The following is a 55630-nucleotide window of genomic DNA, read 5'->3' on the forward strand; positions in this document are numbered from 1 at the left end:
CCAAGAAGTTTGGGACAACCCCCACCAGGTCCCGGACGGGGGGGCCCACCCACTCAAGCGCGACGGAAGGTGGGGGGGGGAAAACGGTGTGAAAACCTTTTTCCCCCCCCACGACCACTCAGGCCAGCAGTGCCTTCGCGATGTGCGTCACCTGGATCTCGTTGCTGCCCGCGTAGATCATCAACGACTTCGCGTCCCGGGCCAGCTGCTCCACCCGGTACTCCGCCATGTACCCGTTCCCCCCGAACAGCTGCACCGCCTCCATCGCCACCTCCGTCGCGGCCTCGGACGAGTACAGCTTCATCGCCGATGCCTCCGCCAGCGAAGGGCGCTTCCCCGCTCGCAACTTGGCCACCGTCTGGAACACCATGTTCTGGACGTTCAGCCGCGCCACCTCCATCTTCGCCAGCTTGAGCTGGATCAGCTGGAAGCGGCCGATCTCCTGGCCCCACAACCGACGGCTCTTCGCATACTCGATGCACAGCCGCTGACACTCGTTGATGATCCCCAGCGACAACGCCGCCACGCCGACGCGCTCGGCCGCGAAACTCTCCGGCGCACTCTCGGAACCCGACGACGACAGCAGCCGGTCCTCACCGAGACGCACGTCGTCGAAGAACAGTTCGCCGGTCGGGGAGGACATCATCCCCATCTTCTTGAACGGCTTGCCCTGCACGAACCCCGGCATCCCGCGGTCCAGCACGAACGTCAGCACCGGGCGGTCCCGCACCGGCGACCCGTCGTCCAGCTTCGCGTACACCACCACGACGTCCGCGTGCGGGCCGTTCGTGATGAACGTCTTCCGGCCGTTCAGCACATACGAGTCACCGTCGCGCCGCACGGAAGTCTGCATGCCGCCGAACGCGTCCGAGCCCGAGTCCGGCTCGGTGATCGCCCACGCGCCGATCTTCTCGAACGTCGCCAGCTCCGGTAGCCAGCGCTTCTTCTGCTCCAACGATCCCTTCGACAGGATCGTCGCCGCCGTCAGCCCCAGCGACACGCCCAGCGACGCCACGATTCCGAGGCTCACGCCGGCCAGCTCGCTGATCGCCACCAAGGCCAGCGTTTCCTGACCACCCATCGACGAAGAGCCCGAAGAGCCCGATGGCGACAACAGCTTGGCGACCGATTCCCGCGCGAGCACGTCCAGCCCGAACGCCTTGAATAGCTTCCGGATGATGTCGTACGGCGGCAGCTCACCGCTTTCCAGGGGATCCAGGACCGGCCGGATCTCCTTCGCGATGAACTCCCGGATCGAGTCGCGGATCAGCAGGTCGGTCTCGGACCACTCGATCACGGCAGCCTCGCCGCGATGTCGTCGATCTCCCACGCGCCCTCGGTCTCGATCAGCTTGACGTCGTGCCAGCCGCCCAGCTCCGAGATCGCGCCGCCCTGGACCGCGAACACCTTGCCCGTCAGCGGACACTTCGCCGAAGCCAAGTACGCCACCAGCGGGGAGATGTTCGCCGGGGAGAACGCGTCGAACTCGCCTTCCGCCACCGGTTCCGCGAAGATCGCGCCCATTCCCGGGGTCGCCAGCGTCAGGCGCGTGCGGGCGATCGGGGCGATCGCGTTGACGCGCACCCCGTAACGCTCCAGTTCCGCCGCCGCCACCAACGTCATCGCCGCGATGCCCGCCTTGGCCGCGCCGTAGTTGAGCTGGCCCGCGTTCGGCAGGGTCACGCCGGACGCCGAGGCCGTGTTGATCACCGACGCCGCCGGCTGGGCACCCGCCTTCGACGCCGACTTCCAGTACGCCGCCGCGTGGTGCAGCACCGCCGCGTGGCCCTTCAGGTGGACCGCGATCACCTCGTCCCACTGCTCTTCGGTGATGCTCGCGACGAACGCGTCGCGCAGGATGCCCGCGTTGTTCACCACCACGTCCAGCCGGCCGAACTCCGCCACCGCCTGGTCGACCAGCTCCGACGCGCCCCGCCACGACGCCACGTCCGACGTGTTCGCCACGACCGAACCGCCGAACGAGCGGATCTCCGCGACCACCGCGGGGTCCGGCTCGATGTCGTTGACCACCACCGAAGCGCCCTCGCGAGCGAACAAAAGTGCGTGCTCACGCCCGATTCCCCGGCCCGCACCGCTGATCAGCGCGACCCGCCCATCGAGTGACCCCATCACAGCTCCGCCAGTCCGTCTTTGATCACGAGTGTGTCCCCTACCGTGGTTTCGAAGGCGTACGAGCCGGGACCCGCCGCCCAGATCGACGTCGACAGGTCCTGCCCCGGCAGCACGGGCGACGCGAACCGCACGGCCAGCCGCCGCAGTCTGTCCACAGAGGACTCGGCGACCTCGGTCAGCACCGCCCACGACGTGAACGCCATGGTGCACAGCCCGTGCGCGATGATCCCCGGCAGACCCGCCGCCCGAGCGACCTCGTCGTCGAGGTGGATCGGCATCGGGTCGCCGGCGGCCGGGCCGTAGCGGAACGTCTGGTCGTCGTCGACGTGCTGGCTCACCTTCGCGATCGGCGCACCGGAACGCGAAGAGCGGTGGGACGGCCCGAGCGTGCCGCGCTTCTCACCGGTGTCGAAGCCCCGCACGAAGAACGTCACGTACTGCTCGTTCACCAACGAACCATCCGAAGCGCGACACTCCAGGTAGACCGTCGCCCGAGTGCCCTTCGGCAGTCCTTCGTAGCCGGTCATCTTGGCGCGCGACACGAGAGAATCGCCGGGCCGGATCGGGCGGTGGAACCGGAAGTCCTGCTCACCGTGCAGCACCCGCCCGAACAGCGACGTCGGCACCACCTCCAGGGCCGGCTCCAGCAGCGACTGGAACACCGGCACGATCGCGAACACCGGGCTCGCGACGTCGCCGGCGCGGTGGGCCGGGATCGGGTCGTTGGTCGCCGCCGCGTACTCGGCCAGCCGCTCGCGCGTGACGTCGAACGACACCGGCTCCGTCCACTTGTCCAGGCCGGCGGGGTCGAACTTCATGCGACCAGTGCCTTGAACTTCTCGAGGGACTCGTCGAGGTTCTTCTTGCCGTCCTTCTCGACGGCCTTGCCGAGCGCGCCGACGATCATCTGGCCGGTGAACTCCGCCTCGATGGTGGCGGCCGACCCCGCACCGGCCGCCGCCACCGACAGCGAGAACCGGATCTTCACCCCCGCCATCCCGGTTCCGGAGATGACCAGCCGCGAGGGCGCTTCATAGGCGTCGACGGTCCAGGTGATCGTGTTCGCCATGCCGAGCATCGTGACGACCTCGGACACCTGGGAGCCCTGCGAGAACTCCGCCGGGACGTCGCCCTTCCACTTGGTGTGGATGGTCAGCCACTTCTCGAAGTTGTTCGGGTTGGAGAACTCCGCCCACACCTTGTCCGGCGCGGCGGGCAGTTCGACGGACGCGCTGATCTGACCCACGGTTGCTCCTAAGCTCGCTGGTAGGCGGTGACGACGGCGGCGCCACCGAGTCCGATGTTGTGCTGCAACGCGGCCCGCACGTCCGGCACCTGCCGCTTTTCGGCGTCGCCGCGCAGCTGCCAGGTCAGTTCGGCGCACTGGGCGAGCCCGGTCGCGCCGAGCGGGTGGCCCTTCGAGATGAGCCCGCCGGACGGGTTCACGACCCACCGGCCGCCGTACGTCGTGTCGCCGGAGTCGACGAGCGTCCCGCCTTCGCCCTCTTCGCAGAGCCCGAGCGCTTCGTACGTCAGGAGTTCGTTGGCGGAGAAGCAGTCGTGCAGCTCGACTACCTGGAAGTCGGCCGGTCCGAGCCCGGCCTGCTCGTACACCTGGATCGCGGCTTGCCGGGTCATGTCGTAGCCGACGATGTTCTTCGCGCTGCCGTCGAAGGTGCTGCGGAAGTCGGTGGTCAGCGCCTGGCCGACGATCTCGACGGCCCGCTCGGCCAGCCCGTTCGTCTCCACGAAGGCCTCACTCGCCAGGATCGCCGCGCCGGAGCCGTCCGACGTCGGCGAGCACTGCAGCTTGGTCAGCGGGTCGTAGATCATCCTCGACGCGAGGATGTCGTCGAGCGTGTAGACGTCCTGGAACTGCGCGTACGGGTTGTTCACCGAGTGCCGGTGGTTCTTCTCGCCGATCTTCGCGAAGTGCTCGGCGGTCGTGCCGTACTTCTTCATGTGCTCGCGGCCGGCGGCGCCGAACATCCACGGCGCGGGCGGGAACAGCACCTCGGAGATCTCGGCGAGCGCCTGCAGGTGGTTGCCCATCGGCTGTTCGCGGTCGTCGTAGGTCGACCCGAGCGAGCCCGGCTTCATCTTCTCGAAGCCCAGCGCCAGCACGCAGTCCGCGCGCCCGCCGCGGATCGCCTCCGCGGCCAGGTACAGCGCCGTCGAGCCGGTCGAGCAGTTGTTGTTGACGTTGACCACCGGGATCCCGGTCATCCCCAGCTCGTAGACGGCGCGCTGCCCGGACGTCGACTCGCCGTAGACGTACCCGACGTACGCCTGCTGGACGGCGTCGTAGCCGAGCCCCGCGTCCTCGAGCGCGTTCGTGCCGGACTCGCGCGCCATCTGCGGGTAGTCCCAGTTCTCGCGCCGCCCGGGCTTCTCGAACTTCGTCATCCCGACGCCGACGACGTACACCCTGTTCGTCATGGCAACAAACATACAGACCGGCATGTATTTATCAAGAGCGGACCACAGACCCGCAGGTCAGTGGCACAAAATCAGCCCAGCGGGGCCACCGGGCCCGGGTAGCGAGCCGGGTCGAGGCAGCTGCCGAGGCCGTCGACGACCGAGCAGAACCCCGGCGGCCGCACCGGCGTGTAGCCCGCCGGGACGCCGTGGCCCACGATCAGCTGGCGGTACGCCGCGACGGCGTCGGTCGGCCGGCGCGTCAGCGTGGCGTCCGAGCGGGCGTCCACTGTGTACAGTCCGAACCGCGGCTGGTAGCTGCCCCACTCGTAGTTGTCCGTGAGGCTCCAGTAGTTGTAGCCGATGACGTTCATGCCGTCGGCCTTCGCGCGCTGCACCCAGTAGATGTGGTCACGCAGGTGGTCCGAGCGCGTGTAGCCGTCGGGACGCGCGTTGCCGTTGTCGGTCGGCATCCCGTTCTCGACGACGTACAGGGGCAGGTTCGGGAACTTCCGCGCGTAGTACCGCAGCGCGTAGTAGATGCCGTCCGGCTGCGGCGTCACCTTCCAGAACTCACCGCTCGCCGCGTGGATCGCGCTGAGGTTGTCGAGGCTCGCGCCGTAGTAGTAGTCGAGGCCGGCGAAGTCGAGCTTGTCGCGCACCTGGTCGAGGAACGACGCGTCCAGGATGCCTTGCGCGGCGGGGATGTAGGCCGTGTTGCTGGACACGAGTGCGCCCGGGTCCAGCTGGTGGATCAGGTCGTAGGCCGCGCGGTGCACCTTCACCAGCCGTGCCTGCGCCCACGGTAGCTTCCAGCCGGCGAGCCCGCCGTTGGCGGTCTCGTTCTGCAGGTAGACGGTCGGCTCGTTGATCGTGATCCAGATCGCGCCGAGCCCCTTGTAGCGGTCGACGACGCGGTGGGCGTTGACGAGCCAGGCGTCGACGGTGCGGTCGGAGTCCCAGCCACCCTGGTCGGCGACCCAGCCGGGGTAGACCCAGTGGTCGAGGGTGATCATCGGCCGCATCCCGGCGGCCACGACGTCCCGGACGACGTCGTCGTAGTAGGCCAGCTCGGCCTGGTCGACCTGACCGGGCCGCGGCTCGATCCGGGCCCACTCGACGCTGAAGCGGAAGACGTTCACGCCGAGCTGCTTCGCGCGGTCGATGTCCTCGGCGTAGTGGTGCCGGAAGTCGACGGACTGGAGGTAGGGCTCCTTGATCGACGACGTCTTCGCCTGCTCGTAGCGGCGCCAGTTGCTGTCGGGCGCGGAGCCCTCGGCTTGGTACCCCGAGGTCGCCACGCCCCAGAAGAACGGCTGGGAGGCGACGGCGGGAGCCACGCCGGCGAGGATGCCCGCCAGCAGGGCCAGGACGACGACGATCGCTCGGTTCCGGCGCACCACGGCACCCTCCTCAGCCAACGTGAAGGTCATTCATGTTAGCCGAAGAGGGGCCGTGGCGCATCCCCTAGGCGACCTTGAACGACTGAGCGGCGCTGCCGTCACAGGTCGTCTGGACCAGCTGGACGCTGTCCGCGGTGGACGCTCCCGGCACGGCCAGGCACTTGCCGCTGTGGCGGGCGACGAAGTGGTAGTACCCGCTGCCCTCCGACACCGGCTGCCACTGCTGGTTGTCGCCGCCGCTGTAGGACCACAGCTGCAGGCCGGCGTTGTCCGTCGTCGCCACGTTCGTGACGTCGATGACCTCGGCCGGGTTGGTGCGGTTGTTGATCCGGTCGAAGCCGCCGCTGGTCGCGGCGAACTGGTACTGCTGGGCCGTCGTGCCGTTGCAGGTGTACTGCTGGATCACGGTGCCGTTGGTGCTGCCGGCCGCCCGCGCGTCGACGCACTTGCCGGACGCCTTGTTCGCCACGGCGTACCAGGCCGACGGGTCGATCGTGCCGTCCGGCGGCGGGGTGGTCGTGCCGCCGCCACCGAGCCACTTCAGGCCGTCCAGCAGGAACCGGTTCTGGTCGGCGCTCTCGAACGTCGACGACAGCGCGGTGTTCGTCTCGTAGTTCATCGCGTTGTGGCCGAAGTTCGAGTAGATCATCTTGTAGTTCTTGTTCGTCCACGAGATCGGGTAGTACCCGCTGTTCCAGGTCTGGCTCGGGTCGGTGCCGATCGGGAACGTGGACTGGTCCATCGACGCCAGGATGGTGATGTTGCTGTTCTGGCGCAGGTCGTTCTGCCAGGCGTACCACTCGGACGTCGAGGACTTGATCGTCGCCGGCAGGTTCACCGTCGACGGGTGCGTGCGGTTCTCGATCTTCAGCGTCTCCGGCGTCGGGCCCCACGTGTTCGTCGTGAAGCGGCCGGTGCCGAGGAAGTCGTTGTGGAACCAGTTGGCGTACGACGGCGTCGAGCTGTCGTTGTAGGCCGTGACGTGGAAGCCGTAGAAGCCGCCGCCCGCCTGCATGTACCGCTGGAAGCCCTGGAACTGCGCCTGCGACTGCGGCTGGTCGTCGAGGAACAGGACGACCTGGTACTGGCTGGGCGTGATGGTGGTCAGCTGGTTCCAGTTGGTCGTCGAGGTGTAGGTGAAGCCGTTGGCGCCCGCCTGCTGCGGGAACCAGACGTTGGCCTCCTTCTCGAAGCTGATGTGCGCGGCGTCGTAGGTGCCGCTGTAGAACGCGAGCACCTTGAACGGCGTCGCGGCCTGCACGGCCGGGGCACCCAGGGTGAGACCCAGGCAGGCGGCGAAGAACGCCAATATCCGGATCAGGGGGCGGCGGGATCTTGACGACATGCGTGTTCCTTCCGGTGGGGGCGGGGAAACGGTCACCAGTGGCGCGAGTAGTGCAGGCCGTAGCCGAAGGGGAACAGCGCGGGCTTGCCGTCGCCGGCGTTGATGGGCTGCTGGTCGGCGCTGCGCATCCACGTCACCGGCAGCTTGCCGCTCGGGTTGTAGTCGCCGAAGAGGACGTCGGCGACGCCCTGGCCTTCGCTGCCCGGCAGCCACGACTCGACCAGCCCGGCCCAGTCCGGCAGCTGCGCCGCGATGTCGAGCGGGCGCCCGGACACGAGCACGACCACCGTCGGCACGCCGGAGTCCTTCAGCTTCTGCAGCGTGGCGAGGTCGGTGGCGTCCAGTCCCATCCCTTGTGGACGGTCGCCCTTGCCTTCGGCGTACGGCGTCTCCCCCACGACCGCCACGGCGACGTCGTAGCTTTGGTCGATCCCTGTGCCGTCCTTGGCGTAGGTGACCTTCTTCGAGTTGCTCGTGATGCCCTGCAGGATCGTGGTGCCGGGGATGACCGGGCCGCTGGTGCCCTGCCAGCCGACCGTCCAGCCGCCGGACTGGTTGCCGATGTCGTCCGCGTTCTTGCCGGCCACGAAGATCTTCTCGCGCTTCGAAAGCGGCAGCACGTGGTTGTCGTTCTTCAGCAGCACCTGGGACTCGCGGACGGCTTGACGCGCCAGGTCGCGGTGTTCCTTGCTGCCGATGGTTTTCATGAACTTCCGGTCGGTGAGCGGGTGCTCGAACAGGCCGAGCTCGAACTTCTTCGTCAGGATGCGCTTGTTCGCGTCGTCGATCCGCGACATCGGCACGCGGCCCTCTTGCACCAGCGTGCGCAGCGTGTCGATGAACTTCTGCCACTCGAACGGCACCATCACCATGTCGATGCCCGCGTTGATCGACGCCTCGACCTCTTCGGGGGTGAAGCCGGTCTTGCCGTCGATCTTGTCGACGCCGTTGTAGTCCGAGACGACGATGCCCTGGAAGCCGAGCTCCTTCTTCAGGACGTCGTTGATCAGGTAGGAGTTCGCGTGCAGCTTCACGCTGTTCCAGCTGCTGTAGGAGATCATCACCGAGCCGACCCCGCGCTGGACGGCGGCCTTGAACGGCGGCAGGTGGATCTGGCGCAGCTCCTGCTCGCTGATCTCGGTGTTGCCTTCGTTGACGCCGCCGGTGGTGCCGCCGTCGCCGACGTAGTGCTTGGCGGTGGCGAGGACCGAACCAGGCCGGTCCAGCCTGGTCCCCTGCAGGCCGGTGATGATCGACGTCATCTCGGTGGCCAGCTGCGGGACCTCGCCGAAGGACTCGTAGGTGCGGCCCCAACGGTCGTTGCGCGCGACGCACAGGCAGGGCGCGAAGTCCCAGTCGATGCCGGTGCCGGAGACCTCTTCCGCGGTGGCGCGGCCGATCTTCTCGACCAGCCGCGGGTCGCGCGTCGCGCCGAGGCCGATGTTGTGCGGGAAGACGGTGGCGCCGTAGAGGCCGTTGTGGCCGTGGACCGCGTCGACGCCGTAGATCAGCGGGATGCCCAGCGGCGTGGCGAGGGCGGCCTTCTGGAAGCCGTCGTACATGTCGGCCCAGGTGACGGGCGTGTTGGGCGTCGGCTGCGAGCTGCCGCCGGAGAGCAGCGAGCCGAGCCTGCCGGTGGTGACGTCGGCCGGGGACTTCACGCCGAGGCGCTCGGCCTGCATCATCTGGCCGAGCTTGTCGTCGAGGGTCATCCGGGACATCAGGTCGGCGACCCGGACCTTCACCGGGCGCCGGGAATCCTTGTAGGCCGGGCCGTTTCCGGCGAGGGCGGGGGTTTCCGACGCCACCAGCAGCCCCAGTACCACCGCGCCAATGCCCAGTCTGCGTCCGAGACCCATCCGGGTCCTCCTCGTCGAGAGACCGAAATTCACGCCTTGAATTAAGACACAGCCTTTTGGCGTTGGTCCAGACCTCTGACCGAACTCGGGTGCCGCTCAGCGGGATTGTGGATTGCGGCCATGTACTGACCTAATTTGGTTCTACGGTCTTCTCATGACTCGCGAACACGAAGACTTTCTGGGCATGCTGGCGGAAGTGCGGAAGCGCTTGCTGATCCCGGTCCGGGACATTTCGGACGCCGAAGCGGCGAAGCGCACGACGGTCAGCGAGCTGACCCTGGGCGGGCTGATCCGCCACCTCGCGACGGGCGAGCGCATGTGGCTCCAGGTGCTGAAGTCCGCGGACGGCTCGCTCCCGGACGGCATGCTGGACACGGCGCAGTACTCGATGAGCGAGACGCTGTCGCACTGGGTTTCGGAGTATTCGTCGGCGGCTGCCGCGACGGACGCATACGTGCGGTCGCTGCCGTCGCTGGACGTCGAGGTCCAGCTGCCGATGACCCCGTGGTCACCGCCGGAGCCGCAGTTCTGGTCGGCCCGCCGGATCGTGCTGCACCTGATCCACGAGACGGCTCAGCACGCCGGTCACGCGGACATCATCCGAGAGGCCTTGGACGGCGCGAACTCGACCGCCCAGCTGAACTGAGCGACACTGGCCCGATGCCGGCCGTCTACAAGAACCCGCGCGGGCAGCGCGAAGTGCGGCGATGGTGCACGGAAACGCTGTCCCGCGCGGACTTCCCGATCACCGGCCGGACGGTGACCACCACCGCCGGCCGCGTCGAGCTGACGTCGGCCGGCACCGGACCGGCGCGGGTCGTCCTGGTCCCCGGAACGGGCTTCAACGCGGCCGTGGCACTGCCGTGGCTGCGGGCGTTGTCGGCCCGGTGGCCGACGACGGTCGTCGACCTGCCCGGCCAGCCCGGCCTCAGCGACCCGCGCCGCTCTCGGCGGTCGCGCTCGGCCTGGTACGGCCGGGTGCTGGACGAGGTCCTGACGGCGATGGCCGCCGAAGACGTCGTGCTGGTGGGCAACTCGCTGGGCGCCGCCGTCGTCCTGGCCGCCGGCTCACCCCGCGTCGCGGCCCGGGCGCTGGTCTCCCCCGCCGGGATCATCCGGCTGAGCGTGGATCCGCGCCTGGCACTGGCTTCGACGCGCTGGTTGCTGCGTCCGACCACGGCGAACACCCGCCGGATGCTGCGGTTGTTCGTCGGCCCCGGCGAGGAACCACCGGCGGCGGAGGTCGAGTGGATGACGCTGGTGGCGGCCAGTTGCCACACGACGCTGGCCCCGCCGCCGCTGCCCGCCACGCTCCTGGCTCGCCGCGCCGGACAGCCGTGCGTCATCGGAGTCGGGGAACACGACCGGTTCCTTCCCCCGCGCCGCCTGACCCCGGCGGCGCGTCGCACACTCGGCGCCGACGTCCGGGTGTTCCCCGGCATGGGCCACCTGACCACGCCGGCGCACCTCGACGAGGTCGTCGCGCTGGTCGGCGAGCTGGCTTAGCGGTCCGAGCGCAAGGAAGCCGGGTCGAAGGAGTCCCAGTACGCGTCTTCGTCCTCGGCGCTCGTCACCGGTTCGGGTGATTCCGGCGGCGCCGCACCGAGCCGCTCCGCCCGCAGCCGCTGGAACTCCTCGACCGTCATCCCCGGGTCGTCGTCCTCGGCTCGGGCGGGCGCCGGCATGCCCGTCATCTGCTCGATCATGTACGTCATGTCTTCGCCCAGCAGCAAAGCGACCTTGTTGTAGCCGTCCTGGGTCGCCTCGCGCATGGCCGCCCGGGCGATCTCCACGACCAGCGGCCCCAGGCTCTCGCCCAGGTTCACCGCCGACGGCGCCAGCCACAGCCGCAGCAGCTTGCCGCGGCCGTCGACCGTCGCCTCCACCTGGCCGTCGAGGTCGTGGGCCGTGCCGGACGCCGACGCCAGCAGCTCGTCGACGCGCGCCATCGCCTCTTCGCGGGCCCGGGCCTGGGAAATCAGCTCACGTGTCGTGACCACCGGCGCTCACCTTCCGTACGAGTAGGTGTCGGCGTCCGGGTCGTCGTCCGGGATCGGTTCGTAACCCAGGACTTCCAGCTGCGACGCGTCCACCACCGGCGCCAGCGCGTGGTACATCTTGTCGCCCGCGCGGCGGGTCGCGCGCTGGGCCAGCTCGAGGATCTGGTCGGCGATGACCGAAGACCCGTGCCGCAGCGCCGATCGGTGGATCGTCAGCCCCGTCAGCAGCCCGCCGGGCGCGACCTGGACCTCGATGGTGCTGTCCGGGGACGACGCCTTGCCCACCACCGGGCCCGACCGCTCGAAGCGCGCGGACGCCTCGGCCCCCGCGCGGTCCGCCTGCTCGGCGATCCGCGAAGAAGCCAGGTCGATGTCGAAGTCAGCCACGATGCGAAGTTACCCCGTCGGGCGGTAGAAGCCGATGAACGACTGCCCCGCGTTCGTGGTGCGGATCTTGCTGATCTGCACCGGGTCGCCGGCCTCGATCATCTGGCCGTCGCCGATCACCATCGCCACGTGCCCGGACCAGACGACCAGGTCACCGGGCAGCAGCTGGTCGATCGAGGGCACCTCGGCCCCGACCGTCTGCATCTTCGCCGTCCGCGGCAGCTGCAGCCCCGCGTCCTGGTACGACGTCATGGTCAGGCCACTGCAGTCGAGGCCCTGGCCGCGCGCGGTGCCACCCCAGACGTACGGCACGCCGAGCTGCGAAAGCGCGTTGCGCACGGCTTTCGCCGCGGTCTCGTTGGGCGCCATGACCTGCTTGCCGCCGGGCAGGTTGATCGCGACGCCGGAGCCGGGCTGCGGCGGGATCGCGACCGGCAGCCGCGGCTTGGACACGGCGCCGCCACCACCGCCACCGCCGCCTCCCCCACCGCCGCCGCCTCCGCCGTCGGAGCCCCCGGAATAGCCGCTGTTGCTGTTGAAGGAGGAGCCCACCTTCGTCGAGGACGCGCTGCTCGCCGACGTCGTTTGCTCTTCGCCGCCGCCCAACCGCGTCCCGATGTCGGTGAGCTGGTTGATCGTCTGCTCGCTGAAGGTCGCGGCCTGGCCGGTGAGCTGGCCGATCTTCGTCTGCAACTTCATCAGGATGTCGCGCGACGCGGCGGCGCGGCTTTCCGGCGGCTGGATGGACTTCACCGCCGCCAGCGCCTTCATCGACGCCGAGATCTCCTTGATGATCTGGTCGCGGACCTGGTCGTTCTTGATCTCGCCCAGGTTCAGCGTCTCGGCCGCCTCGGCGACGGCCTTCTCGATCTCGGCGCTCTCGTCGAGGAGGTCCTGGACCTCCTGCTCCAGGCTCTTCGACGTCGCGGTGGCGCGGTCGGTCGTCGAGCCGGAGCTGGCAGAAGCGAGGTTGACGCGCTGGTCGGACGCGGTGTCGCGGGTGCGCCCCACCGACGTCTGCAGCGCGACGTGCGCGTCCCGCGCGCCGCCGATCGCGGCCGGGTCGTGGCGGAGCTTGTCCGCGAACTGGTTCGTGGTGTCCAGGCTGTGCCGGACGAGCTGGTCGGTGTGGTGCTCGGTCACGAGAGGTCGCCGCCGAGCCGCCGGACGACGTCGCCGTGCTCGCCCTCGACCGCCGCGTAGTTGCGGTCGGTCTGCCGGGCGGCGTCGCCGACCTGCCGCCAGCCGCCGCCGACGCGGTGCATCCGCTCCTGCAGCGCGCGCATCCGGCCGCTGTAGGCGCCGGAGAAGCCGGACTCGCCGCCCATCTCGGAGAAGCCGTGGCCGCCGAGCGTCACGTGCGGGCCGACGTGCTGGTCGGCCGCCCCCTTGACGTCGTCGCCGAGCGGATCGACCTCACGGGCGTACCGCGCGTACGCGCCGTCGTCGACGTGAAACCCCTGATGCGAACCGTCCACTGGCCCTCCCTGTCACCGGGAGTGCGACGTGCGCGCGAGACCCCCGGTTCCCTTGCTGCGGGATTGAGCCTAGTCCACGGTCCGTCCCCGAGTGGGCGAATTGCCCGGACTCAGCCGGTGACCGTCGTGAGCCAGCTCGGGTCCTGCCAGTTGACGATCGCGCCGTTCGCCGTGACCGTCGGCGTGCCGAAGCCGCTCTGCCCGTTGCCGAAGTCCTGCGCCAGCTTCGGGTCTTTTTCGATCTGCTGGAAAGCGTCGTTGACCTGCTGGTCGTACGTGCCGGCGTTGATCGTCTGCGAGAACGCCGGGTCGGTGATGCCGACGTCCTGGCCGAGCTTGATCAGCTGCGCCTTGTCGTAGCCGCGCTTGCCCTCTTCGGGCTGGTTCGCGAACAGCGCGTCGTGGAACTGGAGGAACTTGCCGGCGTCGGCCGCGGCCAGCGCCGCGTTCGCCGAGTCGAGCGAGTAGCCGGGCGGGTCGGAACGGTCGTTGAGCAGCGGCACCATGTGGTAGCGCACCTGCAGCTTGCCGTCGTTGATCGCCTGCTCGACGCCGGCCTTGTAGGTCTTCTCGAACTGGCCGCAGATCGGGCAGAGGAAGTCGGCGTAGACGTCGATCGTGGCCTTCGCACCCGCCTTGCCGACCGTGACGACCACGCCGTCGCGCTTCTGCGTGACGTCGCCGGCCAGCGAACTCTTCCCGGGGTCGATGACCTGGCCGCCGGTCTTGTTCTTGTCCGAGATCGTCCAGATCACGCCGCCGATCACCAGCGCGGCCACGACGACCACGGCGGCGATCCCGATGATCCACTTCCGCTTGTCGGTCGATGCGCCCCTGGCCTGGGCCACCGCCTTCGCTCCCCCGGCCTGTGCGGCCTGACGACGCTTCCGAGCGGTCCGCTCAGCTCCACCCACTGTGTATCAGTTCCCTTCCGCGATACCCGAGTAGTCGGGCTCGGGTACGTCAGAGTTCCCGCGACCTCGCGCGAGCCACCCGTCGAGCGACAGCCACGTGCGCGGCCGCGCCAGCAGCCAGCCGGCCAGCAGCGCGAAACCGGAGTCGCGGAGGATTTCCTGCGGGTATTCGGTCTGCCCCGCCGCCACCTGGCCACCGCCGCCGAAGCACCCGCAGTCGATGCTCAGCCCACGCGCCCACGACTGGGCGATGCCGGCGATGAGCACGAGCAGCAGCACCAGCGCGGCGCCGGCCACCCAGCGGGTCGCCAGGCCGGCGAGCAGGAACAGCCCGAGCACGAGCTCGACGAGCGGCAGCGCGATGGCCACCACGTTCGCGAGTGCGTCCGGCAGCACGTCGTACGCCTTCACGGCGATCAGCGTCTGACCCGGATCCGCCAGCTTGAACGCACCGGAAACGAGCCAGACGGCCGCCAGCCCGACCCGGGCGAGCGTGCCGACGGCGTCCAGTACGGGTTGGGACGGTCGCACCACGCACTTAGGCTAACGGGAGGACCTGAGAACTACGTGAGGGCACGGCGGCGGTGGAGGGAGGGGCGCGATGCGGTGGCGCACGCTCCTCGGCTCGGTGTTGCTGCTGGTCACGGTGGCGGCCTGCGGGCCGGGCAAGGTCTCCCCGACCGACTCGCTGGTGACCCGCGCCAGTGCCACGGATCACCTGACCATCGGCATCCGGTTCGACGCGCCGGGCCTTTCCGAGCGCACGATCGACGGGAGATTCGTCGGGTTCGACGTCGACGTCGCTACTTTCGTCGCATCGGAGCTCGGGGTCGCGGCGAAGGACATCACGTGGCGCGAGACGACGTCCGCGACGCGCGAGACGGACCTCACCTCCGGCGCGGTCGACCTGGTCGTCGCGACCTACTCGATCACCGACAAGCGCAAGCAGCAGGTGGCGTTCGCCGGGCCGTACTTCACGACCGGTCAGGACCTGCTGGTGCGGCGCACGTCACCGGACATCACGGGGCCGGAGACGCTGAACGGGCGCCGCCTGTGCTCGGTCACCGGTTCGACGCCGGCGCAGCAGGTCAAGGACAAGTTCGCGCAGGCCGTGCAGCTGGTCGAGTACCCCAGGTACCCCGACTGCGTGACGGCGCTGCTGGCCGGCCAGATCGACGCGATGACCACCGACGGGGTGATCCTCGCCGGTTACGTGACGCGTGATCCCGAGCTGCTGAAGGTGGTCGGGAAGGCGTTCTCGAAGGAGAGCTACGGCGTCGGCCTGCGCAAGGGCGACACCCAGGGCGTGAGCGCGGTCGACGACGCGATCCGCAAGATGATCTCCTCCGGCGAATGGCTGCGCTCGCTCAACGCGAACATCGGGCCGTCCGGGTACCAGCTGCCGTCCCCTCCCGAGGTCACCGAGAAGTGAAGCTGCCTGATCTGCCGGTTCGTGCGGTTCTGCCCGACGTTCTTTCGGCGTTGGACGCGCACGGCACCGCGGTGCTCGTCGCGCCGCCCGGGACGGGGAAAACGACGCTGGTGCCGCTGGCGCTGGCTTCCGCCGGTGGCCGGGTTGTCGTCGCCGAGCCGCGTCGCTTGGCTGCTCGTGCCGCTGCCGCACGGATGGCCGCTCTCTTGGGTGAACCGGTCGGCGAGACGGTGGGGTACGCCGTCCGCGGCGACCGGAAGGTGTCGTCGCGGACGCGGGTCGAGGTCGTGACGTCGGGCCTGCTGGTGCGGCGCGTGCAGGGCGATCCGGAGCTGCCCGGGGTGTCGACGGTGCTGCTGGACGAGTGCCACGAGCGCCATCTGGACGCGGACCTGCTGCTGGCGTTGCTGCTCGACGTCCGCGCGGGGCTGCGTGACGACCTGCGCTTGCTGGCGACGTCGGCGACGGTGGCCGCCGGGCGCCTCGCCACGCTCCTGGGCGACGCCCCGGTGATCACGGCGACGGCGCCGACGTTTCCCGTTTCGTTCTCGTACGTTCCGCCCGCGCGGGGTGAGCGGGTGGAGGCCTGCGTCGCCAGGGCGGTGCGGACGGCACTGTCCTCAGGGGACGGTGACGTGCTCGCGTTCCTCCCCGGCGCGGGCGAGATCGCGCGGACGTCGGGGATGCTGTCGTCGTCGGGCGCGGACGTCTTGCCGCTCCATGGAAGGCTTTCGGCGGCACACCAGGACGACGCACTGCGGCCGCGTTCACGGCGGCGCGTCGTGCTGGCGACGGCGGTGGCGGAGTCGAGCTTGACGGTGCCGGGCGTGCGCGCGGTGGTGGATTCGGGGCTGGCGCGGGTGCCGCGGGTCGATCACCGGCGCGGTTTGCCGGGCTTGGCGACGGTGCGGGTTTCGGCGGCGGTGGCCACGCAGCGCTCCGGGCGCGCGGGTCGTGAGGGGCCGGGGCGGGCGTACCGGTGCTGGGCGTCGCATGAGCAGGCGTTGCTCCCGGCGTACCCGGAGCCGGAGATCAGGACGGCCGAGCTGGCCCGGCTCGCTTTGGAGCTGGCGTGCTGGTCGACACCGGATGGCAGCGGGCTGGCGTGGTGGGACCCGCCGGGCGAGGGCGCACTGGCGGCGGGACGGGCGTTGCTGGCGACGTTGGGGGCGACTTCGGACGGCGTGGTCACCCCGCGCGGGCGGCGGATGGCGGAGTTGGGGCTGCATCCGCGGTTGGCTCGGGCGCTCCTCGACGGGGCGGAAGCTGTGGGGGCTCGGAACGCGGCCGAGGTGGTGGCGTTGTTGGATGCGGGCGCGACGCTGACGGACGTGGAGGCGGAGCTACGCCGCCTGCGCGCATCGAACGACGAAGGTTCGCGACGCTGGAAGCGGGACGCCCGGCGGCTGGAGGGTCTGGTCGCGGACCGCCAGGCCCGGCAGGGAGTGACCGGTCGTTCTGCCGCGGCCAAGACCGAACCCGATCAGGTACCGACCGATCGTTCTCTCGCCGCCAAGAACGAACCCGCCCCCGGCCGAGCACCGACCGATCGTTCTCCCAGTAGCAAGAACGAACCCGACGCTGCCCAGGCACCAACCGATCGTTCTCCCACCGGCAAGACCGAAACCACCTTCGGCCGGGCACCGACCGATCGTTCTCCCACCGGCAAGACCGAAACCACCTTCGGCCGGGCACCGACCGATCGTTCTCCCGCAAGCGGCAGCCGCGCGAGCGGCGCCCGCCGACCGGATCCCGCGCTGGTAGTCGCGCTCGCGCATCCCGAACGGCTCGCTCGGCGACGGCCCGGTGGCGCACCCGTCTACCTCATGGCCGGCGGCACCGCCGCCGAACTCCCGCCCGGCAGCGGGCTCGACGCCGAATGGCTGGCCATCGCCGAAGCGACCCGCGACCCCGGCCGCGTCCACGGCACCATCCGCCTCGCCGCGGCCGCCGACGAAACCCTCGCCACCCGCGTCGGCCCCGTGTCCGAAGTGGACGAAGTCACCTGGGACGGCGATGTCGTCGCCCGGCGGGTCCGCAAGCTCGGCGCGATCATCCTGTCGGAGAAGCCACTCAAGAACCCCGACGTCCACGACGCCCTCGTCACCGGCCTCCGCGAGAACGGCCTAGGCCTCCTCAAGTGGAGCCAAGACGCGACCCGCCTGCGCGAACGGATGGCCTTCCTGCACCGGGTGCGAGGCGAGCCGTGGCCGGCGGTCGACGACCAAGCCCTGCTGTCCGATGTAGACAGATGGCTCGACCTCTCCACAGCCCGCCGCAAGTCCGACCTCGCCACCATCAACGCGGGCACCGCCCTCAAAGCCCTCCTACCCTGGCCAGAAGCGTCCAAACTGGACGATCTGGCCCCGGACCGGCTGGAAGTCCCGAGCGGCTCACACATCCGCGTCGACTACAAAGGCGACCAGCCCGTGCTCGCAGTCAAGCTGCAGGAAACGTTCGGCTGGAACGAAACCCCGACCGTCGCCGGCGTCCCGGTGGTCCTGCACCTGCTCTCCCCCGCCGGCCGCCCGGCCGCGATCACCGCGGACCTCGCGAGCTTCTGGACCACCGGCTACCCCGCCGTCCGCGCCGACCTGCGCGGCCGCTACCCGAAGCACCCCTGGCCGGAAGACCCCACGACGGCCGCGCCGACCCGCCACACCCGCCGCCGTACCTGACAAAGCCTGACGAAAGTCGGGGGCCGGTCGCGACCGTCGGCCGATGTCCCGGTGTACCCGGAAATCCCAGACTGAGGTCATGATCACACTCAGGGGACTCACGAAACGCTACGGGGAAAAGACCGTCGTCAACGCGCTCACCTGCGACGTCGCCCAGGGCCAGGTGACCGGCTTCCTCGGCCCCAACGGCGCCGGGAAGTCGACGACCATGCGGATGACCGTCGGGCTCGACCACCCTCAGGCCGGCGAGGTCCTGGTCGGCGGCAAGCGGTACGCCGAGCTGCGGCACCCGCTGCGCGAGGTCGGCGCGCTGCTCGACGCCAAAGCGCTGCACCCCGGCCGCAGCGCCGGGAAGCACCTCACCGCCATGGCGCGCAGCAACGGCATCGCGACGAGCCGCGTCGAAGAGGTGCTCGCGACCGTCGGGCTCACGGACGTCGCGGGCAAGCGGGCCGGGCAGTTCTCGCTCGGCATGGGCCAGCGGCTCGGGATCGCGGGCGCCCTGCTCGGCGACCCCGGCGTCCTGATGTTCGACGAGCCGGTCAACGGCCTCGACCCGGACGGCGTCCGCTGGGTCCGGCAGCTGATGCGCTCGCTGGCCGCCGAGGGGCGGACGGTGTTCGTCTCCAGCCACCTGATGAGCGAGATGCAGCTGACCGCCGACCACCTGATCGTGATCGGCAAGGGCAAGCTGCTGGCCGACGCGCCGGTCGCCGAGTTCATCGCGGGCAACTCGCGCACGACGGTCTCGGTGCGCGTCCCGGCCGACGGTGAACGCTCGAAGCTCGACGCGCGGCTGCGCGCCGAGGGCGGGCTGACGCACCCCGGTGAGCCGGACGAGCTGGTGGTGGACGGCGTCGACGTCACCCGCGTCGGCGATCTGGTGCACGAGCTGGGAATCCGCGTCCACGGGCTCGCCGAACGGACGGCGTCGCTCGAGCAGGCGTACATGGAACTGACCGCTTCTTCGGTGGAATACGGGGTGTCGGCATGACCACGACCGAAGTGCGCGGCGGCGGCCTGCCCGGCGCGGTGGCCGCGGAGTGGACGAAGTTCTGGTCGGTCCGGGCGACGTGGTGGTGCCTGATCGCGGGGGCCGCGCTGATGCTGGGCTACAGCACCCTGTCCGGGATCGCCCAGCACTTCGACGACGACCCCCAGGCGGCCAACACCATCGCCCTCGGCGGCGGCTTCTACCTGACGCAGTTCGCGGTGATCGCGCTCGCGACGCTGTTCGTCACGAGCGAGTACGCCGGCGGCGGCATCCGGTCGACGCTGCTGTGGACGCCGGTCCGCGAGCGGGTCGTGCTCGCCAAGGCGGCGATCCTCCTACCGGTGCTGTTCGCTTACGGCGTGGTCCTTTCCTGCGCGGGCATGGCGCTGGCGGGAGCGGTGAAGGACGGCCACGGCCTGCCGACCACCCTCGAAGGCGGCTTCACGACGGCATTCGGCATGGGCGGGTACTTCGCCCTCCTGGGGCTGCTCTGCACGGGCGTCGGCTGGGCGCTGCGCAGCGCGGCCGGGACGCTGGTGACGGTGATCGTGCTGCTGGTGCCGCTGCCGCTGATCGTGGCGTCGCTGGGGCTGCCGGAGCTGATCTCGTACTTCCCGGGCATCGCGGGGGTGAACGCGATGGTCGAGGCGGGGCAGCCGAACCCGATCACGATGGCACCGGCGCCGTACGCGCCGTGGGTGGGGTTGCTGATCTGCGCGGCCTGGGCCGGGGCGGCGCTACTGGCGGGAACAGCGGTGGTGCGCCGCCGCGACGCTTGACCGCAGAGGAGACCGGCCCTCCCCCCGAGGGCCGGTCTCAGCCGATTCCGATACCCGCCAGGATCTCCCGCGCGCTCACCACCAGCGACTCCCGGGACGGCGCGTCCGAAGCCCCGGCCAACGCGCCGAAGATCGTGCCGTCCATCCAGTCGACGACCAACGCCGCGTGCCGGGGCGGGTCGGACGACCCCGCCGCCGCCAGGGCTTCCGTGGCCAGCCGGCGGATCAACGCTCCGCCCGAGTCGTACTCCGCGCGCAGCTCCGGACGCCGGGTCGCCTCCAGGGCGAACTCGTAGCGCGCCAGCATCCGGGTCCGGCCCGGGCCCAGCGCGTCGGCCACGTACCCCGCGATCGACTCCGCCAGCCCCGCCGACGGCGCCGGCGCCTGGTCCAGCTCGACGATCCGCGCGAACGTCAACGACAGCAACGCCGCCCGGGTGCGCGCGTAGTAGGACGTCGAACCCACCGGCAACCCCGCCGCACGGTCGACCGCGCGGTGCGTCAGCCCGCGCATGCCCTCCGCCGCGATCACCTCGATCGCCGCGTCGCCGATCACCGAAAGCCGCTCCACAAGGAGCACTCTACAGGTGTAGAGTCCTCTACAGATGTAGAGGAGGAGCCATGCACGCGATCGTGGTCGGCGGCGGCATCGGCGGACTGGGTGCCGCCGCGGGGCTGCACCGGATCGGCTGGACCGTCACCGTGCTCGAGCAGGCCGAGGAGTTCGGGGACGTCGGCGCCGGGATCTCGCTCTGGCCGAACGCCCTGCGCTGCCTCGACGAACTGGGCGTCGACCTGGGTGAGCACCTCGCCCCGCAGCACGAGGGCGGGTTCCAGGACCGGCGCGGCCGGCGGGTCACCCGCTTCGACTCCGCCGCCTTCGAACGCATCCACGGCCGTCCGCTCGGCGCGATCCACCGGAAGGACCTGATCGCCGCGCTGCGGAACGCCGTCCCGGCCGAGAGCCTGAAGACCGGCGCCGAAGTCACCGAAGTCCATGAAGACGGCCTGGTCCGCTTCACCGGCGGAGAGCTGCGAGCCGACGTCGTCATCGCCGCCGACGGCATCCGCAGCCCGATCCGCCACGCGCTCTTCCCGCGCCACCCCGAGCCCGTCTACTCCGGCAGCACGGCGTTCCGCGGCGTCGCGAAATTTCCCGGCGCGCGGCTCAGCACCAGCTTCGACCGGGGCACCGAGGTCGGCGTCCTCCCCCTGACCGGCGACGACGTCTACTGGTGGGTCGCCGCCCTCGCGAAGCCGGGGAACCGGCCGGCCGACCCCAAGGAGTACCTGCGACAGTCCACAAGAGACTGGCACGACCCGATCCCGGCGCTCATCGACGCCACCCCGCCGGAAGCCGTGCTGCACCACGACCTCTACCACCTGGGCACGCCGCTCGAGACGTACGTGAAAGGCCGGATCGCGCTGCTCGGCGACGCCGCCCACGCGATGCCGCCGTTCCTCGGCCAAGGCGGCTGCCAGGCCCTCGAAGACGCGACCGTGCTGGCCCACCACCTGTCCACAAAGGACATCGACGGAGCGCTCCTGGCCTACGACGGCGAACGGCGGCCACGCAGCCAGAAGGTCGCCCGCGAGTCCGTCCGGATGGGCAAGATCGGCCCGCAGCTGGCCGCCCCGGTCGCGGTCGGGCTCCGCACCGCCCTGCTGAAAGTCCTCCCGGCGGCGGTGACCGTCCGCGTCGGCCAGGACATCACGGGGTGGCGTCCACCGCGTCTCCCCCGACCAGTCCCGCCTCGTACGCCGTGATCGCCGCCTGCACCCGGTTCTTCACCCCGAGCCGGGTCAGGATCGTGCTCACGTGCGCCTTCACCGTGCCCTCGACGACGAACATCTTCGCCGCGATGTCCGCATTGGACAGTCCGGAACCCACCAGCGTCAACACTTCCCGCTCGCGGGGTGTCAGCGACGCGACCTTCGACCGCGCCGCCGCGGCCCGGGAAAGCCGGCCGCCCGACAGCCGCGCGATCACCCGCTGTGCCACCTTCGGCGAGAGGAACGCGGCCCCGTCGGCGACGGCGTGGATGCCCGCCAGCAGCTCGCGCGGGTCGCCCGACTTCAGCAGGAACCCGCCCGCGCCGAGCCCCAGCGCGCGCTCGATGTACTCGTCCTCGCCGAACGTCGTCAGCATGATGACCCCGGTCGACGGCAGCAGCCGCCGGATCTCCTCCGCCGCGCCCAGCCCGTCCAGCCCGGGCATCCGGATGTCGAGCAGCACGACGTCCGGGTGGGTGGCGAGCGCCTGCGACACCGCGGAACGCCCGTCGGCGGCCTCGGCGACGACCTCGATGCGCGCGTCCGCACCGAGGATCGCCGCCACCCCCGCCCGCATCAGCGCCTCGTCGTCGGCCAGCACGACCCTGATCACGAATCCCCCTCGCTGAACCAGATCTTCGAAACGAGCTTCCCGTCGGTGAAGCACAGCCGGTAGGCGGCGTAGTCGTTGTCGAGCCACGATCTTCCGGTGCCGTAGTACTCGCACTCGGCACCGGGGACCGGAGGCGGCTCGCCGCGCACGGGACGCGCGGACCGCTGGCGTTCCGGCAGGCTCAGCTCCGCGCGCGACTGCCCGACCCGCATCCGCTCGTAGGCCCCGGCGGGCAGCTCCGAGGAGTTCCACTGGTAGAGGAAAGCGATCCCGCTGACCACGAGGAGCACGCCGAACAGCGCTACCGGGATGGTGACCGCCTGGATCAGGCTGCGCCGCACGTCGCGGCGGGCCAGCTCCAGCGCCCGGGCCGACGTCGACTGCCCGACGGCGTCGTCGGCCGCCTCCCGCCGTTCCGGGGTCTCCTCGACCGGCTCGGCGTCGTGCGGCAGCTCCGCGGTCACGGCGAACCCGCCGTCGCGGGGGCCGGCGTGCAGCGTCCCGCCGACGAGCCGGACGCGCTCGCGCAGGCCGATCAGCCCGAGGTGCCCGGACGCGGCGCCGGGCAACGGTCCGGCGGGCCGCGGCGCGTTCACCACACTCACCGAAGTCTGCGCGCCGGTGCTCGTCACGCGCACGGTCACCGCGGCGCCGGGCGCGTGCTTCGCGACGTTCGTCAGGCCTTCCTGCACCACGCGGTAGGCGGCGCGAGCGACCATCGGCGGCGCCAGCTCGCTGTCCACGCCCGCGTCGATGAGCAGGCCGGACGCGCGGGCGCGCGCGATCAGCTCGCCGAGGTCGCCCTGCACCGGCTCGACCGGCGCGGCGTCCTCGCGCAGGACGCCGATGATCTCGCGCAGCCGTTCGGTCGCGGCCGCGGCGCTGGTCCGCAGCTGCGTGGCCGCGGCACGCCCGCCGTCGCCGAGCCCGTCCGCGACCTCCAGCGCCGCCGCGCGGACCGCGATCAGGCTCAGCTCGTGACCCAGCGAGTCGTGCATGTCGCTGGCGATCCGCGCGCGCTCGCGCAGGCGGGCCTGGTCGGCGACCAGGCGCTGCCTGCTCTCCATCTCCTCGGCCCGGCGCCAGCCGGTGCGCGCGAGCTCGCCGCGCACCCGGACGTACCGGCCGAGCAGCCACGGCGACAGCCCCGCGAACACCAGGATCGCCATCATCGAGCCCCAGTCGCCGAGGCCGTCGGGCGCGACGAGCAGCGACACCGGGATGCCCAGCAGCGCGACGGCCCCGCCGATCACCACGGCGGGACGGGCCCGTTCCATCCGCAGCGCGGCCTGGTAGCTCATCGCCACCAGCACGAACACCGTCCACACCGGCACCCGGTCGCCGTAGGGGAACGGGACGGTGAGCGTCCCGACCAGTGCGATGCCGAGCGAGACGACGGGGTACCGCCGGGCCGTCGCGACCGAACCCGCGACGACGGCGAGACCGGCGACGAGCTCCCAGGTCCGCTCGCCCAGCGCGTCGGCGACGACGGTGAAGGCCAGGAACAGGCCGAGGACGACGTCCAGGACCACGCGCCACCTGCGCTTCGTCACCTCTCGCACAGGTTCGAAGCTACAAGCACGTCAGCGGGCCGGACCACTGCCGAAAGTCAAGGTGTCCAGGAAGGCCAGCGTCTGCGGCCAGGACAGCGCGTACGCGTCGGCGTTGACGGCGGTGCCGTGCCGCGAGGAGTCGCTGAAGCCGTGTTCGGCACCCGGGAAGTGCTGGGTGAACGTCGCACCGCGCGGTCGGGACTGCAACGCCGTCTGCAGCCGGGCGAACGTCTCGTGGGAGACGACGGTGTCGGCCTCCGGGTAGGCGACGAGCACCGGCGCGGTGATCGATGTCGACAAAGCGACCGTGTCGAGGTCGTGGTTCGGCGGCGCCGGCTGACGGATCGTCGGGTGGTACGCGACGACACCGGAAAGCCGCTGGTCACGGGCAGCGAGCAGGAGCGCGAACCGGCCGCCGAGGCACCAGCCCATGACCCCGGCCGACGTACAGCCGAGGTCGCCGAGCAGGTGGTCGAGCAACGCCGTCTGCTCCGCCAGAGCCGCCTCGTCCCGCAGTTCGCCCAGCTTCGCGCCAAGGTCCTCACGGGAGGTGTTGTCGGTGCTCGCGCCGTGGAAGACGTCCCAGGTCAGCGCCGTGATCCCGCGGCCGGCCAGCTCGCCGGCCCAGGCCCGGACCTGCTCGCCGATGCCGGTGATCATCGGCAGGAGCAGCATCCCGCGCTCCGACCCACCGGCCGGGCGGGCCAGGTACGCGGAAAGGTCGCCGACACGGACGGTGGACGTCTCGATGCTCATGTCCCGCATGATGCATGATGATCCACCATGGCCGAGCGCACACTCGCCGAACAGTTGGGCGGCTACCTCCCCGAAGGCATCGAGGCCCTCGAAGAGCACGAACGGCAGGACCTCGCCGACGCGCTGCGCGACGCGCGCAGGCGGCAGGCGAAAGCGCTCGCCGAAGCGGGCGAAGAGGGCCTCCGGTACGTCCCCGCGCTGCTGCGCGGAGCGGTCCGCAAGGCGGTCGGGCTGTGACGAACCAGGCGGGGACGGACTACGAAGCCGAAGCCGAGATCCTGAAGCTCGCGCGCGTCCTCGCCGTCGAGCCGGCCCGCCTCGAGTACCTCGCCCGCGTCGACGCCGACGACCTGCAGGCGTTCCGCGAGCAGGTCACCGACACGCTGTTCGACGCGAACATCGCCGTCCTGCAGCGGATGGCGCTGGCCGCGCGGCTGCTGCCCGGCGGGGTGCTCGCCAAGATCGCCGAGAAGGTGTTCGGCCCGCTGCTGTGCGCCCGGATCGCCGGGGTGGTCGACGTCGCGCGCGGCGTCGACGTCGCCAAGCGGCTGCACCCGCGGTTCCTCGCCGAGGTCGCGGCCGAGCTCGACCCGCGGCGCGCGAGCGCGATCATCTCCCGCATCCCCCTCGAAACCGTCCTCGCGGTGGCGAACGAACTGGCGCGCAAGCAGGACTGGATCACCCTCGGCCGGTTCGTCGGGCACCTACCCGACCCGACCGTGCGGCGCGCCCTCGACGAGATCGACGACCCCGGCCTGCTGCGGATCGCGTTCGTGCTCGACGACAAGAGCCGCATCGACCACGTCGTCGGCCTGCTCCCGGCCCACCGGCTCGGCCGGCTGATCACCGCCGCCGGGGCCGACGAAGACCTGTGGACCCCGGCGCTGGACATGCTGAACCACCTGAACGCCGAGCGCCGGGGCGCGCTGGCCCCGATGCTCGGCGGGCTCCCGGACGGCCTCCGGGAACGCGCTCAGGCGACGATCAAGTAGATCCCGTAGCCGACGATCGCCGCGCACAGCACGAAGCAGATCACCGCCCCGGCCAGCGGACCGGTGCCCGAGGCACCCGATTCGCGGGCCGACTCGCGGTGCGAGAGCCCGACCACCCCGAAGGAGAACAGGCTCGTCAGCACGACCACCGAGGCCAGCGCGACGACGAAGACGAGACCGAGGGAACCCCAATCGATGTGCACGGCGCTCCTCAGGCGTTGGCCGGCTGCGCGGCCGGCTCGGACTCGTTGATGGAGTTGGCGTTGACCGGGTTCCGCTTCGACGCGAGGTAGATACCCACGGCGACGACGACCCCGGCGAGGCCGATCAGGACCGTGCCCCAGGTGCCGAGCGTCGACACCTCCGCGGCGACCGCGCCGACGATCGCGGCGGCGGGCAGCGTCAGCGCCCAGGCCACGACCATCTTCCCGGCGACGCCCCAGCGGACCTCGGCGAGCCGGCGGCCCAGGCCCGAGCCGATGATGCCGCCCGAGCAGACGTGCGTGGTCGAGAGCGCGAACCCGAGGTGCGCCGAGGTGAGGATGACCGCCGCGGCGCTGGTTTCGGCCGCGAAGCCCTGCGGCGTCTGGATTTCCGTGAGCTTCTTGCCCATCGTCTGGATGATCCGCCAGCCGCCGAGGTAGGTGCCCAGCGCGATCGCGGCCCCCGCGGTGAGGATGACCCAGATCGGCGGGTTCGAGCCCGGCGCGAGCGAGCCCGACGCGATCAGCGTCAGCGTGATGACGCCCATGGTCTTCTGCGCGTCGTTGGTGCCGTGCGCGAGCGAGACCAGCGAAGCCGACGCGATCTGACCGGCTTTGAACGTCTTGCCGACGGTCTTTTCCTTGGCCCGGGCGGTGATCCGGTAGACGAGGAAGGTGCCGAGCGTCGCGACGATCCCGGCGACGATCGGCGAGGCGAGCGCGGGGATCAGGACCTTCTCGACGACCTTCCCGAAGTGGACGGCGTCCGAGCCCGAGGCGATCCAGGTGGCGCCGATCAGCCCGCCGAAGAGGGCGTGCGACGAGCTCGACGGCAGCCCGATGAGCCACGTCACCAGGTTCCACACGATCGCCCCGACCAGGCCGGCGAAGATGATCACCGGCGTCACCTTGGTGTCGTCGACGATGCCGCCGGAGATCGTCTTCGCGACCTCCACCGAGAGGAACGCGCCGACGAGGTTCAGCACGGCGGACACGGCGACCGCCATCCGCGGTTTCAGCGCGCCGGTGGCGATCGAGGTCGCCATCGCGTTGGCCGTGTCGTGGAAGCCGTTGGTGAAGTCGAAGGCCAGTGCCGCGACGATCACCACCAGCACGATGAGTGAGAAGTCCATGGCGGCCCTCTTCCGATGCCGGAGACGGTTCGTTAGCAACGCTACTGATCAACAAGACAGGCTCCGATCCCTGTCGTGTGACGGCTCCCTGAACTTCGGATGAACCGAGGTGGGGAGAGCCCCACCCCGGACCCGGTGGTCTGGCCCAGTGCCCCCGGCCGATTCGCCTGCGACCGTCGATGCCGGACGAAAGGGGCAGCGATGAACAAGCTCGGGTGGGCGGTCGTCGCGACGACGGCGTCGGCGGTGTTGTTCTTCTTCGGGACGGGATTGGACCCGGTGCCCGAGCTCGCCTGGCTCGCGCCGCTGCCGATCCTCCTGCTCGCCCCGCGCGTCCCCGGCGCGGCCGCGCTCGGCTGCGCGTTCGTCGCCTACCTCGCCGGCAGCTCCGGCAGCTGGAGCTACTTCTGGCACTCCCTGGCGGTTCCCCGGCCGGCCGCGCTCGCGATCCTCGGCGGCAGCGCGCTGCTGTTCGCACTGGCCGTCGGGCTGTTCCGGTCGCTGGTCCGGCGCGGCCACGGTTTTCTGGCCGCGCTCGCCGCACCCGCGTTGTGGACCGCCGCGCTCTACGTCGTCTCGCTGCTGAACCCGACCGGGCTCATGGGCACCCTGATGACCACCCAGGCCGACCGGCCGGACGTCCTGCGGGTCGCCGCGGTGACCGGCGGCTGGGGCGTGGAGTTCCTGGTGTTGTTCGTCCCGGCCGCCGTGGCCGCCGCGCTCGCGCCCCGCGTCCGCGGCCTGGCCCGGCTGACCGGGCTGGTCGCCGTGGCCGCCGCGCTGGGCACGCTCGTCTTCTGGAACGTGCCGGCGCCGACCGGGCCGTCGACGCGGATCGCCCTGGTCGCGCCGGGGCAGAACCGCTGGGCGGTCGACGTCGCCACGCCGGACGGCCAGGCGCTCGTCCGGTCCTATGTGGACCAGATCGGCCGGCTGCCGGACGGCGTCCGGGCCGTCGTGCTCCCGGAAGCCGCCTTCGCGGTCGACCAGGCCAGCCGCCCGCGCCTCGTCGACGCCTTCGCCGAGGTCGCCCGGGTCCGCGGTCTCGACGTCGTCACCGGCGTCCTCGACACCACCCCCGAAGGCCGGTTCAACGCCGCTCTGGCCATTCCGCCATCCGGCGCTCCGGTCGAATACCGCAAGTGGCACAACGGGAATTCGCCGAACCTCGCGTCCGGCACCGAGCTCGCGCGCCTCGCCGGGATCGGGCTCATGGTGTGCATGGACGTCAACTTCGCCGACCCCAGCGGCGAATACGGCGAAGCCGGCACGGGTCTCGTGCTCGTCCCGGCGTCCGACGAGGACGTCGACGGCTGGGAACACAGCCGCACGGCGCTGATCCGCGGCGTCGAGAACGGGTTCTCGGTCGCGTGGAGCGCCGCCCGCGGCACGCCGATGCTCGCCGACGCCGGCGGCCACGTCCTGGCCGACGCCCACACCGGCGGCAGCCCGTTCACGGTGGTCGTCGCCGACGTCCCGCTCGGCCCGGGCCACACGCCCTACGCCCGCTTCGGCGACTGGTTCGCGTGGCTCTGCGGCCTGGTTGCCTCGATCGGAGTAGTCGTGACGCTGTTCGGGCGAACCGGGGAAAAGGCGAGCACCCCCGCCGGGCCCGCCGCTACGGTCGGTCCATGACCTTGCGGCAACCCGACAGCCCCAGCGGCGTCACCCGGACCGTCCGGCCGGCCAAGCCGACCATCGCTTATGGACAGGACACCCAGCACTCGGCGTTCCCCAGCGTGACCCGGCTGCCGGACGGCACTTTGTACGCCGTCTTCCGCCAGGGCAGCAACCACTACGTCAGCCGCGACGGCTTCCTGCGCGCCACCTCGAGCCCCGACCAGGGCCGGACGTGGTCCGCGCCGGCGACCATCGTCGCCGCGTCCGCGGGCACCGACTACCGCGACCCGTCGGTGTCGCTCAGCCGCGCCGGCACCACGCTCTACCTGACCTACTTCAAAGGCACGACCTCGGTCAACGCCGCCGGCTCGTTCTTCCGTTCCTCGACCGACAGCGGCGCGACGTGGAGCGCCGAGACGCGGATCGACGCGAGCCTGCCGTCGTCGGCGATCACCGCGCCGGTCGTCCAGCTCCCCGACAACTCCCTGCTGGCCACGCACTACTCGAAGAGCTCCGGCGACACGTTCGACTCGGTCTGGCTGGCCCGCTCGACCGACAACGGCGGCACGTGGACGTCGACGAAGCTCGTCAACGGCCAGACCGCCGGCCGCGACTACCAGGAGCCGTACCTGGTGCAGCGGGACAACGCGCTGTTCCTGACGTTCCGCTGGGGCAACAACGCCTCGATCGGGGCGGCCCTGTCCACCGACAACGGCACCACCTGGTCCACCCCGGCCGCGGCGTTCGCCGGCAGCGGCCGCCCGTCCTCGGCGTGGCTGGCCGACGACACGATCGTCGTCTACGTGCGGGACGCGTCCCGCCGGTTCGCGGTGCGAGGCACGCGCGACCGCGGCACGACGTGGCTGCCGCCGGTCGTCGTCCAGACGCCGCCGAAGGGCGGGATGTCGACGTACGCGTCGATGCTGGAGACGACGCCGGGTCAGGTCTTCACGGTGCTGGCCGCCGAGGACTCGACGAGCACGGATTCGCGGCTGGCGTTCACGTACCTCGGCAGCGGGGCGCAGGCGACGCCACTCGGGTCCATCCCCGGCGAGCGGGACGCGGCCTGGTCGAACTACGACCAGCTCGTGCTCGGCACGACGTTCCAGCAGCCGAACGGCGGCCTCCCGATCCCGTGGTGGACGGGCAACGGCGCGGTGACGGTGACCGACGGGGTGCTGCGCTCGGCCAGCGCCGACAACGTCGCCGACCACGCAGTCCTCGAGACCAGCAGCGCGGACCACCGCGTCGAGGCCGACTTCGCGTGGACGGGCCAGGCCGGGTTCGGCCTGTTCCTGCGCTACACCGACTCGGGGAACTACCTGCTGTTCACGGCCGAGACCGGAGGGGCGAACCTCCGGGTCTACAAGGCGATCGGCGGCACGTTGACGCAGCTGGCGATCGTGACGGGCAAGCCGGTCAACGCGGGCGGGTTCCACACGCTGGCGGCAGCCGTCCGCTCCGGCACGGTGACGGCCGCGGTCAACGGCGAGACGCTGATCCACTTCGACCTGTCCGCGGGCGACAACTCGGCGCTCAGCGGGACCGCGGCCGGGGTGAAGGTCAACGAGCAGGCGGGCGGCACTAACCAGTGTCGCCGGGTAGTGATCACCACCTGAGGTCCACGACCGGGGATGATTGTGACCGGTCACAATCATCCCCGGTCATCTCTGAGCGTTCTCCCAGGTCGCTTCCAGCGGTATGTGACAGACCATGATCTGCATCACCTACTGACGGGTAACTGGAGGCAACGGAATGCGGGTCACCAACGGCGGTGTCAAGCGAATCCTGACCGTGCTCGCCGCGGCGCTCACCTTCGGCGCGGTCGCGCCATCGATCGCCGAAGCGGCACCGAGCAGCGGCTGGAACGACTGGGGATGCCGTCCGTCGGCCGCGCACCCGGAGCCCGTCGTCCTCGTGCACGGCCTCGGCGCCAACGACACCGTCAACTGGTTCTTCCACGCTCCGAAGATCGCCGCCCAGGGCTACTGCGTCTTCTCGCTGACCTACGGCACCGGCATCCTCGGCCCGGGCGTCGGCGGGCTCGCGTCGATGCGGGACAGCGCCGCGCAGCTCGGCCGGTTCGTCGACCGGGTGCGGTCCGCGACCGGCGCCGCGAAGGCCGACATCGTCGGCCACTCCGAGGGCAGCACGATGCCCGCGTACTACCTGAAGTACGGCGGCGGTGCCGCGAAGGTCGCGCACTTCGTCGGCTTCGGCGCGAACTACCGCGGCACCACCCTCGGCGGCCTCGACAAGCTGGCGAAAGCGCTGCTCACGACCGTGCCCGGGCTGGGCCTGGTCCTGAAGACCGCCTGCGGCTCCTGCACGGAGTACCTGGCGCCGTCGACCTTCCTGGACGACCTCGCCCGCGGCGGCGTGCACGTCGCCGGGCCGTCGTACACGAGCATCGTCAGCAAGTACGACGAGGTCGTCACGCCCTACACCAGCGGCATCCTGAACGAGCCGGGCGCGACGGACATCGTGCTGCAGGACTTCTGCCCGTCCGACGCCTCGGGTCACCTGAGCCAGGCGATCGACCCCAACGTCACCGGCCTGATCCTGCACGCGCTGGACTCGTCCTACACGCCGAAGTGCACGCCGTTCACGCTTCCGCTGTGAGCGGGTTCTGCCCGAGGAACCGGCGGCCGTTCTCGGCGGACTCCCGGACGGCGTCGAAGCCGTACTCCACCATCGCGGACTCGTAAGCCGCCACGGCCTCGAGCAGCGGAGCCCCGGCCAGCGCGGACGCCAGCGCCGCACCGTCGCGCAAGGCGGTGTTGGCGCCCGCGCCGCCGGCCGGGCTCATCGCGTGGATCGCGTCGCCGACGAGCGTCACCCGCGACGGTTCCCACGGCCCGATCGGCACGCTCGTGCGGATCGGCTGCGGGAACGTCGCGGGGACGTCCCAGTGCTCGACCATCGCGCGCGCCAGCGGGTTCCAGTCCTCGACCAGCCCGAGCGCGACCTTCCGCAGGTCGTCCGGGGTCATCGCGGCCAGCTCCGCCTCGGTGTGGCCGACGACTTCCCAGCGGGCACCGACGGAACACGTCATGTACGGCTCGCCGTCGCGCAGCTCCAGGTCGGGCACCAGGCGAGCGCACGCGCCGGCTACCGGCTCGGGATAGTCGACCGGCGCGAACCCCACCATCGTCCGGTCCGGGCCGACCATCATGGTGAAGATCGCGAACATCTCCGGGTCGAACAACCGCCGGGTGGCCGGGGTCAGCGGGATCCGGCCGTACAGGTGCACGAGCCCGGCGTCGACGACCTCGGCGTGCGGGAGGTACTGCCGCCGCACCGGCGAGTTGATCCCGTCCGCGCCGACCAGCAGCGTGCCCCGGGCCGACGTCCCGTCGGCGAAGTGCGCGGTCACCCCGTCCACGTCGGTCTCGTAGTGCGTGAACTGCTTGCCGTACGCGACTTCCTGGCCGTGCAGCAGGATCTGCCGCAGCGTGAAGCGGTTGATGTTGAGGTGCGTCCCCTCGTCTTCCAGGCGCGTGAGCAGCCGCAACCGATCGTCGTAGATGTTGGTGTGCGGCCGGGCCCGGCCCGCGGTGGCGCGGAAGAGCTCGTGCAGCTCGGGACGCAGCACCGCGCGCAACGCCGAATCGCCGTCGCCGCCGATGTGCAGCCGGTAACCCTGCTTGCGCGCGCCGGCCGACTCGTCGCGTTCGTGGACCTGGCAAGGGATTCCGGCTCGGCGCAGGCCCTGCGCGAGGCACAGGCCACCCAGACCGGCACCGATGATGATCACGGACACAGCTGTCCCTTCGTCACGGATGAGGAAGGGACGCACAGGTAAGCCTGCTTGCGCCTGCCCGGACTAACCCATACCGGACTGTGTCTTCGCGCGTCCTCGGTTCCGACGTTAGCGCACGCGATCCCCGGCGCGCCACACCGACTTCGTCAGCGGCACTCCCGGCCGGTAGGCCAGGTGCGTCACCGACGGCGCGTCGAGCACGTGGACGTCCGCCCGCGCGCCGGGCCGCAGGAAGCCCACGTCGTCGCGGCGCAACGCCTTCGCGCCGCCCGCCGTCGCCGACCAGACGGCCTCCTCGATCGTCATGCGCATCTGCAGCACGGCCGTCGCGACGCAGAACGCCATCGACGTCGTGTACGAGCTGCCCGGGTTGGCGTTGCTGGCGAGCGCGACCGTCGCGCCCGCGTCGAGCAGCCGCCGCGCCGGCGCCAGGGACTGCCTCGTCGACAAATCGCACGCGGGCAGCAAAGTCGCGACGGTGTCCGAAGCGGCCAGTGCTTCGACATCGGCGTCCGAGAGGTAGGTGCAGTGGTCGACGCTCGCCGCGCCGAGCTCCACCGCGAGCCGCACGCCTGGCCCCTCGCCGAGCTGGTTGCCGTGCACGCGCAGGCCGAGCCCGCGCCCGGCGGCGGCCTTGAGCACCCGTGACGACTGGGCCTCGTCGAACGCGCCGGTCTCGCAGAAGACGTCCGCCCAGCGCACGCTCCCCGCGACGGCGTCGAGCATCTCGCCGCACACCAAGTCCACATAGGACTCCGCGTCGGCGCCCGGCGGTACCAGGTGCGCGCCGAGGAATGTGACCTCGTCGGCGACCTCCGCGGCGATCCGCGCGCTTCGCGCTTCGTCGGCGACCGTGAGGCCGTAGCCCGTCTTGGTCTCCAGGCAGGTCGTCCCCTGCTGAGCCGCTTCGTCGACATGACGACGCAGGTTCGCCGCCAGCTGCTCGTCGGACGCCTCGCGCGTCGCACCGACCGTGATCGCGATTCCGCCCGCCGTGTAGGGCTTTCCGGCCATCCGCGCCTCGAACTCGGCGGTGCGGTCGCCGGCGAAGACGAGGTGCGTGTGGCTGTCGACCCAGCCGGGCAGCACCGCGCGGCCCTCGACGTCGACGCGCTCGTCGGCGTCCGGCGCCTGGGCGGCGGGGCCTGCCCACGCGATCTGGGCGCCGTCGATGACGAGCGCGGCGTCGGTGAGCCGGCCCAGTCCGACGTCGTTCGTGGTGAGCTCGCCGATACCCGTGATCAGGACTGCCACAGTGCCTCGATCTCCTTCGCCAGAACGGTTTCCGGTCGCTCGACCAGCTGGTGTTCACCTTCCCGCACGACCTCGCGGCCCGCCACGACGACGTGCCGGACGTCGGCGCCGGAAGCCGCGAACAGGACCCCGGACGGCTCGATCCCGGCCGTCCGGACCGAGTCCAGGCCGACCGTGACGAGGTCCGCGCCCTGCCCGGCGGAAAGCGAGCCGACCTCGGACCAGCCGAGGGCGGCGTGGTCGGTGCCGGCTTCGAGGAGCTCCTCGGCGGTGAACCGGCCGCGCTCTTCGCTGGCGAGGCGGTCGTCCAGCTCCAGCGCGCGCGTCTCCTCGAAGGCGTCGACGACGGCGTTGGAGTCGCTGCCGACGCTCAGCCGGCACCCGGCGTCCCGCAGGGCGCGGGCCGGGCCGATGCCGTCGCCGAGGTCGCGTTCGGTCGTCGGGCAGAAGCACGCCCGCGCTACGCTCAGCCGGTCGATGTCCGACGCCGTCAGGTGGGTGGCGTGCACGGCGACCAGCCGGTCGGTCAGCACGCCGTGGTCGTGCAGCAGCTCGGTGGGCGTGCGGCCGTACGCGGCCTGGCACTGCTCGTTCTCGGCGCGCTGCTCGGAAAGGTGGACGTGCACGACCCGCGCACTGTCCACAGTCGACAGTTCGGCCGCCGGTACCGCTCGCACCGAGTGGATCGCGGCGCCGACCCGGAACAGTTCGTCTTCCTTCAGCTCCGCCACACGCGAGGCCCAAGCCGAAGCCGAGCCGTCGGAGAACCGCCGCTGGACTTCGTCCGGCTCGACGCCGATGCCGCCCGCGAGGTAACACGTGTCGAGGAGCGTCAGCCGGATCCCGGCGTCCGCCGCGGCCTGGCGCAGGGCCTCCCCCATCGCGTTCGGGTCGGCGTACGGCTTCCCGCCGGGCGCGTGGTGCAGGTAGTGGAACTCCCCGACACTCGTGTACCCGCCGAGGACCATTTCGGCGTAGACCCCGCGCGCCAGCCGGTAGTACGTGTCGGGGTCGAGCCGCGCGGCCAGCGCGTACATCCGCTCGCGCCACGTCCAGAACGTGCCGCGCTCGTGGTGCGTCCGGCCGCGCAGGGCGCGGTGGAAGGCGTGCGAATGCCCGTTCGCGAACCCCGGCAGCGTCAGTCCATTCAGGACAACGCCACTCCGGGGCGCGCCCGCGGTCACCGACGTGATCCGGCCGTCCGAGACGTCGATCCGCACCGCGGAAGCGATTCCGCCGGGCAGCCAGGCCTGTTCGCACCAGAAAACTGTCGGTGCCGGGCGGTAGGCTGGAAACGGGGGGCGCCCCCGCGGGCCGGAGGTCATCGCGCCAGCCGTTCCAGCACCGTGGCCAGCGCAGCGGCGCCGGCTTCGACGTCGTCGGACTCGGCGAACTCCTCCGGCGAGTGGCTGATCCCGGTCGGGTTGCGCACGTACAGCATTCCGGACGGGACGAACCCGGCGAGGATCGCCGCGTCGTGGCCGGCGCCGGTCGGCAGCTCCGGCGGCGCGCCGAGCCAGCCGCCGAGGTCGCGGCGCAGCGCGTCGTCGAACACGACATCGTCCGAATAGGACTCCCGCGTCACCTGGACCCGGCAGCCTTCCTCGGCCGCGGCGGCGGAGGCGGCCCGGCTGATCTCGCCGACCAGCTCGGGCGTTCCCGAGCCCGGCACCCGCGCGTCGAGCCAGAGGTCCACTGTCGACGCGATGACGTTGGTGCCGCCGGGGGTCGGCACGAGCCGGCCGACGGTCGCCCGTGCGTCCGGCACTTTCGCGGCCAGCCGCCGGACGGCGGTGACCGTCGCGGCCGCGGGCAGCATCGGGTCGGCCCGGTCCGCGATGAGCGTCGCGCCGGCGTGGTTTCCCTGCCCCTCGAAGGAGAACCGCCACCGCCCGTGCGCGATCACCGTGCTGCCGACGGCCACCGGCGCACCGAGGTCGATGAGCCCGCGCCCCTGCTCGACGTGCAGCTCGACGAACCGGCCGATCCGGTCGAGCCGCTCCGCGTCGGGCCCGATCCGAGCCGGGTCGAAGCCGGCCTTCGCGGCCGCTTCCGCGAACGTGACGCCGTCGGCGTCCCGCAGGCCGCGCGCCTTGTCGGCGTCGATGGTGCCGGTGAGCAGCCGCGAGCCGAGGCACGGGACGCCGAACCGGCCGCCCTCCTCCTCGGCGAAGACCACGACGGCGAGCGGCTTGCCCGGCCGGAACCCCTTGGCTCGCAAGGCCTCCACGGCGGCCAGCGCGCTCGCGACACCGAGCGGGCCGTCGAACGCGCCACCACCGGGCACCGAGTCGAGGTGGCTGCCGGTGACGACGGCGTTGCGTCCCGGCGGCCCCCACCAGGCCCAGATGTTGCCGTTGCGGTCGGTCTCGACGTCCAGTTCGAGCCCCAGCGCGCGCTCGACGAACCACGCGCGCAGGTCCTGCTCCGGTCCGTCGAACGCGTGCCGGGAGTAACCGCCGCGCTTCGGGTCGCGCCCGACGTCGTCGATCTCGGCGAGCAGCCCGGAGGCCGTCACGCCTGGTCCCGCATCGGCACCCGCACGCCGCGTTCGTCGGCGACGTCGTTCGCGCGGTCGTACCCGGCGTCGACGTGGCGGATGACACCCATGCCCGGGTCGTTGGTGAGCACGCGCTCCAGCTTCTGCGCGGCCAGCGGCGTCCCGTCGGCGACGCTCACCTGCCCGGCGTGGATCGAGCGGCCCATGCCGACGCCGCCGCCGTGGTGGATCGACACCCAGCTGGCGCCCGACGACGTGTTGACCAGCGCGTTCAGCAGCGGCCAGTCGGCGATCGCGTCGGAGCCGTCGGCCATGCCCTCGGTCTCGCGGTACGGCGAAGCGACACTGCCGGAGTCGAGGTGGTCGCGGCCGATGACGACCGGCGCCTTCAGCTCGCCGCTGGCGACCATCTCGTTGAACCGCAGGCCGGCCAGGTGCCGCTCGCCGTAGCCGAGCCAGCAGATCCGCGCCGGCAGGCCCTGGAACGCCACGCGCTCGCCGGCCAGCTTGATCCAGCGGGCGAGGGATTCGTTCTCCGGGAACAGTTCCAGCATCGCGCGGTCGGTCGCGGCGATGTCCTCGGGGTCACCGGAGAGCGCGGCCCAGCGGAACGGGCCGTTGCCCTCGCAGAACAGCGGGCGGATGTAGGCGGGCACGAAGCCGGGGAAGTCGAACGCGCGCTCGCAGCCGCCCAGCTTCGCCTCGCCGCGCAGGGAGTTGCCGTAGTCGAAGACCTCGGCGCCCTTGTCGAGGAAGCCGAGCATCGCGTCGACGTGGTCGGCCATCGACTCGCGCGAGCGGTCGGTGAACTCGTCGGGCTTCTTCGCCGCGTAGTCGTGCCAGTCGTCGACGCTGACACCCTTGGGCAGGTACGAAAGCGGGTCGTGCGCGGACGTCTGGTCGGTGACGATGTCGACCTCGACGTCGCGGCGCAGCAGCTCCGGCAGCACCTCGGCCGCGTTGCCGACGACGGCGACCGACAGCGGCCGCTTCTCCTGCTTCGCCTTGGTGACGCGGGCGATCGCGTCGTCGAGGTCGTCGGCGACCTCGTCGAGGTAGCGCGTCTCGACGCGGCGGTGCGCGCGCTGCGGGTCGCACTCGATGACCAGCGCGACGCCGTCGTTCATGGTCACGGCGAGCGGCTGCGCGCCGCCCATGCCACCGAGGCCGGCGGTCACCGTCAACGTCCCGCGCAGCGACCCACCGAACTTCTTCTTCGCGACGGCGGCGAACGTCTCGTACGTGCCCTGGAGGATGCCCTGGGTGCCGATGTAGATCCACGAGCCCGCGGTCATCTGGCCGTACATCGTCAGGCCCTGCTGCTCGAGGCGGCGGAACTCGGGCCAGGTCGCCCAGTCGCCGACCAGGTTCGAGTTGGCGATGAGCACGCGCGGCGCCCACTCGTGCGTGCGGAACACGCCGACCGGCTTGCCGGACTGCACGAGCAGCGTCTCGTCGACCTCGAGCGAGGTCAGTTCGCGGGTGATGGCGTCGAAGCTGGCCCAGTTGCGGGCGGCCTTGCCGGTGCCGCCGTAGACGACCAGGTCCTCGGGCCGCTCGGCGACGTCGGGGTCGAGGTTGTTGTGGAACATCCGCAGCGCGGCTTCGGTCTGCCACGACTTGGCGGTGAGCTGGGTGCCGCGGGCGGCACGGACTACGCGGGACATTCTCAGACCTCCAGACGGGCGGCGTCGAGGACGGCGCCGGAGCGGACGAGTTCTTCGGCGGCCGCGATCTCGGGCGCCAGGTGGCGGTCGGGGCCGGGGCCCGCGACCTTCGTGCGGAGCAGGTCGCGAACGCGGCCGGTGACCGGCGACGGCTCCAGCGGCGCGCGGAAGTCCAGCGCCCGGGCCGCCGTCAGCAGCTCGATGGCCAGCACGGTGGTCAGGCCGTCGACGGCCTTGCGCAGCTTCCGCGCGGCCGACCAGCCCATGGAGACGTGGTCCTCCTGCATGGCGCTGCTCGGGATGGAGTCGACGGACGCGGGCACGGCGAGCCGCTTGAGCTCGCTGACGATCGCGGCCTGCGTGTACTGGGCGATCATGTGGCCGGAGTCGACGCCGGGGTCGTCGGCGAGGAACGGCGGCAGGCCGTGCGAGCGGGCCTTGTCGAGCATCCGGTCGGTGCGGCGCTCGGCGATGCTGGCGACGTCGGCGACCGGGATGGCCAGGAAGTCCAGCACGTACGCGACGGGCGCGCCGTGGAAGTTGCCGTTGGACTCGACGCGGCCGTCGGCGAGCACGACCGGATTGTCCACAGCGGACATGAGCTCGCGGTCGCCGACGAGTTCGGCGTGGGTGAGGCTGTCGCGCGCGGCGCCGTGGACCTGCGGGGCGCAGCGCAGCGAGTACGCGTCCTGGACGCGGTTGCAGTCCGGCCCGCGGTGGCTCTCGACGATCTTCGAGCCCTGCAGCGCCGCCCACATCCGCGCGGCGGACGTGGCCTGACCGGGGTGCGGCCGGAGGGCCTGGAGGTCGGCGGCGAACGCGCGGTCGGTGCCGAGCAGCGCCTCGACGCTCATCGCGGCGGTGATGTCCGCGATGTCGAACAGCCGGTGCAGGTCGGCGGCGGCGAGCAGGAGCATGCCGAGCATGCCGTCGGTGCCGTTGGTGAGGGCGAGGCCCTCCTTCTCGGCGAGGACGACCGGCTCGATGCCGGCGTCCTTCAGCGCTTCTTCCGCTTTCACGATCGCGCCGCGGTACTCGACTTCGCCTTCGCCCATGAGCGCGAGCGCGACGGCGGCGAGGGGCGCGAGGTCACCGGAGCAGCCGAGCGAGCCGTACTCGTGGACGATCGGGGTGATCCCGGCGTTGAGCAGGGCCGCAAGCGTTTGCGCGGTGCCCGGGCGGACGCCGGTGTAGCCGCTGGCAAGGGTCCGCAGCCGCAGCAGCATGAGTCCGCGGACGACCTCGGTCTCGACGGCGGGCCCGGCCCCGGCGGCGTGCGAGCGGATCAGGCTGCGCTGCAGCGCGGTCCGGCTCTCGACGGGGATGTGACGGGTGGCGAGCGCGCCGAAGCCGGTCGAGACGCCGTAGGTGGGCGTGACGGCGTGGGCGAGGTCTTCGATGTGCTGGCGGGTGGCGACGAGGTTCTTCTCGGCCGCGTCCGTGAGCCCGACCGGCGCGTGGCCGCGGACGACGTCGACGACCTGGGCGGCGGTCAGGGGTTCCGGGCCCAGGAGCACTTTTTCCGGCATGGGCTCATTGGACACGGCGTTTCCCGCTGGTGGGATGCCTCAACGGGTGGTTCCGTCTGGGATCCCAGACATTAGGCTCGGGTCATGGGTGAGAGCAGCGAGGTGCCGGCGTTGCGCCGCGGCTTGGCGGTGCTGAGCCTGCTGGCCACGCGCCCGGGTCCGGTGACCGCGGCGGCGATCGCGCGCGAAGCGGGTCTCCCCCGCTCGACGACGTACCACCTGCTCAGCGAGCTGGAGGCGGCCGGGTTCGTCGTCCACCTGCCCGCGGAACGCCGCTACGGCCTCGGCATCGCGGCCTTCGAGCTGGGCTCGGCCTACCTCCGGCACGACCCCCTCGAACGGCTGGCCGGGCCGCTGCTGCGCAAGCTCGTCGACCGCGCCGGCCACACCGCGCACCTGGGTGTGCTGCACGGCAACGAGTCGCTGTACCTGATCAAGGAGCGCCCGGCCCGGCCGGAGACGCTGGTGACCGAGGTCGGCGTCCGGCTGCCGGCCCAGCTGACGGCGTCCGGCCGGGCGATCCTGCGCCACCTGCCTGCCCCGCACGTCCGGGCGTTGTTCCCGTCGCCGTCGTCGTTCGTCCTCCGCACCGGCCGCGGCCCGCACACCCTCGCCGACCTGCGCCGGACGTTGACAGCGGAGCGCCGGCTCGGCTGGTCGGTCGAGGACGGCCACGTGACGGCGGGGTTCGCCTCGGTGGCGGCCCCGGTCTTCGACCACGGCGCCCGCCCGCTGGCGGCGATCAGCGTCACCCTGCGCCACCACTGCGCCGCCGACCCGTGCACGGAGACGTGGCCGGACCTGGCGGCCGAGGTGGCGGCGACGGCGGCCGAGCTGACCAGCCGCATCGGCGGCCACCCGGGCTGACCCGCTGCTGCGATCGGGGCAACTGTCACCGAACGGCTCGATTCCACTCCGCTGGGTTATTACCGTGGCTGAACAGGGGCTTCGAGGGGACGTCGGCTGATGGACGACGCACGGGTGACGCGCGTGGGGTTCGGCGCGGTCCTGGCCGTCGCCGAGTTCCGCGCGATGTGGGTCGCCGAACTGCTGTCCATCTGCGGGGACCAGCTCGCCCGCGTCGCGCTCGCCGTCCTCGTCTACCAGCGCACCGGCTCGGCGGCCCTGACCGGCCTGACCTACGCCCTGACGTACGTGCCCTCGCTGCTCGGCGGGATCCTCCTGGCCGGCGCGGGCGACCGGTGGCCGCGCCGGGACGTCATGGTCGTCACCGATCTGGCCCGCGCCGCGCTGGTCGCCGTCATCGCGGTCCCCGGCGTTCCGCTCTGGGTGCTGTGCGTGCTGGTCGCGGTGATGACGGCGCTGGGCGGGCCGTTCAAGGCGGCGCAGCAGGCGCTGCTGCCCTCGGTGCTCGAAGGCGAGCGCTACCTGGTCGGGATGGCCCTGCGGAACGTGACGATCCAGGGCGCGCAGCTGGCCGGGTTCGCCGGCGGCGGGCTGCTGATCGCCGCGCTCGCGCCGTCCGCGGCACTGGCGCTGGACGCGGTGACGTTCGTGCTCTCGGCGGCGTTCCTGGTCACCGGCGTGCGTCGCCGGGCGGCGGTGGCGCAGGCGGTCCGGCCGGCGTGGCTCTCGACGACGTCCGCGGGGATCCGGCTGATCTGGCGCGACCCGGCGTTGCGGACGCTGGTGGCGCTGAACTGGCTGGCCGGCTTCTACGTCGTGCCGGAGGCGCTGGCGGCGCCGTACGCGGCCGGGATCGGCGCGGGCGCGGCGCTGGTGGGCCTGCTCATGGCGGCGGACCCGGCGGGCAGCGTGCTGGGCGGCGTCGTGTTCGGGAAGTGGATCCCGGAACGCGCGCAGGTCCGCGTGCTGGGCTGGCTCGGGATCGCGGCGGGGCTACCGCTGGTCCTGTTCGTCTTCCGGCCGGGGCTGGTGCTGTCGGTGGTGCTGCTGGCGGCGTCGGGGCTGCTGGCCACCGGCTACAACATCCAGGGCACGGTCTCGTTCATGCGCCGGGTGCCCGACGAGCACCGCGCGCAGTGCGCGGGCGTGAACTCGGCGGGGCTGATCACCGTGCAGGGCGTCGGCGCGGCCGCGGCGGGTGCGCTCGCCGACGTGCTGAGCCCGGCCCACACCATCGCCGCGGCCGGGGCGGCGGGTGCCGCGGTGGCCGTGCCGATCGCGAGGGCGTGGCGCCGGGTCGGGCTGGAGGAACCATGACCTCAGTTGTCGCGTCCGCACATGGCGCGCCTCCCTCCGGCACTCCGGGCCGGCCCGGCTCCGTCACCGGCCGGACACCATGAGTATGCGGACCGGCGCCGGGACCCCGCGCGGCGGACCACGCTTTCGTGACGTCCTCGTGGCTCCACGGCACTGGGCGCTGTGGAGCCAAAGTCCGCGGGTGATCGTCTACTGCCTGCTGAGCGAAGCGGCGGCGGTGGTGCTGACGCTGCGCCCGTTCCCGGTCGCGGTGGACCGCCGGACGCTGCTGATCCTCGCGGTGCTGCTGGTCCTGGGCGTGGTGCAGTCGGAGACGGGCCGCCGGGTCGAGCGCATCCGCCGCCGGGTGTCGGGGACCCCGCACATCAACATGACGTCGGTGTGGACGTTCGCCGGCGTCCTGCTCCTGCCCCCGTCGCTGCTGGCGGTGCTGGTCTGCGGGCTGTACGCGCACCTGGCGGTCCGCAGCTGGTACCGCCTGCAGCGGGTGCCGGTGTCGAGGACGGTCAGCAACGCGGCCATCATCCTGCTCTCGTGCTACGCGGCCCAGGCGGTCATGCGGGTCTCCGGTGCACCGGACGTGCGCTCGGCTTTCACGCACGGCTGGGCCGGAACGTTCGCGATCGCGGCGGCCGGAACGACGTTCTTCCTGGTGAACGCGCTGCTGGTGCTCCCGGCCCGCCGCGAGATCGGCCGCACCCCGGAGGCGCTGTTCGGCACGTGGTCGGACAACGGCCTGGAGGTGGCGACGCTCTGCCTGGGCGCGTTGAACGCCGTGGCGCTGGCCATGCTGCCGGGCCTGGTGGTGCTGGTGCTCCCGCCGTTGCTGCTGTTGCACCGGACGGTGCTGGTGAAGCAGCTGGAGGTGGCGGCCCACCGCGACGAGAAGACGGGCCTGTACAACACGAGCGGCTGGCACTCCCTGGCCGAGCGAACCCTCTCGGGCGCCGCCCGTCAGCAAACGACGTTCGGCCTGCTGATGCTGGACCTCGACCACTTCAAGCAGGTGAACGACACGTACGGCCACCTGGCGGGCGACGCGGTGCTCAAAGCGGTGGCCGAGGCGATCATCGCAGCGGTCCGAGGCCGAGGCGACGCGGTAGGCCGCTTCGGCGGCGAAGAGTTCGTGGTGCTGTTGCCGGGCATCGCCCACCCCGACATCGGAGCGGTGGCGGAGCGCATCCGCCGAGCCGTCACCGCCCTGAAGGTCCCGGTCGGCCAGCTGTCGATCACGGGCTTGTCGACCTCGATAGGCATGGCGGTCTACCCGAAGGCAGGAACCTCACTACAACGCCTGCTGGACGCGGCGGACACGGCCCTCTACCACGCAAAAGCAACCGGCCGGAACAAGGTGGTCCACGTAGCGGACCTGGTGTAGATCAGACGGCCTTCTGCCGCCGCCCGGCATCGAGCCCGAGCATGGCAAGCAACTCGGCACATTCCAGGACGTTCGAAGAGTGCCCGGCCACAGTGATAACGGCCCGATCATTCTGTTCGGCAAGCCGAACGGCCTCCTCGGCCCGGATAACCCCCATCCGACTGTCTTCATCGTTGGCGGTCGAGCTGCCGTTGGAACGGGCCCAGGTCATCTGGCCACCTACTTCCGGCCCCGCGGGTGCAGAGCCATGGTCGGGCCTCCAGCATGACACTCACAAAAATTTCACCCACAAGTGGGCCCCATCACAAGCCCCAAACACAGCGAGTAGACCCCAAGGGAAGGGGCAACGGCCAAGCGGGCGGTAGACCCGAAACCGCAGGTAGACGCGTGGTTGGCGACTGAAAAGCCCGGTTGAGGAGCGGTGACCGGGGCGCGCGGCGAGGGAGGGGCTGGCCGGGGTGGGCCAACTGGGTGACGGCTGGGGTGAGTCGGCTGGGGATGGGTGCGGTGGGCGAGGTGCGGCCGGCTGGGGATGAGCGGCAAGGAACGGCTCGGCTGAGAATGCGCCGACCGGGTTGCGGGCGGGATGGGCCGGCTGGCGGTGAACTGAGCGGGGCGGGCAGGGCGGGCGGAGCCGGGCGGGCGGAGCCGGGCAGAGCAGGGGCAGGGCCGGGGCAGGGCAGGGCAGCGCCGAGCCGGGCAGGGCAGGCAGGGCAGGCAAGGCGGAGCGGGCCGCGCCAGGCCAGGCGGGGCGAGCCGGGCCAGGCGGGGCGGGGCGGGGCGGGCCAGGTCCGTAGCCCTTCCGGCACCCCGAAGCCCTGATTGTGACTACGGCCGTCAGCACCGCGTCAAGGCGGGAAAGCGTGCCTTGACCCGGCACTGCCGGCCGTGTTCTGGCTTCGGATCGGGGTGCCGGGGGGGTCTGGGTCCTCGTCGGTGCGTGTTCGCGCGTCAGCTCGCTCGTGAGCGGCGCGCAAGCGCAGCGGCGCAGGCTGTGGCCAGCCGCAGCGCAGCCACGGCGAGGCGCGAGCCGCAGCCGCGAAGCGGGGGCAAGGGGCAGAGCCCCAAAGGAGGGGTCCAGGGGCGAAGCCCCGGAGAGAGGGGCGAAGCCCCGAGAAGCAGGGTCCAGGGGCGAAGCCCCCGGGGAGGGGGTCCAGGGGGCGAAGCCCGCCTGGCGGGGGTCTGGGGGTTCGACCCCCAGAAAACATGGACGAAACCGAAGAGAAGGCCGAAGCCCCGAAGGGGCGACGGCCTTCTCGAAGGTGGAGGTGCCGGGAATTGAACCCGGGTCCTCTGGCGTATCAACAGGACTTCTCCGTGCGCAGTCCGCTACGTCTCTACTTGGCCCCCTCGGTCACGCGAACAAGCCGAGGTGACGAGCCCAGCCACTGTTTGCTTCACGACTGTTCCCCGTGGCCGGGACAGTCGCTGAGCCTCCTAGCTGATGCCGGTACCCGGGCCGGAGGCGAACCCGGGCCGACAGAGACGCACTCGCTCAGGCGGCGAGGGCGTACTCGCGCTGACTGGAGTCGGCGCTTATTTGGTTGCGATGACGCTTAACGGTGGTCTCTCGCCTGCACCGGCACGCTTCTCCTGAATCAACGTCCAAAGTCGAAACCGTTCACCCCCTTGGTGGGAACACAACCTGTACATCATAACGCGTCCCGCCATCCCTTTACTCCAGGTGGGTAGGGCCAGCCCTACCGCGAGGATGCCCGCGCGCACCATGTCCGGAACGGGCGGCGGAGACGACCCTGGAGTCCATCGTGGGATGAAGGGAGCCTGGTCATGGGTAGCGAGAGGCGGGATCCGCCGTTCGGCGGTTCGGTGGTGTTCCTGCTGATGAACCTGCCGCTGGGGGTGGTGGCGTTCGCGGTGCTGACGACGTTCCTCGCGGCCGGGCTGGGGACCGCGGTCGTGTGGGTGGGCGTGGGCCTGCTCGCGCTGCTCGTGCTGGGTGTGCGGGGGGCCGCCCGGATGGAGCGGGCGCGGGTCTACGCCCTGCTCGACCGGTACATCGACCTGCCTTACCTGCCGCTGCCCGCGGAGGGGCAGAAGAACCGGTGGAAGGGCCGGCTGAAGGACCCGTCGACGTGGCGGGACCTGGCTTACTTCTTCGTGCTCTTCCCGCTCGGCATCGTCGAGTTCGTGCTGGTGACGACGTTCTGGTCGACGGGCCTGGCGCTGGCGGGGCTGCCGGTCTACTTCCGGTGGCTGCCGGGCGGCGCGTACTACTTCCCGTCCGACGACCTGCGGTGGCTGACCGTGGATTCGACGGTGGAAGCGCTACCGTGGGCAGCGCTGGGGGTGTTGTTCATCGCGTTGTCGGTGGCGCTGACCAAGGCGCTGGCGGGGGTGCACGCCCGGCTGGCGAACGCGCTGCTGGGGACGACCGTGGCCCAGCGCCGTCGGATGGAGCGCTGGTGGGAAGACCGGGAAGACGCGGAACAGAAGAACCTGGTGGCGGGATGACCGAGGCGCAGCGGCTGGAGCACCCGCGGCCGAACCCGGCTCGCACGATCGTGTACATGATCGTCAGCTTCATCTTCCGGATCCTGCAGTTCGTGCTGATCGTGACGGGGATCGCGGTGGGGGTCGGCACGGCGGTGGTGTGGGTCGGGTTCCCGATCCTGCTGGCGACGACGAGCTTCATCCGCTGGTCGGCGGACCGGGAGCGGGCGTGGCTGGGGTCGATGCTGCGGGTGCCGCTGCCGCCGGTGGACCGGCGCTCGCAGGAGGGCCTGCCCCTGCTGCGGCGCTGGATGGTGCGGCTGAGCGACCAGACGACGTGGCGTGACCTGGCGTACCTGATGGTGGCGTTCCCGCTGGCGTGCGCGGAGCTCGGGATCGCGATCGTGTCGATCGTGCTGCTGCCGATGGCGATCTGGGTGACGCCGTGGCTGGGCTGGCTGCACGGCGAGCTGGGCATCGCGTTGCTGGGGCCGAACCGGACGGAGCGGCTGGAGCAGAAGGCCGAGCGCCTGCAGGCGTCACGCGCCCGGGGTGTCGACGCGGCCGAGGCGGAGCGGCGCCGCATCGAGCGTGACCTCCACGACGGCGCGCAGCAGCGGCTGGTCGCGGTCGCGATGAGCCTCGGGCGGGCGAAGTCGAAGTTCGACCAGGACCCGGACATGGTGCGGGAGCTGATCGACGAGGCGCACTCGGACGCGAAGCTCGCCGTGTCGGAGCTGCGCGACCTGGCGCGCGGTATCTACCCGGCGGTGCTGGGCGACCGAGGGCTGGACGCGGCGTTGTCGGCGCAGGCGGCGAAGTCGCCGATCCCGGTGGACGTGACGGTGACCGTGGACCCGCGGCCGCCGGCCGCGGTGGAGACGACGGCCTACTTCATCGTCGGCGAGACGCTGACGAACATCGCGAAGCACTCCGGAGCGTCCGAAGCGGAAGTGAAGGTGTGGCGGACCGACGACCACGTGGTCGTCGAGATCACCGACAACGGCCACGGCGGCGCCGAGGTGCGGCCGGGCGGCGGGCTGGCCGGTCTGGCCGACCGCGCCGCGACGATCGACGGCGTGATCACGGTCGTCAGCCCGGTCGGCGGGCCGACGGTAATCCGGGCTGACCTCCCCTGCCAATGGTGAATAAGCTGGCTCCCGTTCATCCACGAGCTTGGGGGCCGGATGCGGGTAGTCATCGCCGAAGACGCCGTGCTGTTGCGGGCCGGGGTGACCCGCCTGCTCGCCGACGAAGGCATCGAGACGGCCGCGGCCGTCGACAACGGCGACGACCTGCTCGGCGCGATCAAGGAACACCGCCCTGACCTGGCGATCGTCGACGTCCGGATGCCCCCGACCTTCACCGACGAGGGCCTGCGCGCGGCCCTCGCGGCGCGCAAGGAGATCCCGGGGCTCCCGGTGCTGGTGCTTTCGCAGTACGTCGAGGAGTCGTACGCGGTGGAGCTGCTGTCCGGCGGCGCCGGCGGAGTCGGCTACCTGCTGAAGGAGCGGGTGGCGGACGTCGAGGAGTTCCTGGACGCGGTCCGCCGGGTGGCGAACGGCGGCACGGCGATCGACCCCGACGTGATCGCCCAGCTGATGGCCCGCGGCCGCCGCAACCCCCTGGACGCGCTGACGGCCCGCGAGTCCGAGGTGCTCGGCCTGATGGCCCAGGGCCTGTCGAACACGGCGATCGCGAACTCCCTCGTGGTTTCGCACGGCGCGGTGGAGAAGCACATCGGCAACATCTTCTCGAAGCTCGGTCTCGAGGCGAGCGCGGAGGAACACCGCCGGGTCCGCGCGGTGCTGACCTACCTGGGCCGCTGAGCCCGCCACCGTTCCACGGCTGTCCGCACCGCCTGCTCGTCTTCCCGCGCGTGCGCACCGGAAGCCCCGGCAGCTCCGAGGACGACGTCTCCGTCCGTGACGAGGACACCGCCCGCGTACGGGACGTAGTCCCCGTGGAAGAGGTGCTGGATGCCGTCGACGATCGGTCCCGGCAGCTCGATCCCGCCCGACGGCCGCAGGGTGAGCAGCGCGGTACGAGCCTTGGCCACGGCGATCCGGCTGGTCATGGGCATCCCGCCATCGGCCCGGCGCAAGGTGATCACCTCGCCGGCGACGTCGAGCACCGCGACCGCCAGCGGCGGGAACCCCCGTTCGGCTCCGGTCGCCAGCGCGGCCGCCACCAGTTCGTCGGCATCGGCCAAGGTCAGACCGGGAAGGCGGGGAGACTCGATCATGAAGTCGAGCCTACCGACCGCTGAGCGGACGTTCGGTGACCAAAAGTCCCGTAAAGTGGACATAGGGTCACCCGTTCCGCGGGCGGCACCCTCCCCACCCCTCACCTACCATGAGCGGACCCGCCGGAGAGGAGCGCGCAGATGTCCGACGAGTCCCGCTGCGTCCGCTTCTTCGGAGGCCCGCTCGACGGCCGCGTCCAGGAGCTCGGGGACGCCGAGCCCGTTCCCGGCACCGTCATCCGGCACATCCACCTCCACGGCGGCCCGAAGATCGAGACCCGCTACGAGCTCGGCCTCACCGAAGGCGGCTGGGAGTACCGCGTCTCCGCGACGCGGCACGAACCCGAGCCGGACAACCGGCGGTAGGGAGAACCCCCGCATCGAGCGGGGGTGAACAGGACCCCGAAGACGCCGGTCAGCACCGCTGTTCCCGCAGGTCGAAGCGGCCAGGATTGGCGCATGCAGACAAGCCGGGACCGCTTCCTCGACGTCGTCCGGGCGGGGGCCATCCTCGCCGTCATCGCCCAGCACTGGGTCATGCCGGTGCTTTCCTACTCCGATGGTCACCTCGCCACGGGCAACGCGCTCGCGACGCCGGGGTGGTGGGTCGTCACCTGGCTCAGCCAAGTCATGCCGCTCGTCTTCTTCGCCGGCGGCGCGGCCAACCTGATCTCGTTCCGCCGCGCCGAATCGCCGCGCCGGTGGCTCGCGGCCCGCCTGAAGCGGCTGATGGTGCCGGTGCTGCCGCTGATGGCCGTCTGGCTCGTCGTCCCGGACTTCCTCCGCGGCCTCGGTGTCCCGCCGCAACCGCTGCAGGTCGGCAGCGCGATCGCCGCGCAGCTGCTGTGGTTCCTCGCGGTCTACGTCCTGGTCGTGCTCCTCACGCCGCTGATGGTCGCCGCGCACCGGCGCTGGGGGCTGAAGGTGCCGCTCGTCATGGGGGTCGCCGGCGTCCTCGTCGACGTCGCGCGCTTCAACGACCTCGGCTACATCGGTTACGCCAACGCGATCTTCGTCTGGGTCGCCGTCCACCAGCTCGGCTTCCACTACGTCGAAGGCCGCCTCGGCGACCTCACCCGCCGGGCCGCGCTGACGCTCTCGGCCGCCGGCTTCGGCGTCACGGCGATGATGGTCGCGTTCGGCCCGTACCCGGCCAGCATGATCGGCATGCCGGGCGCGCCGGTGTCGAACATGAGCCCGCCGACCGTGCTGCTGGCCTTCCTCGCCGTCGGCCAGATCGGCCTGCTGCTCGCCTTCCGCCCGCAGCTCAACGCGCTCGCCGCCCGACCCGGCATCGGCAACGCCCTGAGCTGGCTCGGCGCGCGGTTCATGAGCGTCTACCTGTGGCACATGCCGGCGCTGATCGTGGTGGCGGGCGTGACGGTCTACGGCCTCGGCTACGAGACGCCCGCGCCGGGCACGCTGCTCTGGCTCGTCATGGCGCCCGCGTGGTTCGCGGTGTGCGGGCTGGTGCTGCTGGGCCTGCTGCGGCTGTTCGCGCACTTCGAGCTGCAGCGCGACACCGCCGAGATCACCGCGCGGGTGCCGCAGCTGGTCGTCGCCGGGCTGATGATCTCCGGTGGCCTGCTCGGCCTCGCCGCGCACGGGTTCGCGCCGCTGTCCGACGGCATCGCGCACGGCCCGGTGCCGTGGGTGGTTCTCGCGACGGCCGGGTTCCTCTTGGCCGGCAAGCAGATCCCGGTGATCGACCTGCTCGGCCGCGCGGTGGACGTCACGGAACGGACCGCCGTCAGGCGTTGAGCAGCTTCAGCGGGGTGTCGTGCAGGACGGCCCGCAGGAACGGCTCCCCCAGGCGATCGTCGGCCGCCCAGCCGGCGATCGCCTGCAGCTGGGTCGCGTAGGAGTACGGGATGTTCGGGAAGTCCGTGCCGAGCACGACGCGGTCGCCGAACTCGGCCAGGCGCGCGGTCCAGTCCGGCGGCAGCGGCGACATCGCCTCGGCGAACGGGACCCCGACCATCGTCGTGTCCAGGTGCACGCGCGGGTACTTCGCGAGCAGCTCGAACGCCGTGCCGAACTCGGGCATCGCCGCGTGCGCGAGCACCGCCGTCAGCTTCGGGTGCCGCTTCAGGACCTCTTCGAAGACCGACAACCCGGTGAAGTCGCCCCGCAACGGACCGTGTCCACAGTGGACGACGACCGGGACACCCGCGTCGGCCAGCGAACCCCACACCGGGGTCAGGTACGAGTCACGCGGGTCGTACGCGCCCACCTGCACGTGCGCCTTGAACACCCGGGCGCCGGCGCGCAGCGCACCGTCCACAGCGGACCCGGCGCCGGGCTCGGGGTAGAACGTTCCGGTCGGCACGGCGTCCGGGACCTTCGCGGCGAACTCCAGCGCCCACTCGGTCAGCCACTCCGCCATCCCCGCCTTGTGCGGGTAGACGAGCGGCGCGAAGCGCAGGACACCCAGCGAGCGCAGGGTTTCCAGCCGCTCCTGCTCCGACGTCCGGTAGTGCACCGGCCACTCGGTGCCGTAGTGCGTCGAGGCCCGGTCGAAGTACGCCCAGACCTTGTCCATCACCGGTTTCGGCAGGAAGTGGACGTGCAGGTCGACCAGGCCCGGCAGGCCCAGCGACGCCGTCCAGCGCGCGACGTCGGCGTCGGAAGCCGGGCCCGCCGTCACTCCGTGAACCGGCCCTTCAGCGCGCGGCCCATGGCCTTCCTGATGTCGCGGTCCGCGTCGCGCTTGGCGAGCGTCTGCCGCTTGTCGTAGGCCTTCTTGCCTTGGGCCAGCGCGATCTCGACCTTGACCTTGCCGTCCTTGAAGTACATCGACAGCGGGACCAGGGAGAGCCCGCTCTCCTTGGTCTTGCCGATGAGCTTCTCGATCTCGCGCCGGTGCAGCAGCAGCTTCCGGGTGCGCCGCGGCATGTGGTTGGTCCACGTGCCCTGCGTGTACTCCGGGATGTGCACGTTGCGCAGCCACACTTCGCCGTCGTCGACCGTCGCGAACGCGTCCGCCAGGGACGCCTTGCCCTCGCGCAGGCTCTTCACCTCGGTACCGACGAGCACGAGACCGCATTCGTAGGTGTCGATGATGGAGTAATCGTGCCGCGCCTTGCGGTTCGACACGATCACCTTCTGGCCACGTTCCTTGGGCATACGACCACTCTACGTGATGTCCGGGGCCGCAAGCAGCCGGTTAAAAGCTAGTGCCGGACGTACAGCCGCAGCGTGACGTACCCGGTGATGGCGGAGATCACCATGGAGACGCCCAGCAGGATCGGCGCGACCGGGAACAGCAGCTCCAGCGTGGTGATCTTCGGGAAGACGTCGCCGGTGAACACCGCGTCGAGGAAACCGACCTTGGTGATGACCAGCATGATGATCCCGAGGATCGCACCGACCGCGCCGGCGACCACCGCCTCCAGGAGGAACGGTAGCTGCGTGTACCACCGCGTCGCGCCGACGAGCCGCATGATGCCGACCTCGGTGCGCCGGGTGAACGCGGACACCTGGATCGTGTTGGCGATCAGCAGCAGCGCGGCGATGGCCATGATGAGCGCGGCCCCGAACGCCATGTTCCGGACGCCGTTGAAGGCGTTGAACACGCGGTCGAGGAACTTCTTCTGGTCGTCGACCTTCCGCACGCCCGGCTTGGTGCCGTACTCCTGCACGATCGACTCGCTGCGGTCCGGGTCCTTCAGCTTCACGTGCAGCGAAGCGGGCAGCGACTCCGGCCCGGTCAGCTGGATGAGCTCCGGCTGGCTCTCGAAGATCTTCTTGAACCGGTCGAAGGCCTGGTCGCGGTTTTCGAACACGACCGACTCGACGCCGTCGTTGCTCTGCAAGGACGAACGCAGCGACTGGCACAGCGACTGCGTGCAGTTCTTGTCGTTCGCGCTGATGTCGTCGGTGAGGTAGACCGAAACCTCGACGTCGGCGAGGAAGTTGGCCTTCATCTTGTCGATCGTGCGCACGGCCAGCAGGCCGCCGCCGAGCATGGCGAGCGACACGGCCGTGGTCAGCATCATCGCGATGGTCATCGTGATGTTCCGGCGCAGGCCGGTGATTACCTCACTGAAGACGAAACTGGCACGCATGTCGGGGTCTGGTCCTTGGTGTCGGGGGCGTTGGCGGGGCGGGGAGGGCCGGAGTCAGCGACCGATGCCGTAGACGCCGCGGGCGTCGTCGCGGATCACCCGGCCGAGCTGCAGCTCGACCACTCGGCGCCGCATCGAGTCCACAATGCCGTGATCGTGGGTCGCCATCAGGACGGTCGTGCCGGTGCGGTTGATCCGCTCCAGCAGCAGCATGATGTCCTGGCTGGTGTCGGGGTCCAGGTTCCCGGTCGGTTCGTCGGCGAGCAGCACCAGCGGCCGGTTGACGAACGCGCGCGCGATCGCGACGCGCTGCTGCTCACCACCGGAGAGCTCGTTGGGCAGGCGGTCCGCCTTGCCGTCGAGGCCGACGAGCTCCAGCACCTCGGGCACGACCTTCTTGATGGTCGGGGCGGGCTTGCCGATGACCTCGAGGGCGAACGCGACGTTCTCCGCGACGGTCTTGTTGGGCAGCAGGCGGAAGTCCTGGAACACGCAGCCGATGGTCTGCCGCAGGCGGGGGACCCGGCGGCGGGCCAGCTTGACGACGTCGAAGTTCGACACCATCACACGGCCCTTGCTCGGCGTCTCTTCGCGCAGCAGCAGCCGGAGGAAGGTCGACTTCCCCGACCCCGAGGGACCGATGAGGAAGACGAACTCACCCTTTTCGATGTTGACGGACACCCGCTCGAGCGCGGGCCGCGTCGAGGTCTTGTAGACCTTGGAAACCTCTTCGAGCCGGATCACGATTCGGCATACTACCCACCGGTGTCGTGAAGCCCCGGTTGCCCGGTCCACCCGGGTGGAGCAAGGGGCGTTTGCGCACGGTGAGCGGTCGTCCGGACACCCGTTGCGCCGATCAGGGGACGACTGGGCCGGGTGGCCGACGCGGTGCGCCGGCCACCCGCCCACGCGTCGATCAGACGGTGGCCGTCTGCTTCCGCCAGCGGATGCCGGCGTCGAGGAAGCCGTCGATCTCGCCGTCGAGCACCGCGGACGGGTTGCCGACCTCGAACTCGGTCCGCAGGTCCTTCACCATCTGGTACGGGTGCAGCACGTAGGAGCGCATCTGGTTGCCCCAGCTGGAGCCGCCGTCCTTGAGCGCGTCCATCTCGGCGCGCTCCTCTTCCTTCTTCCGCAGCATCAGCCGGGCTTGGAGGACCTTGAGCGCGGCCGCCTTGTTCTGCAGCTGCGACTTCTCGTTCTGGCAGGAGACGACGATGCCGGTCGGCAGGTGTGTGATGCGCACCGCGGAGTCGGTCGTGTTGACGCTCTGGCCGCCGGGGCCCGACGAGCGGTAGACGTCGACGCGGATGTCCTTCTCCGCGATGTCGACGTGGTCGACCTCTTCGACCTCGGGCAGCACCTCGACGTGCGCGAACGACGTCTGGCGGCGGCCCTGGTTGTCGAACGGCGAGATCCGGACGAGCCGGTGGGTGCCCTGCTCGACCGAGAGGGTGCCGTAGACGTAGGGGGCGGTCACGTTGAACGTGGCCGACTTGATGCCCGCTTCTTCGGCGTAGGAGATGTCGTAGACGTCGGTCGGGTAGCCGTGGCGCTCGGCCCAGCGCAGGTACATGCGGAGCAGCATCTCGGCGAAGTCCGCGGCGTCGACGCCGCCCGCTTCGGAACGGATCGTGACGACGGCGTTGCGGGCGTCGTACTCACCGGAGAGCAGGGTGCGGACCTCGAGGCCGTCGATGGCCTTCCCCAGGTCGGCCAGCTCGGTCTCCGCCTCGCCCATGCTGCCGGAGTCGCCCTCGTCCGCGGCGAGCTCGTACAGCACGCCGAGGTCGTCGAGCCGCTGGCGCAGCTCGCTGACCCGCCGCAGCTCGCTCTGCCGGTGCGAGAGCTGGCTGGTGACCTTCTGCGCCGCCTCCGGGTCGTCCCAGAGCGTCGGGCTCGAAGCCTGCTGCTCGAGGTCGGCCACCTGGGCACGCAGCGCGTCCAGGTCCATCACCGACTCGATCTGCGTCAGCTTGCCGGTCAGGTCCCTCAGTGCCGCGTCGAACTCATCACTCACGTTTGTCGAGGTTACGGCAAAACCCACGACCGGTCGCGAGGGCCGGTCGTGGGCGCGCGAACTTCAGGCCGCGGGGATGGCGTCGAGCAGCTTCAGCGCGGCCTTGGCCTGAGCCTGGGCGAACTCGGCGACGGCCTTCTCGTACGGCCCGTCGGCGGCCTTGGTGGCCGCCTTCGCGTCGTCGAGCTGCTGGCCGTAGCTCGTCCGGGCCGAGTCGAGCAGCACCTGGCGCTGCTTCGCGGTCAGCGACGCCGCGTGCACGAGCCGCAGGATGAGCGGACTGCGCAAGTGGTCGGGACCGGCCTCGGACGTCAGCCAGGCCTTGAAGGCCTTCTTGCCGGCGGCGGTGATCAGGTACTGCTGGCTGGACCGCGGGCCCTGCTTGCCGAGCCGGACGAGACCTTCTTTGGACAGCGCCGGGAGCTCCCGGTACACCTGGCTGCGGGTGACGCTGAAGAAGGCGCCGAATCGGTCACCCGCTCCCGCGACGAGCTGCCCGCCGGTGGCGGGACCGTCGTGGAGCAGACCGAGGAGGGCGGCGGCTGTTGCATTCAATTCGGACACGTCCCCTAGATTCCCACTTATCGGCCGCTGTGTCCACAGTGGTCAGCAGATCTGTCCATTGTGGCTAGTGAGATCCCCTCGTTCGGCCCAATGCGACCAGGTCCACTGTGGACCCCGGACACGCTGTGCAACCACCGGGGCGGCACTTTGGTCCAACCAGCCGCACGCGGGACGCTCCGACGCCGCCAGGCAGGTGAGTCCGCCGGGCGCCCCTCCCCGGCTTGGCCGACTCCGGACACGCACCGCAACCGCACGGAAACGGCGTTCACATCGTGGGATCCGCAGTGATTCGACAGTTTCGCGGAAAAGTCGGCAGTGAAACTCGTGCGAACATGACAAAAGAGGCACGTTCCCGAATTTCCGAGAACGTGCCTCTTGGTGGTAGCGGGGACAGGATTTGAACCTGCGACCTCTGGGTTATGAGCCCAGCGAGCTACCGAGCTGCTCCACCCCGCGCCGTTGTGGTACTTGAATAGATTACACGGGGTGGCCACCTGGTTTTCACCGGGGTCCCCAAACCTGCTGACCAGGCGTTACTTCGCTTCGAGCCACAGGCGTGCTCCACTGAGGACCATCTCCAGGCCGTCCTCGAACCGCGAGCCGACGTCGGCGAGCAGGTCCCCGGCCGCCTCGCTGCGGTAGCGCTCGTCCAACTGGCCCGGTACCGGGTAGACGGCCTGCTCTTCGATGGTGAAGCCGACGACGTAGCTGTAGACGGTGAACAGCGCCTGGCTCGCCCGGCGCTCGTCCAGCCCGGCTTCGATGCTCCGCCGAAGCGGACTCGGCCCGACCGATCCGGTGTCGCCGAGGTAGGTGCCCGCGAAAACCTTCCCGCCGTCGCGGTAGGACAGCATCATCCGGCGCAGCGCCCGCGCGCCGTGCGCGACGGCCTCCCACTCCCCCAGCGAGTCGGGCGGCCGCCGGTCCTCCGCCGAGTCGCGGTACATCTGCGTCGCCATCTCGTCGAGGAGCTCCTGCTTGTTCTTCATGTGCCAGTAGAGCGCCGGCGCCTTGACCCCGAGATCGGCGGCGATCAGCCGCAGCGTGAGCCCGTTGAGGCCGGCCTCGTTGAGCAGCTTCAGCCCCGAACGCGCGATGTCCTGCCTGGTCAGGGCCATGTTCCCGGTTCTCCTCGCAGTGCTCGCTTGACAATTTAACGATGTTAAGGGCATCCTCGGGTCAGGTCAATTTAACGTTGTTAAGGAGCTGGGGATGAACGAGCTGAGTGCCGAGGTGGTCGTCGCGGGGGCGGGACCGACCGGGCTGATGCTGGCGAACGAGCTGGCACTGGCCGGAGTGGAAGTTCACGTGCTCGAGCGGATGCACGAGCGGACGGGTCTGTCGAAGGCGCTGAACCTGCAGCCGCGCACGGCGGAGGTTCTCGAGCTGCGCGGCCTGCTGGGCCGGGCGGAGCAGCGGTCGTTCGCGACTGTCGCGGACGGACACTTCGCGGTGATCCCGGTGAGCTACACCGGCTGGGACACGCGGCACCCGTACCAGGTCGGCATCCCGCAGGCGCAGGTCGAGGCGGCGCTGGAGGAGCGG

56 protein-coding genes, 1 tRNA gene and 1 other RNA gene (1 of these 58 cut by a window edge) are annotated in these 55630 nt (G+C 70.9%); 21 read left to right on the forward strand and 37 right to left on the reverse strand.

Annotated features, from left to right (window positions below; all coding sequences use genetic code 11):
- Nucleotides 1-118: 118 nt before the first annotated feature.
- From ACZ7PG_RS46425 to ACZ7PG_RS46460, 8 genes are all read right to left on the reverse strand, one after another.
- A complete protein-coding gene (locus tag ACZ7PG_RS46425; RefSeq protein WP_470245602.1) occupies nt 119-1297 on the reverse strand; it encodes an acyl-CoA dehydrogenase family protein in 1179 nt (392 codons plus the stop codon).
- Entirely contained in the window at nt 1294-2130 is an 837-nt protein-coding gene (locus ACZ7PG_RS46430) for an SDR family oxidoreductase (protein WP_470245603.1), read from the reverse strand. The genes ACZ7PG_RS46425 and ACZ7PG_RS46430 overlap by 4 nt, the downstream gene beginning before the upstream one ends.
- On the reverse strand, nt 2130-2951 hold the full coding sequence (locus ACZ7PG_RS46435; RefSeq protein ID WP_470245604.1) for a MaoC/PaaZ C-terminal domain-containing protein: 822 nt from the start codon (nt 2949-2951) through the stop codon (nt 2130-2132). The genes ACZ7PG_RS46430 and ACZ7PG_RS46435 overlap by 1 nt, the downstream gene beginning before the upstream one ends.
- Complete coding sequence (locus tag ACZ7PG_RS46440) at nt 2948-3379, reverse strand: type II toxin-antitoxin system Rv0910 family toxin (RefSeq protein WP_470245605.1); 432 nt, start codon at nt 3377-3379, stop codon at nt 2948-2950. The genes ACZ7PG_RS46435 and ACZ7PG_RS46440 overlap by 4 nt, the downstream gene beginning before the upstream one ends.
- Before the next feature lie 8 nt (nt 3380-3387).
- Complete coding sequence (locus ACZ7PG_RS46445; protein WP_470245606.1) at nt 3388-4572, reverse strand: lipid-transfer protein; 1185 nt, start codon at nt 4570-4572, stop codon at nt 3388-3390.
- A gap of 71 nt (nt 4573-4643) precedes the next feature.
- Nucleotides 4644-5951, reverse strand: coding sequence for a family 1 glycosylhydrolase (locus tag ACZ7PG_RS46450; RefSeq protein WP_470245607.1), 1308 nt, complete (start codon nt 5949-5951; stop codon nt 4644-4646).
- 67 nt (nt 5952-6018) lie between these two features.
- A complete protein-coding gene (locus tag ACZ7PG_RS46455) occupies nt 6019-7299 on the reverse strand; it encodes a ThuA domain-containing protein (RefSeq protein WP_470245608.1) in 1281 nt (426 codons plus the stop codon).
- 32 nt (nt 7300-7331) lie between these two features.
- Nucleotides 7332-9158 carry a glycoside hydrolase family 3 protein gene (locus ACZ7PG_RS46460; protein WP_470245609.1) on the reverse strand — a complete coding sequence of 609 codons (1827 nt, stop codon included), beginning with the start codon at nt 9156-9158 and terminating at the stop codon, nt 7332-7334.
- A gap of 154 nt (nt 9159-9312) precedes the next feature.
- Between ACZ7PG_RS46460 and ACZ7PG_RS46465 the strand changes: the two genes are divergently transcribed.
- Both ACZ7PG_RS46465 and ACZ7PG_RS46470 read left to right on the forward strand, forming a co-directional pair.
- Nucleotides 9313-9804, forward strand: coding sequence for a mycothiol transferase (locus ACZ7PG_RS46465; RefSeq protein ID WP_470245610.1), 492 nt, complete (start codon nt 9313-9315; stop codon nt 9802-9804).
- Nucleotides 9805-9818: 14 nt separating this feature from the next.
- A complete protein-coding gene (locus tag ACZ7PG_RS46470) occupies nt 9819-10664 on the forward strand; it encodes an alpha/beta fold hydrolase (protein ID WP_470245611.1) in 846 nt (281 codons plus the stop codon).
- On the opposite strand, the gene ACZ7PG_RS46475 is transcribed toward ACZ7PG_RS46470, so the two are convergent.
- The 6 genes from ACZ7PG_RS46475 to ACZ7PG_RS46500 all read right to left on the reverse strand — a co-directional run bounded on the left by ACZ7PG_RS46475 (nt 10661) and on the right by ACZ7PG_RS46500 (nt 14471).
- A complete protein-coding gene (locus ACZ7PG_RS46475) occupies nt 10661-11158 on the reverse strand; it encodes a YbaB/EbfC family nucleoid-associated protein (protein WP_470245612.1) in 498 nt (165 codons plus the stop codon). The two genes, ACZ7PG_RS46470 and ACZ7PG_RS46475, sit on opposite strands and share 4 nt — an antisense overlap.
- A gap of 6 nt (nt 11159-11164) precedes the next feature.
- Entirely contained in the window at nt 11165-11545 is a 381-nt protein-coding gene (locus tag ACZ7PG_RS46480) for a YbaB/EbfC family DNA-binding protein (RefSeq protein ID WP_470245613.1), read from the reverse strand.
- 9 nt (nt 11546-11554) lie between these two features.
- Nucleotides 11555-12688, reverse strand: coding sequence for a C40 family peptidase (locus ACZ7PG_RS46485; protein WP_470245614.1), 1134 nt, complete (start codon nt 12686-12688; stop codon nt 11555-11557).
- On the reverse strand, nt 12685-13023 hold the full coding sequence (locus ACZ7PG_RS46490; protein ID WP_470245615.1) for a hypothetical protein: 339 nt from the start codon (nt 13021-13023) through the stop codon (nt 12685-12687). Before ACZ7PG_RS46490 ends, ACZ7PG_RS46485 begins: the two co-directional genes overlap by 4 nt.
- A gap of 110 nt (nt 13024-13133) precedes the next feature.
- Nucleotides 13134-13871 carry a DsbA family protein gene (locus ACZ7PG_RS46495; protein ID WP_470245616.1) on the reverse strand — a complete coding sequence of 246 codons (738 nt, stop codon included), beginning with the start codon at nt 13869-13871 and terminating at the stop codon, nt 13134-13136.
- Between the two features lie 72 nt (nt 13872-13943).
- Entirely contained in the window at nt 13944-14471 is a 528-nt protein-coding gene (locus ACZ7PG_RS46500) for a MauE/DoxX family redox-associated membrane protein (RefSeq protein ID WP_470245617.1), read from the reverse strand.
- Nucleotides 14472-14538: 67 nt separating this feature from the next.
- Here ACZ7PG_RS46500 and ACZ7PG_RS46505 point away from each other — a divergent pair, with 67 nt between their 5' ends.
- The 4 genes from ACZ7PG_RS46505 (at nt 14539) to ACZ7PG_RS46520 (ending at nt 19820) form a co-directional block, all read left to right on the forward strand.
- Complete coding sequence (locus ACZ7PG_RS46505; protein ID WP_470245618.1) at nt 14539-15369, forward strand: glutamate ABC transporter substrate-binding protein; 831 nt, start codon at nt 14539-14541, stop codon at nt 15367-15369.
- On the forward strand, nt 15366-18047 hold the full coding sequence (locus tag ACZ7PG_RS46510; RefSeq protein WP_470245619.1) for an ATP-dependent RNA helicase: 2682 nt from the start codon (nt 15366-15368) through the stop codon (nt 18045-18047). Before ACZ7PG_RS46505 ends, ACZ7PG_RS46510 begins: the two co-directional genes overlap by 4 nt.
- Nucleotides 18048-18126: 79 nt before the next feature.
- Entirely contained in the window at nt 18127-19041 is a 915-nt protein-coding gene (locus tag ACZ7PG_RS46515; protein WP_470245620.1) for an ATP-binding cassette domain-containing protein, read from the forward strand.
- The gene (locus ACZ7PG_RS46520; protein ID WP_470245621.1) at nt 19038-19820 is read left to right on the forward strand and encodes an ABC transporter permease; all 783 of its coding nucleotides are present in this window, start codon (nt 19038-19040) and stop codon (nt 19818-19820) included. The genes ACZ7PG_RS46515 and ACZ7PG_RS46520 overlap by 4 nt, the downstream gene beginning before the upstream one ends.
- Nucleotides 19821-19857: 37 nt before the next feature.
- Here the strand turns inward: ACZ7PG_RS46520 and ACZ7PG_RS46525 are convergent, their stop codons facing one another.
- Nucleotides 19858-20400, reverse strand: a complete 543-nt coding sequence (locus ACZ7PG_RS46525; protein WP_470245622.1) for a TetR/AcrR family transcriptional regulator — start codon at nt 20398-20400, stop codon at nt 19858-19860.
- 41 nt (nt 20401-20441) lie between these two features.
- Here ACZ7PG_RS46525 and ACZ7PG_RS46530 point away from each other — a divergent pair, with 41 nt between their 5' ends.
- Nucleotides 20442-21587 (forward strand): FAD-dependent monooxygenase, encoded by a 1146-nt coding sequence (locus tag ACZ7PG_RS46530; RefSeq protein ID WP_470245623.1) that lies wholly within the window; start codon nt 20442-20444, stop codon nt 21585-21587.
- Here the strand turns inward: ACZ7PG_RS46530 and ACZ7PG_RS46535 are convergent.
- Genes ACZ7PG_RS46535 through ACZ7PG_RS46545 form a run of 3 tightly spaced genes read right to left on the reverse strand, consistent with a single transcriptional unit; the run spans nt 21532 to nt 24515 of the window.
- Nucleotides 21532-22206: a response regulator gene (locus tag ACZ7PG_RS46535; RefSeq protein ID WP_470245624.1), complete on the reverse strand. Its 675-nt coding sequence runs from the start codon at nt 22204-22206 to the stop codon at nt 21532-21534. The genes ACZ7PG_RS46530 and ACZ7PG_RS46535 overlap by 56 nt on opposite strands.
- Nucleotides 22203-23768 carry a sensor histidine kinase gene (locus tag ACZ7PG_RS46540; protein WP_470245625.1) on the reverse strand — a complete coding sequence of 522 codons (1566 nt, stop codon included), beginning with the start codon at nt 23766-23768 and terminating at the stop codon, nt 22203-22205. The genes ACZ7PG_RS46535 and ACZ7PG_RS46540 overlap by 4 nt, the downstream gene beginning before the upstream one ends.
- A gap of 21 nt (nt 23769-23789) precedes the next feature.
- Nucleotides 23790-24515: a dienelactone hydrolase family protein gene (locus ACZ7PG_RS46545; protein WP_470245626.1), complete on the reverse strand. Its 726-nt coding sequence runs from the start codon at nt 24513-24515 to the stop codon at nt 23790-23792.
- A 27-nt stretch (nt 24516-24542) separates the two neighbouring features.
- Between ACZ7PG_RS46545 and ACZ7PG_RS46550 the strand changes: the two genes are divergently transcribed.
- Together ACZ7PG_RS46550 and ACZ7PG_RS46555 are read left to right on the forward strand one after the other, a co-directional pair.
- Nucleotides 24543-24752 (forward strand): hypothetical protein, encoded by a 210-nt coding sequence (locus ACZ7PG_RS46550; protein ID WP_086863938.1) that lies wholly within the window; start codon nt 24543-24545, stop codon nt 24750-24752.
- Nucleotides 24749-25507, forward strand: a complete 759-nt coding sequence (locus tag ACZ7PG_RS46555) for a hypothetical protein (protein WP_470245627.1) — start codon at nt 24749-24751, stop codon at nt 25505-25507. Before ACZ7PG_RS46550 ends, ACZ7PG_RS46555 begins: the two co-directional genes overlap by 4 nt.
- Here the strand turns inward: ACZ7PG_RS46555 and ACZ7PG_RS46560 are convergent.
- On the reverse strand, nt 25489-25710 hold the full coding sequence (locus ACZ7PG_RS46560) for a hypothetical protein (RefSeq protein WP_470245628.1): 222 nt from the start codon (nt 25708-25710) through the stop codon (nt 25489-25491). The two genes, ACZ7PG_RS46555 and ACZ7PG_RS46560, sit on opposite strands and share 19 nt — an antisense overlap.
- A gap of 8 nt (nt 25711-25718) precedes the next feature.
- Nucleotides 25719-26843 (reverse strand): inorganic phosphate transporter, encoded by a 1125-nt coding sequence (locus ACZ7PG_RS46565; RefSeq protein ID WP_470245629.1) that lies wholly within the window; start codon nt 26841-26843, stop codon nt 25719-25721.
- Nucleotides 26844-27044: 201 nt separating this feature from the next.
- Here ACZ7PG_RS46565 and ACZ7PG_RS46570 point away from each other — a divergent pair, with 201 nt between their 5' ends.
- The 3 genes from ACZ7PG_RS46570 to ACZ7PG_RS46580 all read left to right on the forward strand — a co-directional run bounded on the left by ACZ7PG_RS46570 (nt 27045) and on the right by ACZ7PG_RS46580 (nt 31085).
- Complete coding sequence (locus tag ACZ7PG_RS46570) at nt 27045-28478, forward strand: acyltransferase (protein WP_470245630.1); 1434 nt, start codon at nt 27045-27047, stop codon at nt 28476-28478.
- Entirely contained in the window at nt 28475-30082 is a 1608-nt protein-coding gene (locus ACZ7PG_RS46575) for a sialidase family protein (protein WP_470245631.1), read from the forward strand. Before ACZ7PG_RS46570 ends, ACZ7PG_RS46575 begins: the two co-directional genes overlap by 4 nt.
- 136 nt (nt 30083-30218) lie before the next feature.
- Nucleotides 30219-31085 (forward strand): esterase/lipase family protein, encoded by an 867-nt coding sequence (locus ACZ7PG_RS46580; protein ID WP_470245632.1) that lies wholly within the window; start codon nt 30219-30221, stop codon nt 31083-31085.
- On the opposite strand, the gene ACZ7PG_RS46585 is transcribed toward ACZ7PG_RS46580, so the two are convergent.
- From ACZ7PG_RS46585 to hutH, 6 genes are all read right to left on the reverse strand, one after another.
- Nucleotides 31069-32226, reverse strand: a complete 1158-nt coding sequence (locus ACZ7PG_RS46585; protein ID WP_470245633.1) for an FAD-dependent oxidoreductase — start codon at nt 32224-32226, stop codon at nt 31069-31071. The two genes, ACZ7PG_RS46580 and ACZ7PG_RS46585, sit on opposite strands and share 17 nt — an antisense overlap.
- A 108-nt stretch (nt 32227-32334) precedes the next feature.
- On the reverse strand, nt 32335-33480 hold the full coding sequence (gene hutI, locus ACZ7PG_RS46590) for an imidazolonepropionase (protein ID WP_470245634.1): 1146 nt from the start codon (nt 33478-33480) through the stop codon (nt 32335-32337).
- Nucleotides 33468-34700 (reverse strand): formimidoylglutamate deiminase, encoded by a 1233-nt coding sequence (locus ACZ7PG_RS46595; protein WP_470245635.1) that lies wholly within the window; start codon nt 34698-34700, stop codon nt 33468-33470. The genes hutI and ACZ7PG_RS46595 overlap by 13 nt, the downstream gene beginning before the upstream one ends.
- A 101-nt stretch (nt 34701-34801) precedes the next feature.
- The gene (locus tag ACZ7PG_RS46600; RefSeq protein WP_470245636.1) at nt 34802-35998 is read right to left on the reverse strand and encodes an allantoate amidohydrolase; all 1197 of its coding nucleotides are present in this window, start codon (nt 35996-35998) and stop codon (nt 34802-34804) included.
- On the reverse strand, nt 35995-37647 hold the full coding sequence (gene hutU / locus ACZ7PG_RS46605) for a urocanate hydratase (protein WP_470245637.1): 1653 nt from the start codon (nt 37645-37647) through the stop codon (nt 35995-35997). The genes ACZ7PG_RS46600 and hutU overlap by 4 nt, the downstream gene beginning before the upstream one ends.
- Before the next feature lie 2 nt (nt 37648-37649).
- Nucleotides 37650-39176, reverse strand: coding sequence for a histidine ammonia-lyase (hutH, locus tag ACZ7PG_RS46610; RefSeq protein WP_470245638.1), 1527 nt, complete (start codon nt 39174-39176; stop codon nt 37650-37652).
- Nucleotides 39177-39260: 84 nt separating this feature from the next.
- On the opposite strand from hutH, the gene ACZ7PG_RS46615 reads away from it, so the two are divergent.
- From ACZ7PG_RS46615 to ACZ7PG_RS46625, 3 genes are all read left to right on the forward strand, one after another.
- Nucleotides 39261-40043, forward strand: a complete 783-nt coding sequence (locus tag ACZ7PG_RS46615) for an IclR family transcriptional regulator (protein ID WP_470245639.1) — start codon at nt 39261-39263, stop codon at nt 40041-40043.
- A 99-nt stretch (nt 40044-40142) separates the two neighbouring features.
- Complete coding sequence (locus ACZ7PG_RS46620) at nt 40143-41360, forward strand: MFS transporter (RefSeq protein ID WP_470245640.1); 1218 nt, start codon at nt 40143-40145, stop codon at nt 41358-41360.
- Between the two features lie 139 nt (nt 41361-41499).
- Nucleotides 41500-42738 carry a GGDEF domain-containing protein gene (locus ACZ7PG_RS46625; protein ID WP_470245641.1) on the forward strand — a complete coding sequence of 413 codons (1239 nt, stop codon included), beginning with the start codon at nt 41500-41502 and terminating at the stop codon, nt 42736-42738.
- A 1-nt stretch (nt 42739) separates the two neighbouring features.
- Here the strand turns inward: ACZ7PG_RS46625 and ACZ7PG_RS46630 are convergent, their stop codons facing one another.
- Both ACZ7PG_RS46630 and ssrA read right to left on the reverse strand, forming a co-directional pair.
- A complete protein-coding gene (locus tag ACZ7PG_RS46630) occupies nt 42740-42949 on the reverse strand; it encodes a hypothetical protein (RefSeq protein ID WP_470245642.1) in 210 nt (69 codons plus the stop codon).
- A gap of 1049 nt (nt 42950-43998) precedes the next feature.
- Nucleotides 43999-44367, reverse strand: a transfer-messenger RNA (tmRNA) gene (ssrA, locus tag ACZ7PG_RS46635).
- A 159-nt stretch (nt 44368-44526) separates the two neighbouring features.
- Here ssrA and ACZ7PG_RS46640 point away from each other — a divergent pair.
- The 3 genes from ACZ7PG_RS46640 to ACZ7PG_RS46650 are packed head-to-tail and all read left to right on the forward strand — an operon-like array spanning nt 44527 to nt 47018.
- Nucleotides 44527-45210 (forward strand): sensor domain-containing protein, encoded by a 684-nt coding sequence (locus tag ACZ7PG_RS46640; protein WP_470245643.1) that lies wholly within the window; start codon nt 44527-44529, stop codon nt 45208-45210.
- A complete protein-coding gene (locus ACZ7PG_RS46645) occupies nt 45207-46337 on the forward strand; it encodes a sensor histidine kinase (protein ID WP_470245644.1) in 1131 nt (376 codons plus the stop codon). The genes ACZ7PG_RS46640 and ACZ7PG_RS46645 overlap by 4 nt, the downstream gene beginning before the upstream one ends.
- Nucleotides 46338-46376: 39 nt before the next feature.
- Entirely contained in the window at nt 46377-47018 is a 642-nt protein-coding gene (locus ACZ7PG_RS46650; protein ID WP_329051584.1) for a response regulator transcription factor, read from the forward strand.
- Here ACZ7PG_RS46650 and ACZ7PG_RS46655 read toward each other — a convergent pair.
- Nucleotides 47003-47434, reverse strand: a complete 432-nt coding sequence (locus ACZ7PG_RS46655; RefSeq protein ID WP_470245645.1) for a GlcG/HbpS family heme-binding protein — start codon at nt 47432-47434, stop codon at nt 47003-47005. The two genes, ACZ7PG_RS46650 and ACZ7PG_RS46655, sit on opposite strands and share 16 nt — an antisense overlap.
- A 141-nt stretch (nt 47435-47575) precedes the next feature.
- Between ACZ7PG_RS46655 and ACZ7PG_RS46660 the strand changes: the two genes are divergently transcribed.
- Together ACZ7PG_RS46660 and ACZ7PG_RS46665 are read left to right on the forward strand one after the other, a co-directional pair.
- Nucleotides 47576-47800, forward strand: coding sequence for a hypothetical protein (locus ACZ7PG_RS46660; protein ID WP_470245646.1), 225 nt, complete (start codon nt 47576-47578; stop codon nt 47798-47800).
- A 93-nt stretch (nt 47801-47893) separates the two neighbouring features.
- Nucleotides 47894-49195: an acyltransferase family protein gene (locus ACZ7PG_RS46665; protein ID WP_470245647.1), complete on the forward strand. Its 1302-nt coding sequence runs from the start codon at nt 47894-47896 to the stop codon at nt 49193-49195.
- Here ACZ7PG_RS46665 and ACZ7PG_RS46670 read toward each other — a convergent pair.
- The 8 genes from ACZ7PG_RS46670 to ACZ7PG_RS46705 all read right to left on the reverse strand — a co-directional run bounded on the left by ACZ7PG_RS46670 (nt 49185) and on the right by ACZ7PG_RS46705 (nt 55203).
- On the reverse strand, nt 49185-50081 hold the full coding sequence (locus tag ACZ7PG_RS46670) for an amidohydrolase family protein (RefSeq protein ID WP_470245648.1): 897 nt from the start codon (nt 50079-50081) through the stop codon (nt 49185-49187). The genes ACZ7PG_RS46665 and ACZ7PG_RS46670 overlap by 11 nt on opposite strands.
- Entirely contained in the window at nt 50078-50560 is a 483-nt protein-coding gene (gene smpB / locus ACZ7PG_RS46675; protein ID WP_470245649.1) for an SsrA-binding protein SmpB, read from the reverse strand. The genes ACZ7PG_RS46670 and smpB overlap by 4 nt, the downstream gene beginning before the upstream one ends.
- Before the next feature lie 47 nt (nt 50561-50607).
- A complete protein-coding gene (ftsX, locus tag ACZ7PG_RS46680; RefSeq protein WP_470245650.1) occupies nt 50608-51501 on the reverse strand; it encodes a permease-like cell division protein FtsX in 894 nt (297 codons plus the stop codon).
- A 54-nt stretch (nt 51502-51555) separates the two neighbouring features.
- The gene (ftsE, locus tag ACZ7PG_RS46685) at nt 51556-52245 is read right to left on the reverse strand and encodes a cell division ATP-binding protein FtsE (protein ID WP_470245651.1); all 690 of its coding nucleotides are present in this window, start codon (nt 52243-52245) and stop codon (nt 51556-51558) included.
- Nucleotides 52246-52417: 172 nt separating this feature from the next.
- Nucleotides 52418-53521: a peptide chain release factor 2 gene (gene prfB, locus ACZ7PG_RS46690; RefSeq protein ID WP_470245652.1), complete on the reverse strand. Its 1104-nt coding sequence runs from the start codon at nt 53519-53521 to the stop codon at nt 52418-52420.
- Between the two features lie 63 nt (nt 53522-53584).
- Nucleotides 53585-54085 (reverse strand): PadR family transcriptional regulator, encoded by a 501-nt coding sequence (locus ACZ7PG_RS46695; protein ID WP_470245653.1) that lies wholly within the window; start codon nt 54083-54085, stop codon nt 53585-53587.
- A 379-nt stretch (nt 54086-54464) separates the two neighbouring features.
- Nucleotides 54465-54541 (reverse strand) — tRNA-Met (locus ACZ7PG_RS46700).
- A gap of 77 nt (nt 54542-54618) precedes the next feature.
- On the reverse strand, nt 54619-55203 hold the full coding sequence (locus ACZ7PG_RS46705; protein ID WP_470245654.1) for a TetR/AcrR family transcriptional regulator C-terminal domain-containing protein: 585 nt from the start codon (nt 55201-55203) through the stop codon (nt 54619-54621).
- A gap of 94 nt (nt 55204-55297) precedes the next feature.
- Here ACZ7PG_RS46705 and ACZ7PG_RS46710 point away from each other — a divergent pair, with 94 nt between their 5' ends.
- Nucleotides 55298-55630, forward strand: the beginning of a protein-coding gene (locus ACZ7PG_RS46710; RefSeq protein WP_470245655.1) for an FAD-dependent monooxygenase. 1089 nt of this gene lie beyond the right edge of the window; only the first 333 of its 1422 coding nucleotides appear in the window; the start codon lies at nt 55298-55300; its stop codon lies beyond the right edge, outside the window.

The organism is Amycolatopsis sp. NPDC114504 (genome assembly GCF_055633595.1).

Bases quoted from the DNA above. Each gene is read 5' to 3' on its own strand.
- ACZ7PG_RS46430 (WP_470245603.1), bottom strand. From the start codon at position 2,130: ATGGGGTCACTCGATGGGCGGGTCGCGCTGATCAGCGGTGCGGGCCGG.
- ACZ7PG_RS46435 (WP_470245604.1), bottom strand. From the start codon at position 2,951: ATGAAGTTCGACCCCGCCGGCCTGGACAAGTGGACGGAGCCGGTGTCG.
- ACZ7PG_RS46445 (WP_470245606.1), bottom strand. From the start codon at position 4,572: ATGACGAACAGGGTGTACGTCGTCGGCGTCGGGATGACGAAGTTCGAG.
- ACZ7PG_RS46455 (WP_470245608.1), bottom strand. From the start codon at position 7,299: ATGTCGTCAAGATCCCGCCGCCCCCTGATCCGGATATTGGCGTTCTTC.
- ACZ7PG_RS46460 (WP_470245609.1), bottom strand. From the start codon at position 9,158: ATGGGTCTCGGACGCAGACTGGGCATTGGCGCGGTGGTACTGGGGCTG.
- ACZ7PG_RS46465 (WP_470245610.1), top strand. From the start codon at position 9,313: ATGACTCGCGAACACGAAGACTTTCTGGGCATGCTGGCGGAAGTGCGG.
- ACZ7PG_RS46470 (WP_470245611.1), top strand. From the start codon at position 9,819: ATGCCGGCCGTCTACAAGAACCCGCGCGGGCAGCGCGAAGTGCGGCGA.
- ACZ7PG_RS46505 (WP_470245618.1), top strand. From the start codon at position 14,539: ATGCGGTGGCGCACGCTCCTCGGCTCGGTGTTGCTGCTGGTCACGGTG.
- ACZ7PG_RS46515 (WP_470245620.1), top strand. From the start codon at position 18,127: ATGATCACACTCAGGGGACTCACGAAACGCTACGGGGAAAAGACCGTC.
- ACZ7PG_RS46520 (WP_470245621.1), top strand. From the start codon at position 19,038: ATGACCACGACCGAAGTGCGCGGCGGCGGCCTGCCCGGCGCGGTGGCC.
- ACZ7PG_RS46530 (WP_470245623.1), top strand. From the start codon at position 20,442: ATGCACGCGATCGTGGTCGGCGGCGGCATCGGCGGACTGGGTGCCGCC.
- ACZ7PG_RS46545 (WP_470245626.1), bottom strand. From the start codon at position 24,515: ATGAGCATCGAGACGTCCACCGTCCGTGTCGGCGACCTTTCCGCGTAC.
- ACZ7PG_RS46550 (WP_086863938.1), top strand. From the start codon at position 24,543: ATGGCCGAGCGCACACTCGCCGAACAGTTGGGCGGCTACCTCCCCGAA.
- ACZ7PG_RS46565 (WP_470245629.1), bottom strand. From the start codon at position 26,843: ATGGACTTCTCACTCATCGTGCTGGTGGTGATCGTCGCGGCACTGGCC.
- ACZ7PG_RS46570 (WP_470245630.1), top strand. From the start codon at position 27,045: ATGAACAAGCTCGGGTGGGCGGTCGTCGCGACGACGGCGTCGGCGGTG.
- ACZ7PG_RS46575 (WP_470245631.1), top strand. From the start codon at position 28,475: ATGACCTTGCGGCAACCCGACAGCCCCAGCGGCGTCACCCGGACCGTC.
- ACZ7PG_RS46580 (WP_470245632.1), top strand. From the start codon at position 30,219: ATGCGGGTCACCAACGGCGGTGTCAAGCGAATCCTGACCGTGCTCGCC.
- hutU (WP_470245637.1), bottom strand. From the start codon at position 37,647: ATGTCCCGCGTAGTCCGTGCCGCCCGCGGCACCCAGCTCACCGCCAAG.
- hutH (WP_470245638.1), bottom strand. From the start codon at position 39,176: ATGCCGGAAAAAGTGCTCCTGGGCCCGGAACCCCTGACCGCCGCCCAG.
- ACZ7PG_RS46615 (WP_470245639.1), top strand. From the start codon at position 39,261: ATGGGTGAGAGCAGCGAGGTGCCGGCGTTGCGCCGCGGCTTGGCGGTG.
- ACZ7PG_RS46620 (WP_470245640.1), top strand. From the start codon at position 40,143: ATGGACGACGCACGGGTGACGCGCGTGGGGTTCGGCGCGGTCCTGGCC.
- ACZ7PG_RS46630 (WP_470245642.1), bottom strand. From the start codon at position 42,949: ATGACCTGGGCCCGTTCCAACGGCAGCTCGACCGCCAACGATGAAGAC.
- ACZ7PG_RS46640 (WP_470245643.1), top strand. From the start codon at position 44,527: ATGGGTAGCGAGAGGCGGGATCCGCCGTTCGGCGGTTCGGTGGTGTTC.
- ACZ7PG_RS46645 (WP_470245644.1), top strand. From the start codon at position 45,207: ATGACCGAGGCGCAGCGGCTGGAGCACCCGCGGCCGAACCCGGCTCGC.
- ACZ7PG_RS46650 (WP_329051584.1), top strand. From the start codon at position 46,377: ATGCGGGTAGTCATCGCCGAAGACGCCGTGCTGTTGCGGGCCGGGGTG.
- ACZ7PG_RS46655 (WP_470245645.1), bottom strand. From the start codon at position 47,434: ATGATCGAGTCTCCCCGCCTTCCCGGTCTGACCTTGGCCGATGCCGAC.
- ACZ7PG_RS46660 (WP_470245646.1), top strand. From the start codon at position 47,576: ATGTCCGACGAGTCCCGCTGCGTCCGCTTCTTCGGAGGCCCGCTCGAC.
- ACZ7PG_RS46665 (WP_470245647.1), top strand. From the start codon at position 47,894: ATGCAGACAAGCCGGGACCGCTTCCTCGACGTCGTCCGGGCGGGGGCC.
- smpB (WP_470245649.1), bottom strand. From the start codon at position 50,560: ATGCCCAAGGAACGTGGCCAGAAGGTGATCGTGTCGAACCGCAAGGCG.
- ftsX (WP_470245650.1), bottom strand. From the start codon at position 51,501: ATGCGTGCCAGTTTCGTCTTCAGTGAGGTAATCACCGGCCTGCGCCGG.
- ACZ7PG_RS46705 (WP_470245654.1), bottom strand. From the start codon at position 55,203: ATGGCCCTGACCAGGCAGGACATCGCGCGTTCGGGGCTGAAGCTGCTC.